The sequence below is a fragment of the Ruegeria sp. AE4 genome, from assembly GCF_056542185.1.
In genome coordinates this window covers 57,372-112,630 of the sequence record NZ_JBQFZK010000013.1, presented here as the reverse complement: position 1 = coordinate 112,630, position 55,259 = coordinate 57,372, and the positions used below count along the sequence as shown (strand labels likewise).

At 56.1% G+C, this 55,259-nt stretch carries 45 protein-coding genes; 21 read left to right on the top strand and 24 right to left on the bottom strand.

The window, feature by feature from the left end:
* Positions 1-143: 143 nt before the first annotated feature.
* The 5 genes from hpaD (at position 144) to ACR0EK_RS15410 (ending at position 5,280) form a co-directional block, all read left to right on the top strand.
* On the top strand, positions 144-995 hold the full coding sequence (gene hpaD / locus ACR0EK_RS15430) for a 3,4-dihydroxyphenylacetate 2,3-dioxygenase (protein WP_480967921.1): 852 nt from the start codon (positions 144-146) through the stop codon (positions 993-995).
* Positions 996-1,088: 93 nt separating this feature from the next.
* Complete coding sequence (locus ACR0EK_RS15425; protein WP_480484356.1) at positions 1,089-2,561, top strand: NAD-dependent succinate-semialdehyde dehydrogenase; 1,473 nt, start codon at positions 1,089-1,091, stop codon at positions 2,559-2,561.
* On the top strand, positions 2,561-3,415 hold the full coding sequence (locus ACR0EK_RS15420) for a fumarylacetoacetate hydrolase family protein (RefSeq protein ID WP_480774243.1): 855 nt from the start codon (positions 2,561-2,563) through the stop codon (positions 3,413-3,415). The genes ACR0EK_RS15425 and ACR0EK_RS15420 overlap by 1 nt, the downstream gene beginning before the upstream one ends.
* Positions 3,412-4,212: a 2-oxo-hept-4-ene-1,7-dioate hydratase gene (gene hpaH, locus ACR0EK_RS15415; RefSeq protein ID WP_480900595.1), complete on the top strand. Its 801-nt coding sequence runs from the start codon at positions 3,412-3,414 to the stop codon at positions 4,210-4,212. Before ACR0EK_RS15420 ends, hpaH begins: the two co-directional genes overlap by 4 nt.
* Positions 4,213-4,224: 12 nt before the next feature.
* Positions 4,225-5,280, top strand: a complete 1,056-nt coding sequence (locus ACR0EK_RS15410; RefSeq protein WP_480484353.1) for an aldolase/citrate lyase family protein — start codon at positions 4,225-4,227, stop codon at positions 5,278-5,280.
* A gap of 144 nt (positions 5,281-5,424) precedes the next feature.
* Here ACR0EK_RS15410 and ACR0EK_RS15405 read toward each other — a convergent pair whose 3' ends face one another.
* From ACR0EK_RS15405 to ACR0EK_RS15375, 7 genes are all read right to left on the bottom strand, one after another.
* A complete protein-coding gene (locus ACR0EK_RS15405) occupies positions 5,425-6,654 on the bottom strand; it encodes an AGE family epimerase/isomerase (protein WP_480774241.1) in 1,230 nt (409 codons plus the stop codon).
* 67 nt (positions 6,655-6,721) lie between these two features.
* Positions 6,722-7,789, bottom strand: coding sequence for an ABC transporter ATP-binding protein (locus tag ACR0EK_RS15400; protein WP_480484351.1), 1,068 nt, complete (start codon positions 7,787-7,789; stop codon positions 6,722-6,724).
* 11 nt (positions 7,790-7,800) lie between these two features.
* Positions 7,801-8,643 carry a carbohydrate ABC transporter permease gene (locus ACR0EK_RS15395; RefSeq protein ID WP_209506774.1) on the bottom strand — a complete coding sequence of 281 codons (843 nt, stop codon included), beginning with the start codon at positions 8,641-8,643 and terminating at the stop codon, positions 7,801-7,803.
* 10 nt (positions 8,644-8,653) lie between these two features.
* The gene (locus ACR0EK_RS15390; RefSeq protein WP_480898649.1) at positions 8,654-9,604 is read right to left on the bottom strand and encodes a carbohydrate ABC transporter permease; all 951 of its coding nucleotides are present in this window, start codon (positions 9,602-9,604) and stop codon (positions 8,654-8,656) included.
* Complete coding sequence (locus ACR0EK_RS15385; RefSeq protein ID WP_209599091.1) at positions 9,586-10,845, bottom strand: ABC transporter substrate-binding protein; 1,260 nt, start codon at positions 10,843-10,845, stop codon at positions 9,586-9,588. The genes ACR0EK_RS15390 and ACR0EK_RS15385 overlap by 19 nt, the downstream gene beginning before the upstream one ends.
* Before the next feature lie 35 nt (positions 10,846-10,880).
* Positions 10,881-12,032, bottom strand: a complete 1,152-nt coding sequence (locus ACR0EK_RS15380) for an aminotransferase class I/II-fold pyridoxal phosphate-dependent enzyme (protein ID WP_480900590.1) — start codon at positions 12,030-12,032, stop codon at positions 10,881-10,883.
* Positions 12,025-12,801, bottom strand: coding sequence for a FadR/GntR family transcriptional regulator (locus ACR0EK_RS15375; RefSeq protein WP_480900589.1), 777 nt, complete (start codon positions 12,799-12,801; stop codon positions 12,025-12,027). The genes ACR0EK_RS15380 and ACR0EK_RS15375 overlap by 8 nt, the downstream gene beginning before the upstream one ends.
* A 389-nt stretch (positions 12,802-13,190) precedes the next feature.
* Between ACR0EK_RS15375 and ACR0EK_RS15370 the strand changes: the two genes are divergently transcribed.
* Positions 13,191-14,930, top strand: a complete 1,740-nt coding sequence (locus ACR0EK_RS15370) for a type I secretion system permease/ATPase (protein ID WP_480484348.1) — start codon at positions 13,191-13,193, stop codon at positions 14,928-14,930.
* A gap of 41 nt (positions 14,931-14,971) precedes the next feature.
* Positions 14,972-16,246, top strand: a complete 1,275-nt coding sequence (locus tag ACR0EK_RS15365) for an HlyD family type I secretion periplasmic adaptor subunit (RefSeq protein ID WP_480967920.1) — start codon at positions 14,972-14,974, stop codon at positions 16,244-16,246.
* 8 nt (positions 16,247-16,254) lie between these two features.
* Here ACR0EK_RS15365 and ACR0EK_RS15360 read toward each other — a convergent pair whose 3' ends face one another.
* From ACR0EK_RS15360 to ACR0EK_RS15350, 3 genes are read right to left on the bottom strand one after another with little or no spacing between them, the layout of a single operon-like run.
* Complete coding sequence (locus ACR0EK_RS15360) at positions 16,255-17,262, bottom strand: ABC transporter substrate-binding protein (RefSeq protein ID WP_480900585.1); 1,008 nt, start codon at positions 17,260-17,262, stop codon at positions 16,255-16,257.
* On the bottom strand, positions 17,241-18,608 hold the full coding sequence (locus ACR0EK_RS15355; RefSeq protein WP_480588529.1) for a sensor histidine kinase: 1,368 nt from the start codon (positions 18,606-18,608) through the stop codon (positions 17,241-17,243). The genes ACR0EK_RS15360 and ACR0EK_RS15355 overlap by 22 nt, the downstream gene beginning before the upstream one ends.
* Positions 18,598-19,266, bottom strand: a complete 669-nt coding sequence (locus ACR0EK_RS15350; RefSeq protein ID WP_267366073.1) for a response regulator transcription factor — start codon at positions 19,264-19,266, stop codon at positions 18,598-18,600. The genes ACR0EK_RS15355 and ACR0EK_RS15350 overlap by 11 nt, the downstream gene beginning before the upstream one ends.
* Positions 19,267-19,374: 108 nt before the next feature.
* Between ACR0EK_RS15350 and ACR0EK_RS15345 the strand changes: the two genes are divergently transcribed.
* From ACR0EK_RS15345 to ACR0EK_RS15325, 5 genes are all read left to right on the top strand, one after another.
* A complete protein-coding gene (locus ACR0EK_RS15345) occupies positions 19,375-20,355 on the top strand; it encodes a tripartite tricarboxylate transporter substrate binding protein (protein ID WP_267366074.1) in 981 nt (326 codons plus the stop codon).
* Positions 20,356-20,420: 65 nt separating this feature from the next.
* Positions 20,421-20,903 carry a tripartite tricarboxylate transporter TctB family protein gene (locus tag ACR0EK_RS15340; protein ID WP_209597201.1) on the top strand — a complete coding sequence of 161 codons (483 nt, stop codon included), beginning with the start codon at positions 20,421-20,423 and terminating at the stop codon, positions 20,901-20,903.
* 1 nt (position 20,904) lies between these two features.
* Entirely contained in the window at positions 20,905-22,416 is a 1,512-nt protein-coding gene (locus ACR0EK_RS15335) for a tripartite tricarboxylate transporter permease (protein WP_480900583.1), read from the top strand.
* Positions 22,409-23,593 carry a CaiB/BaiF CoA transferase family protein gene (locus tag ACR0EK_RS15330; RefSeq protein ID WP_480900581.1) on the top strand — a complete coding sequence of 395 codons (1,185 nt, stop codon included), beginning with the start codon at positions 22,409-22,411 and terminating at the stop codon, positions 23,591-23,593. Before ACR0EK_RS15335 ends, ACR0EK_RS15330 begins: the two co-directional genes overlap by 8 nt.
* Positions 23,590-24,357 (top strand): citryl-CoA lyase, encoded by a 768-nt coding sequence (locus ACR0EK_RS15325; protein ID WP_480900579.1) that lies wholly within the window; start codon positions 23,590-23,592, stop codon positions 24,355-24,357. Before ACR0EK_RS15330 ends, ACR0EK_RS15325 begins: the two co-directional genes overlap by 4 nt.
* On the opposite strand, the gene ACR0EK_RS15320 is transcribed toward ACR0EK_RS15325, so the two are convergent.
* The 6 genes from ACR0EK_RS15320 to ACR0EK_RS15295 form a co-directional block, all read right to left on the bottom strand.
* Entirely contained in the window at positions 24,354-25,550 is a 1,197-nt protein-coding gene (locus tag ACR0EK_RS15320) for an acetate/propionate family kinase (protein ID WP_480484341.1), read from the bottom strand. The two genes, ACR0EK_RS15325 and ACR0EK_RS15320, sit on opposite strands and share 4 nt — an antisense overlap.
* Positions 25,551-25,830: 280 nt before the next feature.
* On the bottom strand, positions 25,831-28,011 hold the full coding sequence (locus ACR0EK_RS15315; RefSeq protein ID WP_480488684.1) for a Tex family protein: 2,181 nt from the start codon (positions 28,009-28,011) through the stop codon (positions 25,831-25,833).
* Positions 28,012-28,146: 135 nt separating this feature from the next.
* Complete coding sequence (locus tag ACR0EK_RS15310) at positions 28,147-28,887, bottom strand: aspartate/glutamate racemase family protein (protein ID WP_480967919.1); 741 nt, start codon at positions 28,885-28,887, stop codon at positions 28,147-28,149.
* 38 nt (positions 28,888-28,925) lie between these two features.
* Entirely contained in the window at positions 28,926-30,164 is a 1,239-nt protein-coding gene (locus ACR0EK_RS15305; RefSeq protein WP_480774229.1) for an NAD(P)/FAD-dependent oxidoreductase, read from the bottom strand.
* A 1-nt stretch (position 30,165) separates the two neighbouring features.
* Positions 30,166-32,379, bottom strand: a complete 2,214-nt coding sequence (locus ACR0EK_RS15300) for a TRAP transporter permease (protein WP_480774228.1) — start codon at positions 32,377-32,379, stop codon at positions 30,166-30,168.
* 80 nt (positions 32,380-32,459) lie between these two features.
* On the bottom strand, positions 32,460-33,467 hold the full coding sequence (locus ACR0EK_RS15295; RefSeq protein ID WP_480774227.1) for a TAXI family TRAP transporter solute-binding subunit: 1,008 nt from the start codon (positions 33,465-33,467) through the stop codon (positions 32,460-32,462).
* A gap of 129 nt (positions 33,468-33,596) precedes the next feature.
* Here ACR0EK_RS15295 and ACR0EK_RS15290 point away from each other — a divergent pair, with 129 nt between their 5' ends.
* Positions 33,597-34,541 (top strand): LysR family transcriptional regulator, encoded by a 945-nt coding sequence (locus ACR0EK_RS15290; protein WP_480774226.1) that lies wholly within the window; start codon positions 33,597-33,599, stop codon positions 34,539-34,541.
* 24 nt (positions 34,542-34,565) lie between these two features.
* Here the strand turns inward: ACR0EK_RS15290 and ACR0EK_RS15285 are convergent, their stop codons facing one another.
* The 3 genes from ACR0EK_RS15285 to ACR0EK_RS15275 are packed head-to-tail and all read right to left on the bottom strand — an operon-like array spanning position 34,566 to position 38,678.
* Positions 34,566-36,779: a hybrid sensor histidine kinase/response regulator gene (locus ACR0EK_RS15285; RefSeq protein WP_480774225.1), complete on the bottom strand. Its 2,214-nt coding sequence runs from the start codon at positions 36,777-36,779 to the stop codon at positions 34,566-34,568.
* A gap of 3 nt (positions 36,780-36,782) precedes the next feature.
* Positions 36,783-37,952: an FIST N-terminal domain-containing protein gene (locus ACR0EK_RS15280; protein WP_480774224.1), complete on the bottom strand. Its 1,170-nt coding sequence runs from the start codon at positions 37,950-37,952 to the stop codon at positions 36,783-36,785.
* 45 nt (positions 37,953-37,997) lie between these two features.
* On the bottom strand, positions 37,998-38,678 hold the full coding sequence (locus ACR0EK_RS15275) for a response regulator (RefSeq protein WP_480484332.1): 681 nt from the start codon (positions 38,676-38,678) through the stop codon (positions 37,998-38,000).
* Positions 38,679-38,858: 180 nt separating this feature from the next.
* On the opposite strand from ACR0EK_RS15275, the gene ACR0EK_RS15270 reads away from it, so the two are divergent.
* The 4 genes from ACR0EK_RS15270 to ACR0EK_RS15255 all read left to right on the top strand — a co-directional run bounded on the left by ACR0EK_RS15270 (position 38,859) and on the right by ACR0EK_RS15255 (position 43,246).
* Positions 38,859-39,407, top strand: coding sequence for an SRPBCC family protein (locus tag ACR0EK_RS15270; protein WP_480914745.1), 549 nt, complete (start codon positions 38,859-38,861; stop codon positions 39,405-39,407).
* Between the two features lie 28 nt (positions 39,408-39,435).
* A complete protein-coding gene (locus tag ACR0EK_RS15265; RefSeq protein WP_209507073.1) occupies positions 39,436-39,918 on the top strand; it encodes a (2Fe-2S)-binding protein in 483 nt (160 codons plus the stop codon).
* A gap of 80 nt (positions 39,919-39,998) precedes the next feature.
* Positions 39,999-42,359: a xanthine dehydrogenase family protein molybdopterin-binding subunit gene (locus ACR0EK_RS15260; protein WP_480774221.1), complete on the top strand. Its 2,361-nt coding sequence runs from the start codon at positions 39,999-40,001 to the stop codon at positions 42,357-42,359.
* 95 nt (positions 42,360-42,454) lie between these two features.
* Complete coding sequence (locus ACR0EK_RS15255) at positions 42,455-43,246, top strand: FAD binding domain-containing protein (protein ID WP_480484329.1); 792 nt, start codon at positions 42,455-42,457, stop codon at positions 43,244-43,246.
* A 197-nt stretch (positions 43,247-43,443) separates the two neighbouring features.
* On the opposite strand, the gene ACR0EK_RS15250 is transcribed toward ACR0EK_RS15255, so the two are convergent.
* A complete protein-coding gene (locus tag ACR0EK_RS15250) occupies positions 43,444-45,270 on the bottom strand; it encodes a BCCT family transporter (protein ID WP_480484328.1) in 1,827 nt (608 codons plus the stop codon).
* Between the two features lie 417 nt (positions 45,271-45,687).
* Positions 45,688-46,632: a PDR/VanB family oxidoreductase gene (locus ACR0EK_RS15245; protein ID WP_480967918.1), complete on the bottom strand. Its 945-nt coding sequence runs from the start codon at positions 46,630-46,632 to the stop codon at positions 45,688-45,690.
* A 140-nt stretch (positions 46,633-46,772) separates the two neighbouring features.
* Here ACR0EK_RS15245 and ACR0EK_RS15240 point away from each other — a divergent pair, with 140 nt between their 5' ends.
* From ACR0EK_RS15240 to ACR0EK_RS15225, 4 genes are all read left to right on the top strand, one after another.
* The gene (locus ACR0EK_RS15240) at positions 46,773-47,678 is read left to right on the top strand and encodes a LysR substrate-binding domain-containing protein (protein WP_480488703.1); all 906 of its coding nucleotides are present in this window, start codon (positions 46,773-46,775) and stop codon (positions 47,676-47,678) included.
* Between the two features lie 103 nt (positions 47,679-47,781).
* Positions 47,782-48,939: an aromatic ring-hydroxylating oxygenase subunit alpha gene (locus ACR0EK_RS15235; protein ID WP_480967917.1), complete on the top strand. Its 1,158-nt coding sequence runs from the start codon at positions 47,782-47,784 to the stop codon at positions 48,937-48,939.
* A 135-nt stretch (positions 48,940-49,074) separates the two neighbouring features.
* Positions 49,075-49,314, top strand: coding sequence for a hypothetical protein (locus ACR0EK_RS15230; protein WP_480967916.1), 240 nt, complete (start codon positions 49,075-49,077; stop codon positions 49,312-49,314).
* A gap of 152 nt (positions 49,315-49,466) precedes the next feature.
* Positions 49,467-51,887: a GcvT family protein gene (locus tag ACR0EK_RS15225; RefSeq protein ID WP_480967915.1), complete on the top strand. Its 2,421-nt coding sequence runs from the start codon at positions 49,467-49,469 to the stop codon at positions 51,885-51,887.
* Here the strand turns inward: ACR0EK_RS15225 and ACR0EK_RS15220 are convergent.
* From ACR0EK_RS15220 to ACR0EK_RS15210, 3 genes are all read right to left on the bottom strand, one after another.
* A complete protein-coding gene (locus ACR0EK_RS15220; RefSeq protein ID WP_480967914.1) occupies positions 51,884-53,128 on the bottom strand; it encodes a molybdopterin molybdotransferase MoeA in 1,245 nt (414 codons plus the stop codon). The two genes, ACR0EK_RS15225 and ACR0EK_RS15220, sit on opposite strands and share 4 nt — an antisense overlap.
* Before the next feature lie 184 nt (positions 53,129-53,312).
* Complete coding sequence (locus ACR0EK_RS15215; protein WP_480900567.1) at positions 53,313-54,323, bottom strand: D-cysteine desulfhydrase family protein; 1,011 nt, start codon at positions 54,321-54,323, stop codon at positions 53,313-53,315.
* 139 nt (positions 54,324-54,462) lie between these two features.
* Positions 54,463-55,155, bottom strand: coding sequence for a Crp/Fnr family transcriptional regulator (locus tag ACR0EK_RS15210; protein WP_480900565.1), 693 nt, complete (start codon positions 55,153-55,155; stop codon positions 54,463-54,465).
* Positions 55,156-55,259 lie beyond the last annotated feature (104 nt).

Genomic DNA, 55,259 nt, shown 5'->3' with positions numbered 1-55,259 from the left:
GGCGGCAACTGGAGCTTCGAGTTCTACATGGAACAAAAACACGTCGGCTTCGCAACCGGAAATCACAACATCATGCAGCTGGGGAAGTGAAAACGACTGCACTCGAAATACGCGCTAAGAAACTCTAACTCCAGGAGGAGACCATGGGAGAAATCGTACTTGCCGCCAAAATGACTCACGTGCCTACCCTGCTCATGTCCGAGCAGGAAGGACCGATCAAAGGCAAGCGTCAACCGGCTATTGATGGCCACCGGGAGATTGCTCGTAGCGCCAAGGAACTGGGCGCAACAACTGTTGTCATCTGTGATACGCATTGGGTGTTGAACGCGGCCTTTCACATAAACGCCAACGACCATTTTGAGGGTCTATTTACATCGAATGAATTCCCCCAGTTCATTCAGGACCTGCCCTATAAATATGAGGGCAATCCCGAATTGGGTGATGCGATTGCGCGGATTGCGACCGAAAAGGGTGCTTATACGTTGGCCCATCACCTGGACAGCCTTGAGGTGGAATACGGCACGCTGGTGCCGATGCGGTTCATGAGCCGTGAACACGAAATGAAAGTGGTGTCGATCGGTGCGTGGTGCACTGTGCACGCTCATGACGAAAGCCGTATCGTCGGCGAGGCAATCCGCGAAGCAGTCGAGGCCAGCGACGAAAAGGTGCTGCTGGTTGCGTCGGGTTCGCTGTCGCACAAGATCTGGGCCAACAAGGACTATGCCGCCAATAACGGCACTTTCACAATCAGCTCAGAATTCAATCGCCAGATGGATCTGCACGTGCTGGAAATGTGGAAAAACGGCGATCACGCTACGTTCCTCAAGATGCTGGGTGACTATGCCAACTTCTGCTGCGGTGAAGGTTCGATGCATGATACCGCGATGCTATACGGCGCACTCGGCTGGGACGCTTACGACAAGAAATGCGAGGTTGTGACCGAGTATTTCCCGTCCTCGGGCACCGGTCAGACTAACGTCATATTCCCGGTCTGAGGGTCGCGGTTCCCATACCGATTGCTTGCCCCTGGTGCCTTTTGGCGGGGCAAGCCGTTGATCTATCTAATTCGAACTGATGCAGGTCCCCAAATGTTTCCTTTGAAAGACCCCGGTTTGCTGCGAGAGGCTGCCCTTGTAGGTACACGCTGGATTGAAGCTGACCCGGCCAACGGCCTTGCCGTCACCAACCCTGCCACCGGTGAAGTTATTGGTCATGTTCCCAATCTGGGCGCCGCCGAAACCGCCGAAGCTATTGCTGCCGCCGAGACCGCGCGCCACGGGTGGGCTAAACGCACCGCCAAAACGCGTAGTCAAATTCTGCGTCGCTGGTACGAACTGATGATGGAGAACCAGGACGATCTGGGTGCCATCCTGACAGCTGAGCAGGGCAAGCCACTGGCCGAAGCCAAAGGTGAGATCGCCTATGGTGCCAGCTTCATTGAGTGGTTCGCAGAAGAGGCCCGCCGCGCCTATGGTGATGTCACCCCAGGCCACGCGCCAGACAAACGCATCCTGACGATCAAACAACCCATCGGGGTTGTAGCCGCGATTACGCCGTGGAATTTCCCAAACGCTATGATCACGCGCAAGGCTGGCCCTGCTCTGGCGGCGGGCTGCTCCATGGTTCTGAAACCGGCCAGCCAGACTCCATTCTCAGCTATCGCGTTGGCGGTTCTGGCCGAAAGAGCGGGCCTGCCTGCGGGGCTGTTCTCGGTCGTCACCGGCTCAGCCCGTGGCATTGGCGGCGAGATGACCGGGAACCCGACAGTACAGAAACTGACCTTTACCGGTTCGACCGAGATCGGAACGCTTCTATATGCGCAATGCGCACCAACGATCAAAAAACTGGGGTTGGAGCTGGGTGGCAATGCGCCCTTCATTGTTTTCGATGATGCTGATCTGGACGCTGCTGTGGAAGGAGCGGTGATCGCCAAGTTTCGAAATAATGGTCAGACCTGCGTTTGTGCCAACCGCATTTACGTGCAGGCCGGTGTCTACGATTCCTTTGCCGCCAAGCTGCGCGACAAAGTAGCGACTTTGCCCACTGGTAATGGCTTTGACGAAGGTATCATATTTGGTCCGCTGATCGATCAGGCGGCAGTCGACAAGGTTGCTGAGCACATCGCTGATGCGACCTCGAAAGGTGCCGAAGTCACTCTGGGCGGCAAGTCGCACGATCTGGGTGGCACATTCTTTGAGCCAACCATTTTGACCGGTGTTACTTCGGAGATGGCGGTCGCGACCGAAGAGACGTTTGGCCCGGTCGCACCCCTTTTTAAGTTCAACACCGAAAGCGAAGTCGTCGCTGCGGCAAATAACACCGAGTTCGGCCTTGCCTCATATTTCTATTCCCGCGACCTGGCTCGCGTTTGGCGAGTTTCCGAGAAGCTGGAATATGGCATGGTCGGAATCAACACCGGCCTGATCTCGACTGCGGAAGCTCCGTTTGGCGGGGTTAAGATGTCTGGTCTGGGCCGTGAAGGCTCGCGCCATGGGCTGGATGACTTCATGGAACTCAAATACCTGTGCATGGGCGGCATCGACACCGCCGAGGAGGCTTAATGCGCTTTGCTACTTTTACCACCGAAGGGGATACCTTTTTTGGCGCGATTACCGATGATGGTGCGATTGCCCTGAACGGTGATTTCCCCGAGTTTTCCAGCCTGTATGAGGTCATCGCTGCGGGTGAGTTTAGCCGGTTGGCTGCGGCGGCCGAGGGTAAGCCTGTGACCCATTCCGATTTCACCTATGAAATGGTGATGCCGGATGCACGTCGCATTCTGTGCGTCGGCGTGAACTTTCCGGACAGAAATGCGGAATACAAGGATGGCAGCGCGCAACCGGAATATATGTCGCTGTTCCCCCGCTTTGCCAGCGGTTTTACCGGCCACAACCGCCCGCTGATCCGTCCGCCGGAAAACCACACGCTGGACTACGAGGGCGAAGTGGCCATTGTAATCGGCAAGGCGGGTCGCCGGATATCGCAGGACGAAGCCTATGAGCACATCGCCGCGTTGACGCTGTGCAACGAAGGCACGATCCGCGATTGGGTGCGCCATGCCAAGTTCAACGTAACTCAGGGCAAGAACTGGGATAATTCAGGGTCGATCGGCCCTTGGCTGGTGCCCTTCACCGACCCGGCGCAATTGGATGACGCCCGCATTCAAACCCGCGTCAATGGTGAGTTGCGTCAGGACGACACCCTCGACCGCATGATGTTCCCGATCCGGCGCGAGATCGAGTATATCTCGACCTTCATGACCCTGAAACCGGGTGACATTATCGTAACCGGCACCCCCACCGGTGCGGGCGCGCGCTTTGACCCGCCAAAATATCTTGCACCGGGTGACGTGGTCGAGGTTTCTGTCGAAGGTATCGGCACCCTGCGCAACACAGTCGAGGATGAGAAGGCATGACACCCGAAGAGCATGCCCGCGCAGCAGCCGACCTGCTTCAGGCCGAACGCACCGGCGACCAGATCGGTCTGCTGAGCCTGCGCCACCCCCAGATGGGTATGGACGACGCTTATGAGGTGCAGAACGCCATCTATCGCCAGAAGCTGGCTGAGGGTCGCAAGGTCATCGGGTGGAAAATCGGTCTGACATCGAAAGCGATGCAATATGCGCTGAACATCAATATTCCCGACAGCGGCATCCTGTTTGATGATATGGCGTTTGAAAACGGTGGTACGGTCCCTGCGGGCCGTTTCATTCAGCCCCGGATCGAAGCTGAAATCGCCTTTGTCATGAAATCCGCCGTCGGTGGCGAGAATGTCGGCCGCGACGATATCGTATCCGCCACGGACTACGTCTCACCGGCGATTGAAATTCTGGACACACGTATTCAGCGTCGGGACCCCGAGACCGGCAAGGCCAGAACCGTCTTTGATACGATCAGCGACAATGCCGCCAATGCAGGGATTGTGCTGGGTACAGAGCGCCACGCGATTGACGAATTCGACCTGCGCTGGGTTGGTGCCTTGACCTTCCGCAACGGTGAGATTGAGGAAACCGGCCTTGGGGCCGGCGTATTGAATGATCCTGTTGAAAGTGTTGTCTGGCTGGCCCGGCGCATGGCGCAATACGGACAAAGTATTGAACCCGGACAAGTGATCCTGTCGGGCAGCTTCATTCGCCCCGTCGAATGCCCGCCAAGCACAGAAATTCACGCCGATTTCGGACCCTTCGGCTCGGTCGATATCAAATTTGATTGAAGGAGCACCTTAATGCCCGCGCCAACAAACCCCTTCAAGGCCGCACTGAAAGCCGGAAAACCCCAGATCGGATGTTGGATTGGGATGGCCAATGCATATGCCGCCGAAATCGCCGCCACATCCAGATTTGACTGGCTGCTTGTTGACGGGGAACATGCCCCGAACGATCTGCGGTCTATCCTTGAGCAAGTGAGGGTCATCGAAGGCACAGGTAGCCAGCCGGTAGCGCGCCTGCCAATTGGCGAGACCTGGATGATCAAGCAATATCTCGATGCTGGCGTCCAAAGCATATTGGTGCCAATGGTTGAAAGCGGCGATCAAGCGCGGGAATTGGTGCGCGCGGTGCAATATCCACCACATGGAGTTCGAGGCGTTGGGTCTGCTCTGGCGCGTGCTTCGCGTTTCGCGGCGATCCCGGATTACCTGACAACGGCAGGCGACCAGATTTGCCTGTTGGTTCAGGTGGAAAACCGCCTTGGCCTGGATGCACTGGATGACATTCTGACGACAGATGTCGACGGCGTATTTATCGGTCCGTCAGATTTGGCCGCGGATATGGGGCACATCGGCAATGCTGGCCACCCCGACGTGGTCGAAGCGGTTTTGGACGCGTTGTCAAGGATCGTGGCAGCGGGCAAGGCAGCGGGCATCCTAACGTTGGACCCCGTGATGCAGCGCAAGTGTCTGGATCTTGGGGTTACGTTCCTGGCCACGAATATCGACGTAACACTTTTTGCCAAGTCTATGCGCGGGGCGGCCGAAACTGCGTTGGAAATGTTGCCAGACCAGTGCGCGTCTGGAAATGCGCGAACAGAAATGGCCAGCAAGTATCTTCAGCAGTTATGCAAGCACTGGTCCCACAAAGGGCAAGTCGAATTTGGCGCAACTGAAGGAAACGTTTCGTTTGAAAACCGGCGCGCGGTTGCGATGAAAGCGACGGACGAAGGGCTGGAAATAGTTGCTTCAGTCGGCCCACGTGAGGATTTGAACTTTTGGATGGGTGTTATAGAGGACCACCTGAAACGCTTTGCGTTTCGCGAGGAGTTCGAGGTTGTTTGGAATGCATAGCGCTGGAATGCAAGGGCAACCGAGCGCGCCCGGGACTTTCGGACACCGCCGCAGGCTACGATTTGTAGTCTGCGGGTATTCGACAAGATCCTGCACCGGATTCTGACTCGGGTAAAACAAGCCGCAACTGCGGATTTTCCAAACCTAAAGCGGCATCAACCTCGATAGACGTTGTGACAGTGGAAACAGACAGGCTTGCAACGAGTGATAGATGTCCGGCTTGCCGTCAAAGATGGATGTCACAACAGCCCCTGCCCCATCTACTGCTGGATACCAGCCGCCATGCTGATGATCGACAAATGTTTCATTCGCATAGGTCCAGAGCTTTCTGTACCACTCCTCGTCTTCTGGCCTTCTGTCAAGCACGATCAGAGCGGCAACCGCCCCGATGGCTTCGGTGATGGGCCACCAGAACCGCGAAGCGTTGGCAACGCGGCCATCAAAATCAAGTGTGTAGGCCAACCCGCCATCAGGCAGCCACGCATCTTTCAAAGCCTGCGCAATCAGGTGGCGCGCCGTGTTCGGAGTATTAGGGCTCGTTCGGCCTGACAAATCCCAATGCTGAAGCTGAAGCCGACCCAATTCGAACGAATGCCCCGGCGTTGTTCCGGAAGGCCTGAACATCGGATCGCCCGCATAATCTCGGTTAATTTGCCAATCAGACGAATAGTGTTCGGGAAGCCGCCAGTTTTCACCGGGTGCAATTTTGCCAATGAAAAAGTCCAGAATGCGACCGGCGCGGGACAGGTAGGTTTCGTCCCCTGTTGCCTCAAAGGCAGCCAGCATCGCCTCAACGCCGTGCATATTGGCATTCATTCCACGATATGCGGAAAACGGCGTCCAATCCCTGTTCCATTCATCGCGAAACAGGCCCGCTTCTTCGTCCCAGAAGTGTTTTTCCAGAACATTTCGGACATCTGTCATTAGTTTGTCTGCATCCGGGTGACCCGCCATTTTCGCACTTGCCGAGGCAAGAAGGACAAAGACGTGCCCATAAGCAAGCTTGCGGTCATCCTTGATCTGATCCCCTTCCAGCGCCCAAAGATATCCGCCGTGGTCGCGATCTCGGTGATGGCTTTCAAGAAATGCCATACCGTGATCAATGATCCGTTCAGCACCTTGAAAACCAGACAGATGTCCTAATGCATAAGAATGAATCAACCGGGTTGTCGTGTGCAGCTCCTGCAGCTTGCCGGGCAGCGGGCGACCATCGTGACCAAGTGTATAGAACCCGGGCTCATCCCGGCAACTCGCGCTGAAGAACGTAAGTTGCCGCTTGGCCTGGTTCATCAACCAATCGCGGTGTCTTGGCGTTTCAATCCAAAACCCGGTCTCGGACTGTGACCCCGGAAGCAATAACTGATTGTCGTTCATCTAAATATCCCGCGGATGGAGTCCTGTCGTGCGCGACTTGGCCCGATCTTCCAAATTGCCCATCATCTCAGCAAGCACGTAGCAACGCTGTACCATCCGAGGCAAACAGATGTGCATTCTGTGCTTGAATGCGCAAACCGAGGCGATCCCCGGATTTCACGGGGATATTGCCATGCTTGCGCACCATCATGGGGCCGATCCCCTCAGCATTGACGTAGATGTTCGTGTCCGACCCCAGATGTTCAACAACATCCGCAACGGCGGACAGATCACCGGCACCGTTTTCCACAACATCGATGTGTTCCGGCCTTACACCCAGTTCTTTGGCCTCAGCGGCAAGGGGTTGATCGAGAATTTTAATTTCAACTCCATTCCCGACATTCACACCAGTTTCAGTTCCCAATACAGGCACAACATTCATGGTGGGTGAGCCGATAAACTGCGCAACAAACTTGTTGGCCGGTCTTTCATAAAGCTCAAGCGGGCTGCCGACTTGCTGGATGTCGCCTGCGTTCAGAACAACGATCCGATCTGCCAGCGTCAACGCTTCGACCTGATCATGGGTCACGTAGATCATGGTCGCGCTGAGCTTTTGATGCAGCCGCGCAATCTCCAGCCGCATCTCGACACGCAAAGCGGCGTCAAGGTTTGACAATGGCTCGTCAAACAGAAATGCGCGCGGGTCTCGGATGATGGCCCGCCCCATAGCAACCCGCTGACGTTGACCACCTGAAAGGGCCTTGGGCAAGCGATCCGTCAATTTGGTCAATCCCAGCGTCTCTGCCGCCTGGGCGACCTTTGATATGCGTTCAGCCACCGGAGCTTTGCGGATTTCCATCGAGAAACCCATGTTCCGAGCGACATCCATATGCGGATAGAGAGCGTAGGATTGGAACACCATCGCGATGTCCCGGTCCCTTGGCCTCACATCGTTCATACGCTCGCCATCGATCAGAAAGTCGCCGCTTGATATCGGTTCAAGACCAGCAACCATGCGCAGCAAAGTGGACTTGCCGCAGCCTGACGGGCCGACCAGAACGATGAACTCACCATCCTGAATTTCAAGGTTGATGTTGCGCAGGACCTCAACGGATCCATAGCGTTTTGCAACGTCACGAAGTTCGATACGTGCCATGATCTGGCCTCCTATCCTTTGACCGCGCCGGACGTGAGGCCCTGCACGAGATAGCGTTGAATGAAGATGAAGAAGAGGCAACTTGGGATCAGCGCCAGCACGCCGGCCGCCATCATTTGTCCCCAATCGACCGAGAATTTGGAAACAAATGTCAACAAGCCAACCGGGAATGTCATCGCGTCGTTCTTTGAAATCAGCATCAACGCAAACAACAGCTCGGACCATGCGGCAGTAAAGACAAATCCAAGCGTCGCCCCGAGACCGGGCAATGTCAGTGGGAACACCACTTTGCGCAGCGCCTGAAACCGCGTACAGCCATCCATCATCGCAGCGTCTTCCAGATCTTTGGGAATGCCATCAAAGAAAGACTGCATCAGGAAAGTAGCAAAGGGGATGTTGAACGCAGTGTAGACAACGATCAGACTTGTCAGCGAATTCAGCAGTCCGAGGTCGGCAACAATCTTATAGATCGGTGCAATGATCATCAGAAGCGGGAACATCTGGGTGATAAGCATCAAGGCAATGATGATGCGTTTGCCCGCGAAAACGAAGCGCGAAAAGGCATAGCCCGCCCCAGCCGCAAACAGAGTAGTAAAGAACGCAGCCCCCAGCGACACCACAAGAGAGTTCCGGAAATAGGCCACAAAATCGGTCTGAAAGATAACCGTTTTGAAGTTTGAAAAGGTCACCTCGCTTGGAAACAGGCGGGTGCCCTCTGAAAAGATCAGTGCGTCCGGCGTCAACCCGATCTTGAGCAACCAATAAAGCGGGAACAACGCAAAGATCAGATAGAACGCAAGTGCCGCGTATTTACCCACAACCAGCAGGGGGTTGGGTTTCCTGACAGCTGACATGGTCAACTCCTCAAATCTTGACCAGCTTCTTGCGAAGCCAGAGCAGGATAACGGCGTAAATCAGAAGGATCAGCAACAGCGCCACAGCAATGGTTGACGCGTAGCCGAAGTCCAATTTGCGAAAAGCGGTGGTGAATATGTAGGTCGACAGGATTTGCGTCGAATTGGCAGGCCCGCCGCCGGTCATCACATAGATCAGGTCGGCGAAATTGGCGATCCAGATCGTCCTCAGCATCACGGTGATCGCGATCATCGGAGCAAGAAACGGCAACGTGATCTTGGTGAAGGTCTGCCAGGGGGTCGCGCCATCGACTTCTGCGGCCTCATAAAGCTCATCGGGTATTGATTGCAAAGCCGCCAGCAGCGTGATCGCAAAGAACGGCACGCCAAACCAGATATTTGCTGTGATCGGACCCCAAATGGCAAGCTTGGGGTCGCCAAGGATATTGTAGGGCTCTGACAGAATGCCAAGCGCGGCCAGCCAATGCGGCAGCGGGCCGATGACAGGGTTGAAAAGCCACGCCCAAGTCAGCGCGGAAAGGAAGGTCGGGACAGCCCAGGGTAGGAAAACAAGCGCCTGAAAAAGTTTCTTTCCAAAGAACTGCGTGTTCAAAAGCATGGCAAGGCCAAGGCCAAGCAGAAACTGGAACGTTATCGACCAAAAGGTCCAGAACAGCGTGTTCTCCATCGCGATCCAGAACTTGCGGTCTCGCCACAGGTCAACGTAGTTTTCAAACCCGATCCAACCAGACGCAAAAGGCTTTAACAGCTCAATGGATTGGAACGAATATGAGATTCCGATGATTAGCGGAACCATGATCACCGCACCGATCAAAAGAATTGCGGGCGACAAATAGAAAAAAGGCTCGACCATGTATTGCAGGTAGAGCGAGCGTCGTGCCCGGGTTTCCCCGGGCCTGACAGTTTTCTGAATGCGCGAAATCACTGTTTTGCCTTCCACTTGGCATGCTCGTCGGTGAGGAACTCTGCCCACTCATCCGCGACGTCCTGCGCACTGCGCTGTCCCAACAGGGCTTCCTGACTGGTTTCCAGCAGAAGTGTGCTGCCAAAATAGCCCCACTGCTCCAGGTTGGTTGGCATTGTTGTCGGCACATATTGCTCACCGTTCAGTTCTTCGAACCAGCCTTTGAATTGCTCGGTCTGGAAATGAGGATCCTGATCGGCGCCTTTGTGGATCGGAATGACGCCAACACGCTTTGCCCACGTGGCGTTGGCTTTGGGCGTCGACAGGGCCGCAACCAGATCAAAGGCTTCGTCTTCATGTTCAGTTGCATTGAAGATCGACCAGCCTGCGAACCCAATGGTCGGGAAAGCTTTGCCCGAAGGTCCAACAGGCATCGGAATGACCGCGAAATCTTCGGCAGGCATCCGCTCGGCAATAGCGATCAGTGCATCCGGGTCCTGATCGAGGAACGCACAGGTGCCGGAATAAAAACCAGCCACAATCTCGTTAAAGCCCCAACTGACGGCGTCCTTGGGCGCATATCCGTTCTGATACATGTCGATCATGAACTGGATGCCTTCGACCGAGCCGGGCTCGTTGATGCGGCTGACACCGTCTTTTGTGAAAAACTCGTTGGTGCCGTTCATGGCTGCGGCGAACATGATCCAGCCATTTGTTCCACCGGGACCACCGCGCAGACAGTATCCGTACTTGCCGTCAAGCTCGGACACCGCGGCAGAGGCAGCCTTGAACTCTTCCATCGTAGTCGGAGGGGTGTCGATACCGGCTTCGGCCAGCAGTTTTTTGTTGTAGAACATCGCCCGCAGGTAGAAGCCGTACGGGATCATATAGAGATCACCCGCCTGGCTGCCCATGGCAACGGTCTTGTCTGTCAGCGTTGCCCCGTGTTCCCATCCAGCGACATGGTCCTTGAGACTGACCAGCTGATCGGACCCGGCATAAAGAGCCTGCCAGGTATCAGGCATTTCAACCACATCCGGGATGTCGCCACCTGCCACCATTGTCGCCAGCTTTTCGAACGCGTTGCCCCACGGCAGCGATACAATCTCGACAGTGACGTCGGGATTATTGGCTTCAAATTCATCAACCAGCCCCTGAAGCACCTCTGTACGCTCGGGGCTCGTAATAACCTCGACCAGTTTCAGTGTGGTCTCGGCATAAGATGCCGAACCCATGAACACGGCCGCAGCCGTCATTCCTGATAGTAGTTTTTTCATGTTTTCCTCCTGTTGATTTTATTGAGCGAACAGTTCTAAGCCGTGCTTTCGGCGAGAGCCGAAGCAAAATCGGCCCACAAGTCTTCTGCCGACTCGAGCCCCAAACTCAGGCGCACCAGATTGGGTGAGACCCCAAATTTCTGCATTGAGTTCTGTTCGCCAGCCTGAGCAAGCCCAACGCGTGCAGGCAGGATCAGACTTTCGAAGCCGCCCCAGCTCACGCCGAGGCGGAATAGGTTCAAAGCATCAGAAAGTTTTGCGATGTCGACACTGTCATCAAACTCAACCGACATAAGTCCGGACCGCCCCGTCAACCCGGGAACGTCGTTGGCCCCGGGTGAGTTGACTCGCCTCACCTGCGGAACAGTGGCCAGGCGATCGACGAAGATGTTGGCAGTCGCCTGATGCTGCATCATGCGCGCATGCAAAGTACGCAGGCCGCGCGTCAACAGGAACGCTTCAAAAGGTGCCAGTTTAGCACCAAGCAAAGGAAGTGTCAGATCACGGATGCGGGCGATATGGTTTCGGGAGGCAACCACCACGCCCGCAACCGTGTCCGAGTGCCCCGAGATGTATTTCGAGGCTGAGTGGATGATGATATCGATGCCCAGTGTGAGGGGGCGTTGGAACACCGGGCTTGCCCATGAATTATCGATCATCGTCAGCACATTGTGGCGTCTGGCATGCTCTGCGACGCGGCGCAGATCCATCGCCTCAAAAACGACGGAACCGGGACTCTCCAGATAGGCCAGCGTTACATCGGCAAGCAGTTCGGGGTCGTTTTCGAAACGCTCCGGCGCGTGATAGTCGATATGCACCCCGAACGGGCGCAGGATGCGCTCCATAAACCGGAATGTGTCCGGATAGACATGTTTGACGCAGGCAATCCGGTCACCGGGTTTGACAAATGCCAGCAGCGTCGAAGAAATTGCGGCCATCCCGGATGCAAATGCAACGGCTGTCTGACCTTGTTCGGCTTCAGCCATGAGCGTTTCAAACGCGGCGACGGTCGGGTTTTCCACGCGCGTGTAGATGGCTGTTTCTGATTTTCCCGCCATCCGGTCTTCAAAACTCTGATAATTGTCGAAAGTGAATAGTGAGGTTTGAACAATAGGTGGCGTGACCGAACCTGCCGCGTCCGGGAAGGTTGCTGCAAGACGCGTCGAAAGGTCTTCGTAGTCAGACATTCTGGCTTTCCATGATTTCTAGGACTTCTGCTTCGACCATGTCCATGATCTCGCCGACAATCCTTGCGGCTTCTTCTGCTCTGCCAGCGACGACTGCTTCGGCAAGTTGCGTGTGCATTGGAATTGTGGCCTGACCCAAGTGCGGTTGGCCGAATGGTGCTTCGTATACTTCGTTAAAGGCTTCTTGAATCTGCCGGATTAGCTGCCCGAACAATGGGTTTCCGCACGCTTCGTGCAGTGAAGCGTGAAACCGGTAGTCTGCCTGACGCCAGTCCTCACCGGCAGAATGAACAGCTATGAGTTCTGCAACGCGGGCCGAAATCAAAAGCCGCTGCGCGTCTGAGCAATTCAGTGCTGCCAACCTTGCTGCCTCAATTTCCAGTGGCCGACGCACGGCGTGCGTCCGCAAAAGGCTTTCGGCTTCGAGCTTCAGCGTGAATGGAAGGTGGATCGTGTTGGCAGATACCTCGGCCGCCAATCGCGTCCCGGCTTTCTTGTTCCGCACAACGATGCCCATGTTCTGCCAGCTTGTCAGAGCCTCCCGAACCTTCGCCCTTCCGATCCCAAGCTGATTTGCAATTTCGATCTCTGGCGGCAGGCGATCGCCTACCTTCAATCCTTCCAGTTCGATCATTCCAGAGAGAGCCTCCAGAACGTCCCGGCCGCTGCTGCCAGCCGGTAGCACCTTCAAGGTGTTGCCGACACTCTCAGCTTTTTCTTTTGGGGGCGTTCTTTTGACCACGCGCGGCTTCTCCGATTCGTATTTCATTCACTTTTACATTTAATGTAGGACAAAATAAACAATAATGTCCGACATTAAAAAACGCTTGTCATCCTTACAGTTGAAGTCGAAAAATCCGGTCTCGGTCATTTCGCGGCGGGATCAATGCAACCATAATCGCCTGCGGCTTGTTGGCGGGCTGCGGTCTTCGCGCGTCCGTCTATTTGCTGTATTCCGCCCGATTTGCCGTAATCCTGAAACGCCCGCCCAGCGGCGCCTGTAATTGCCGTTAGATTTTTGTCAGCTACGGCTGAATAGTGCTTCTTTACGCTAGGGACCCGCGGTTTCTTGCCCAAAAAAAGATGTGCAAACTTGGCAAGGCTGATCTAACTTTTTAAATGCGGGGGCGCATCTCCGGATAATATGGATTTAAAACATTGAAACCTGAACACCGCGTATCTGCGGCCCCCCGGCATGAACTGCGCAATGTGCGCAATCAGGGGATCGCGTTCCTTGCTTTGGCGTTCTTGTTCAGCATTTTTGTGAACCTGCTTATGCTGACTGGCCCATTGTTCATGTTGCAGGTGTATGACCGGGTATTGGGCTCGCGTGCAGTGGAAACACTGACAGCGCTGTTTTTGTTGGTGGCGTTGCTTTATGCGCTGATGGCGATGCTGGATTTTGCCCGCGGACGCATCGTGGCCCGGTTCGGCGCACGGTTCCAGTCACAGTTGGATGAGCGCGTCTTCGAAGCAACGCTGCGGCGTTCACTTTTGCCGCAAATACGATCTGCCCCGGCAACGGCCTTGCGTGATTTGGAATCCATTCGAAACCTGTGCTCATCCCCCGTTCTGCTGGCGGTGATGGATATTCCATGGACGCCTGTTTTTCTGGGTGCGATTTTCCTGTTTCATCCCTTGCTGGGCTGGCTGGCCGTGGCAAGCGGTGTTCTGCTTGTCGTGATTGCACTGCTCAATCAGGCTCTGACCAGCAGAAAAGTCGCTGAAGCACAAACTGCAGCAGCGCGGGCAAACGCCTTTGCGGAACATGCGAGACAAGCGGCAGAGGTTGTGCGCTCACAGGGTATGCAGGCGGACGTGACAAAGCGGTGGTTGGACCAGCGTTCGAATGCCTTGCGCCAAACCATTTCGGCCAGCGACTGGACAGGCAGTTTTACGTCTTTGACCAAGTCGTTACGACTGTTTCTTCAATCTGCAATGCTTGCCTTGGGCGCGTGGCTGGTTTTGCAAAACGAAATGACACCGGGCGCGATGATCGCGGGTTCAATCCTTTTGGGTCGAGCCCTCGCCCCGGTCGAACAAGCGGTCGGCCAATGGGGCATGATCGAACGTGCGCGAACGGCCTGGACTTCCCTAAGCCGGTTTTTGGATCAGACCCCGCCCGAAGAGCAGCGGATTCGCTTGCCCATCCCGAAGGCACAGTTGGAAGCCAAATCGCTGACTGTCATTCCCCCCGGGGCAACAACGCCAACGTTGCGGAACGTGAATCTGAAGTTGCAACCGGGCAAGGCGCTGGGTGTCATCGGCAAAAGCGGATCGGGAAAGACGACACTGGCCAAGGCGTTGCTGGGGCTTTGGAATCCGGCAGCCGGTGAAATTCGGCTGGGTGGTGCCACTCTGGATCAATATGACTCCAACGATCTGGGCAGCCATATCGGATATTTGCCGCAGCAGGTTACCCTGTTTAACGGGACTGTGGCCGAGAACATCGCCCGGATGTCAGAAAACCCGGATTCCGAAGCAGTGGTGGCCGCAGCCAAGAAAGCCAATGCGCACGACCTGATCCTGTCTTTGGAAAAGGGTTATGGTACCTTCCTTGAAGGCAATGACAGCCAGTTGTCAGGCGGGCAGAAACAGCGCATCGCGCTGGCCCGCGCCCTCTATGGCGACCCTGTTCTGCTTATTCTCGACGAACCAAACTCGGCACTGGACGCGGATGGCACCGAAGCCTTGAACGCAGCCGTGAGGGGGCTCAAGGCGGCCGGCAAAGCCGCGATCATCATGACACACCGCCCGCAGGCCATTTCGGAATGTGACGATCTGGCCGTTGTCGAAAAAGGACAAGTGGTCAGGTTCGGCAGCCGTGACGAGGTTCTCAGCGCAATGGTGCAGAATGCCGGCGCGATTAAGCGCAAGCTTAGCCCCGTAGGTGAATAATGGCAAAAAAGACGACCAAGAAGCAGGCGCAGGCCTGGAGTATGAAAATTCCTGCCTTGGTGGGATTCGCCGCACTTGCCATTTTGGTTGGCGGATTGGGTCTTTGGGCAGTGAAGACGCGCCTCGCAGGTGCGATCGTATCCTCAGGAGTGATCGAGGTACAAAGCAACCGTCAGGTGGTCGAACACCCTGATGGCGGCGTTGTTGGCGAGATATTTGTACGCGATGGTGATGTGGTCGCCTCGGGCGAGATGCTGTTGCGGCTGGATGATACTTTCCTATCGTCCGAACAGACGATTGTGGAAGCGCAGCTTTTTGAGCTTCTGACACGGCGTGTCCGGCTTCAGGCCGAACGCGACGGGCTTTCGTCGCAAGAGTTGGCGGCGCGGTTGCACGAGATTCAGACGGAATACAGCATTGATCTGGACCTGATCGAAGGTCAGCAAAACCTGTTCGACGCCCGGGTGGAAACCCTATCCAAACAGCAAGAACAGCTGAACAAGCAGCTGGTTCAGATCGAGAGCGAGATTGAAGGCACGCAGGCCCAACTCGTTTCGCTGCGCCGTCAGGTTGAATTGATCGAGGATGAGCTGGAAGACCAGCAAAGCCTGTTGAAACGAGGATTGACGCAAACCAGTCGTGTACTGGCCCTGCAACGGGAAGAAGCCAGCCTGACAGGTGAAATAGGCCGACTGGAAGCCGCAGTCGCCCGCCTCAAAGGGCAGATCGCTTCAACCGAGATCCAGATTGTTGAACTGACTGCTACCCGCCGCGAAGAGGCGATTACCACGTTGCGGGACGTACAGGCACAAGTTGCTGAACTATCGGAACGCCGACTGTCCCTGTCCGAGCGGCTGACACGATTGGACATCCGCGCACCGGTCAGCGGAACAGTATATGGAAGTCAGGTCTTTGCCCTTCAGTCTGTCGTTCAGCCGGGTGAACCCATGATGTATGTTGTTCCACAGGATACGCCATTGCTTGTCGCCGCGCGCGTTGACGCGATCCATGTGGATCAGCTGCATGTAGGTCAACCTGTCGCCCTGCGGTTTCCGGCCTTCAATCAGCGTGAAACGCCTGAATTGGACGGGCAGGTCAAAAACGTGTCAGCCGATACATTCACGGATGAAAAGTCCGGCTTTACATTCTACCGCGCCGAAGTGGTTATGAATGATGGCGAGCTGGACCGTCTCAACGGTCAGGAGCTTTTGCCGGGTATGCCTGTTGAGACACTGATCAAAACCGATGAACGCACCCCGTTGTCCTATCTGGTCAAGCCGATGGCCGATTACTTCAATCGTGCATTTAGGGAATGACGGCAGGGCTATCTCTGGATAACTGCGCTTTCCCATTCGGCCAGAAAACGGCGGCGTTTTAATCTGTCCAAAAACGTCAACAGCGCTGGATCAAGCCCGATCGTTTCACGTTCTTCGTCCGTGTCAAAAGGTGCCAAAGGCGGGAGGGTGTGGCCCCCACCTGACTGCGTGGATTGCTTTGATACAAGGTGACGAACAAAAGACGCGGCAAATTCGGGTACGGGTGTACCTTCAAGAACCATCACCGTGCGCATCATGGTCGTCTGAAAATCCGACGGCAGGATAACCTCAAGCGTATCCTTGTGCCCGGCGCGCGCATCCGCATAGCTGCCAAGTACATTATAGGCTACGGCGATCTCACCTTTGACAAGATCATCAATCATGTCGCCGGAACAGCAGTACAGACGCACATCCAACCCGCCCATGACTTCCATCAGACGCCAGAACGTTTCTGACGCACGGGCATCCTGCGTCGCAAACAGATACCCTAGACCGGACTGACGGATGTCATAAGTTCCCACCCGGCCCCGAAAACTGTCCGGTCGCATTCGAAGGGCTTCAATCAATTGCTGTCGGGTCTCTGGGACAGGCGCATCGGAAAAGGCGGCACGGTTAATCACGATGGTCGCGGGCTCGAACGTGAAGGCGAAAAGACTGCGATGCCACTGCGCCCAGGACGGCAGGGATATGTCATCTATCACGCGTCCATAACCGTCATTGGCCAGTTTCAGTTGCAGGTCCATGGCGCTGGAAATGACAATATCGAAATCTTCCGGTGCGGTGCGCACGATCCGATCGATGTCGGCAGTACCCGTCACCAAATACTCGACAGAAACGTCAGGGTTTTCCTTGATAAAGCTGGAAATCATAGGCTCAAACAAAAACGTATCGGTGCTTGAGATGACCCGAATATGAGCCTCGTCTGCTTCGGCGTTGAATACTTGCCGATCCTCCCAGACTTGCGCCAGTGTGACGGCAGGAATCCAAAGGATGACTAAAGCGATAATGTAACGCATGCGCCACCTCCCTGCCTGTTGGACAAGTCAAGCGCTCCACCATGCGCTGTTGCAACGTCCTGCGCGATGGTCAGGCCCAAACCGGACCCAATGGTACCACTTGCGTTCTTACCCCGTTCAAACCGACGCGTGAGAGTGTCAATTTCGTTTAAGGGAAACCCCGGGCCACGGTCTTTTACCCGGATTTGAGCCCGTGGCTCCGACGTGACTTCGATGCGAACAGAACTGTCGGCCGGAGCATATTTAAGTGCGTTGTCAATCATGTTGCGCACGGCGTTTTGAATGAGGATGGGGTCACCTGAATACATGACCTGTGGGTCGCCACAAAGCGACAACGACAAGTCCTTCATCTCGGCAATTGGTGTCAGGCGTTGCACAAGGTCACTGACCAAAGCGTTCAGGTCAATGTCTTCCCGCTCAAGATGGTCAGCCCGGAACGTGATCATCGCATGATCCAACAGCTGTCCTGCTGCACGAGAGCTTTCGTCAATGGCACGCACCATCGAGCGCAGCGCCTCGCGGTTTTCTTCTTTTTCAACCCTTTGTAAAGTGGCGTCAGCATAGGACCTGACCGTAGCAAGAGGGGTGCGAACACGGTGGGCCGCCTCGGCAATAAAGTCTTCTGACTGGCTGAGTGACTGATCAAGCCGACCCATCAATGAGTTCAGCGAAGCAACCAAGGGGGCCATTTCGCGGGGTACCGGCTTTTTGAACGGGCTCAGATCCTGCGGCCCACGGCGGGTGACAGAGGTTGTCAATCTATTCAACTGCCCGATGGTCGAGGACGTCGCCCAGAAGGAAAGAGCGGCAGCAAGGGCAAAGAACCCTACGCCCAGAATCGCTGCATTGCGCGAAATCTGGTCCAGAGTTTCGGCCAACGCGTCTTGTGTCTGCCCCAGCGCGACCACCAGTTCGGTTTGCTTATCCAATCCCACCAAAGTCCGGCTGGCGCTGACCTGACGAATGGTTTCACCGCGAATCTGACTGGAACTGAAAAGCGACTTTCCGTCACGCGGTCCAATGGTCGGTGGAAAATCCTCGTATCCGGAAAGAAACGTGCCGTCCTGAAAAATAGAATAGAAGATCCGGTCGTCCGCAGGGGTGCTTAGCATCGCGAAGGCGGCATATGGGATATCGACCTCCAGCTCCCCTTCCCGCAAAGCGGCCGCATCGAGGATTGAGGCCACTGATGCACCAAGTATGTTGTCTTGCCCCTGTTGCGCGACCTGCGCAGCATAGTTTCGGACTGCGACAAACAGCAGGAACGCAAGTATGGCCGCGCCGCCGATCAGTGTCAGAACCAGCCTGTTCCGCAGCGATCCTGACACATTGGGATCAGGAGGCATGGTCAAGTCTGTATCCCAACCCACGAAGCGTGGTGATCTTCAGGTCCGAGGGTTCCAGATGCTTGCGCAAACGGCCCACATAAACTTCGATCGCGTTATCAGAGACATCATCATCATAAGAAAACAGCCGGTCCGTTAGTTTTTGCTTCGAAAAAACCTGACCAGGTGCGCTGATGAACAATTCCAACAGGCGCAGTTCACGATTGCGCAGCGACACGGTCTCGTCACCCACGGTCAGATGGCCAGCCAGGGGATCGAATACGATGCCGCCGACTTCTATCGTTGTCTTCGTATTCCCGGATTTGCGACGCAGAACTGCGCGGCAGCGCGCTTCCAGCTCGGCATGATCAAACGGTTTGGTGACATAATCGTCAGCACCAAGATCAAGCGAGCCGATTCGATCCGAAACCTGACTGCGGGCCGTCAAAACGATCACCGGCGTGTCCAAATGGCTCGCGCGATGCCGCTTGAGGAAATCGCGACCGTCCCCATCCGGCAGCATGATATCCAGCAGGATCAGATCGTATTCCTGAGTTTCAACGAAGGCAGTTGCATCACCTAATGTAGACGCGTTATCAACCACATGCCCGTCTAACCTCATGCGGGAACTGATTGCGTTTGCGAGGTCTAGATTGTCTTCGACAAGCAGAAATTTCATCGGGCTTTTATACTATTCTCGCGCGTGACAGGTTGATGTCAGGTTGGTGTGTTTTTGTTCTTCCCAATCTGAGCCGCCATGCGGCCCGTTGTCAAATGGGAGGACATCATGACAACATTCGCACTGGGCCGTCGCGCCCTTATCGCAGCTGTAGCTGCAGTAGGTCTTGCAGGACCTGTTCTGGCTGAAGACCAGGTAGTGGACAGCATCCACTTTCTGATCCCCGGCGGCGCCGGTGGTGGTTGGGACGGTACCGCCCGCGGCACCGGCGAAGCGCTGACGAACGCCGGTCTTGTGGGCACCGCGTCTTATGAAAACATGTCAGGCGGTGGTGGCGGCAAAGCCATCGGCTATCTGATTGAAAACGCCGACAGCAACCACGGGACATTGATGGTAAACTCCACGCCAATCGTGATCCGTTCGTTGACTGGCGTGTTCCCTCACAACTTCCGCGACCTGACGCTGGTGTCGGGTACGATCGGTGATTACGCAGCCATTGTTGTCGGCAAAGACAGCCCCATCAACTCTATGAGTGATCTGCTGGCTGCCTTCGACGCCGACCCGGGCAACACGGCCATCGGCGGTGGCTCGGTCCCCGGTGGCATGGACCACCTGGTTGCAGCCATGGTGATGGAAGCGGCTGGGAAGGATGCGCTTGGCGTGAAATACATTCCGTATGATGCGGGTGGCAAAGCCATGGCTGCCCTTCTGTCCGGTGAGATCGCAGCGCTGTCCACTGGTTTTTCGGAAGCCGTCGATCTGGCCAACGCAGGTGAAGTCAAGATCATTGGCGTCACATCGGCAGATCGTGTTGACGCCGCTCCAGACGCGATGACCATGAAAGAACAGGGCATCGACACCACCTTTGTGAACTGGCGTGGCTTCTTTGCGGCCCCAGGTCTGCCTGAAGACAAGCTTGCAGCTTACCAAGCCGCGATTGCAAAGATGTACGACACCCCTGAATGGGAAGAGGTTCGTGCACGCAACGGTTGGGTGAACATCCACAACTCGGGCGATGATTTCCGGTCATTTCTTGAGCAGCAAGAACAACAGATTGGTGATCTGATGAAGAAGCTGGGCTTCCTCTGAATCCAACTTGGGCAGAGCGGTAACCCGCTCTGCCAACCCTGACGACGAAAAAAGGAGGGGGTCCCATGGCGCTGGATCGCTGGATCGCGCTCATTCTTCTGGGTGTTTGTTTAACGTATGGCTACGCCGCTTGGTTCACGATGGACAGTAGCCTGCCCCCTTTCATGCAAAGAAATCCCATATGGCCAAGCACTTTCCCCAAAGTGCTGTCTATTCTGGGGATAGCCACTACCACGATCATTCTGCTGGGCTTTGAAAAGGCTGAACCCAGCGAACCTGAAATCGACTATCGGCGGTTGGGCGATTACCATCTTGGTCAGGCGATCATGTTACTGGTTCTGATGGTCGTCTACGCGTTGTGCCTGCGCCCCGTAGGGTTCCTGATCTCAACTTCGGCCTTCCTCATCTTTGGGTCTTTTATCTTGGGTGAACGAAAATGGCATATCATGCTGCCCGTAGCCCTGATCGCCACCGGTACGGTCTGGTATCTGGTTCAGGAGGTCCTTGGCATCTACATGCGCCCTTTGCCCGGCATTTTCGGAGGCTGACATGCTTGAAGGACTTCTGATTGGCCTGCAAACGGCATTCTCACTGCAAAATCTGCTGATGGTCGTCGCGGGCTGTCTGATTGGCACATTCATCGGAATGCTTCCGGGTCTGGGCCCGATGTCGATCATCGCCATCATGATCCCGGTGGCAATTTCCATGGGTGACCCGTCCGCTGCGCTAATCCTGCTGGCCGGCGTGTATTATGGCGCAATTTTTGGTGGTTCGACCTCTTCTATTCTGCTGAATGCGCCGGGGGTCGCGGGTACCGTCGCCTCCAGCTTTGACGGCTACCCGATGGCCCGTCAGGGCAAAGCGGGCAAAGCCCTGACCATTGCAGCAATCGCAAGTTTTGCAGGCGGTACGTTAGGCGCATTGCTTTTGATGATCTTCGCCCCTGCCCTGTCCTCTGTTGCGTTGCTTTTCCATTCAGCCGAGTATTTCGCGCTGATGGTTGTCGGCTTGTCGGCCATTGCAGCCTTTGCGGGAACAGGTCAGGTTGCCAAGGCTATCATAATGACAATCCTTGGATTGATTATGGCCACCGTCGGTGAAGGCGTACTGTTCAATATGCCTCGTTTCACCATGGGCATCATGGATTTGCAGTCAGGCTTTGGCTTTATCACACTTGCAATGGCCATGTTCGCGTTACCCGAGGCGCTGTTTCTTGTCCTCAAACCCAAGGACCTTAAGGGGGAAGAAGGCGAAATCAAGGACCTGCGCATAAGCAGGGAGGAAGCCAAAGCCATTGCACCAGTGATTGGCCGCCAGTCTATACAGGGGTTTTTCATCGGCGTTCTGCCGGGTGCGGGCGCAACGATTGCCAGCTTTCTGGGCTACGCGGTCGAGCGTAACATCGCCCCAAAAGCCGAGCAGGACGAATTCGGCAAAGGGTCGATCAAAGGGCTGGCCGCGCCTGAAACGGCGAACAACGCCGCCTGTACAGGCTCGTTCGTGCCGCTGCTGACCCTGGGCATTCCCGGATCGGGAACGACGGCAATCCTGCTTGGGGCATTGATTGCTCTGAATGTGACACCGGGCCCACGCCTTATGCTGGACGACCCGCAGATCTTTTGGGCGGTCATCATGTCCATGTTCATTGGCAACCTGGTGCTTCTGATCCTTAATCTGCCGCTGATTCCCTACATTGCCAAAGTTCTCTCGGTGCCGCGCAACTATCTGATCCCCTTTATTTTGTTCTTTACTCTGATGGGGGCCTATATCGGACAGAACAATGCAACCGAACTGCTGATACTGGTGGGTTTTGGGGTATGCGCAACGGCGTTGAAATTCGCTGATTACCCATTGGCACCACTGCTGATCGGTTTCATCCTCGGCGGCATGATGGAAGATAACTTCTCGCGGTCCATGCAGCTGTATGATGGCATCGCCTTTATATGGGAGCGCCCGATGACGCTGGGTCTGCTGGTTATCGCGGCGCTTCTGGTGCTCCTACCCAGCTACCGCGCGCGCCGTGCACAGGCCAGGTCGGAAGGGGTTGCCGAAGGTGACTGATCCGCTGGCGGGAATACGGGTTCTCGATCTGACCAATGTCCTCGCGGGTCCGTATTGCTGTTACCAACTGGCATTGATGGGTGCCGACGTGATCAAGGTCGAACGCCCTGATGGTGGCGACCTTGCTCGTGTTCTGGGTGCTGATCCTGCCAGAAACAAGGCGGGGATGGGGATCAGTTTTCTGGCGCAGAATGCCGGGAAAAAGTCTGTCACGCTGGACATGAAATCGGAAAAGGGCAAGGCGCTGCTGAAACGCCTTGTCCAGTCAGCTGATGTTCTGGTGGAAAACTTCCGGCCCGGAGTAATGGATCGTCTTGGTCTTGGTTATGAAGTTCTGCGCAACGTTAATCCCAACCTGATCTATTGCGCCATCAGCGGGTTCGGGCAGGATGGCCCCCGGCGCGATGATCCGGCTTACGACCAGATTGTGCAGGGTATCAGCGGTGTGATGTCAATCACCGGCGCCCCCGACACGGCACCGTATCGTGTCGGCTATCCGTTGGCGGACACGGTCGGGGGGATGACGGCTGCCTTTGCAGTCTCGGCGGCATTGAACGCCAACCCACGCGGCACCTATCTGGATGTTGCGATGTCCGAAGCCGTTATTTCGACAATGGGCTGGGTTGTATCAAATTTTCTGGTGGGTGGGGTAACGCCCGGAGCGCATGGGAATGAGAACACAACCTCGGCCCCCTCAGGTACGTTTGCCACGCTGGACAGCCCGATCAACATCGCGGCCAATCGGGACGAGCAATGGCAGGCACTTGCCCGCTATCTGGGGCGGGATGACCTGCTGAACAACCCCGACTACGCAACGCGTGAAGACCGCAAAAGAAACCGCCACGCCTTACGCTCAGAACTGGAACGAACCCTAAGAACGAAGGCTGCGTCCGAATGGGTGAGTGCACTAAATGCATTGGGAGTACCAGCCGGACAAGTTTTGACCGTGCCCGAAGCCCTTGCAGACCCGCAACTTTCCGATCGCGGTCTGATTGGCTCTTTACAGGTTCACGGCGAACAGATGCAGCTTGCAGGCAGTCCCGTCGTAATGGATGGCATCCGGCGAATGCCGCAAATCGCACCACCAAAGCTTGGGGCCGACAACAAAGCGGTGTGGTCCGAAATCGGATTGACCGACGCGGAAATCGACGCGCTAAGCAGAGAGGGGATCATATGAGCGATGTGGCAGATTGGTGGGCAACATCCATCATCGATATGGAACCTGGCCGGATAGACCTGCGCGGAGAGCCGATTCAAAACCTGATCGGACGTCTTGGTTTCGCGGAAATGATCTGGTTTATGGTACGTGGAGACCGCCCATCAAAAGCGCAGGCCAAATTGTTCGAAGCCGCGCTGGTCGCGGCAGTCGACCACGGTCCTCAGGCCCCATCGATTGCGACCGCGCGCATGGCGGTTACATGTGGCCTGCCCCTCAACAACGCGATGGCAAGCGCGGTGAACATGTTGGGCGACATTCATGGAGGGGCCGGCGAGCAGGCCGTGGAACTCTACCATTTTGTGGGCCACTACCCTGGCGCTTTGGAGCAGGCAATCGATGCGTGGATCGAAAGCCACGGAAAGATACTTCCGGGTTTTGGGCACAGGTTTCACGCGCCTACAGACCCCCGTGCTCCGTGCCTGATGGACTTGGTCGCCGAAGCGGTGAAAACCGGTGCTTGCGATGGGCAATTCATGCGCATTGCGCAGCAGATCGAGGCAGAAATTGCGCGGCGTAAGGGTAAACCCGTCCCGATGAACATCGATGGCGCAACCGCAGTTATTTATGCCGAGCTTGGGTTTGCGCCACCATTGGCGCGCGGCCTTTTCTGCCTGTCCCGATCAGTGGGTATTCTGGCACATGCCTGGGAGCAGATGCAGCAAGGTGGTCGCAACAAAGGGCCGACCCCACCCTCATATCGCTGGACGTACCAGCCGGGTTAAGCGCTTTTCCGATGGGATCGATTTGCCAACAGATCGGCGGCCGCACGGGCAATAACCAGCTCTTCATTTGTCGGGATAACCATGGCGACCACTCGGGACAGGTCTGTCGAGATGATCCGATCATTGTCCGCGTTGGCATCGGGATCCAGTTCAATCCCCAGCCAGCCCATTCCGGAACATACCCTGTCGCGTACAAGGCGCGAGTTTTCTCCGATACCACCTGTGAAGATCAAGGCATCAATACCGCCCAATATTGCGGCCATTGCCCCAAGTTCGCGGCGGATGCGGAACGTGAAATAGCTAATGGCCTGTCGGCTTTCGCGGGTATCTGCTTTTTCAAGAGTGCGCATGTCGCTTGAAAGTCCCGAAAGACCCAGCAACCCTGATTTGCGAAACAGAAGGTCGGAAATCTCTGAGGCGCTCAACCCTTCCTGATCCATCAGATACAACAAAACACCGGGATCAAGCTGACCGCAACGGGATCCCATCGGCAGACCGTCCAACGACGAAAACCCCATGGTCGAACCGACGGATCGCCCCCCGATCATGGCACACATCGACGCACCGTTGCCCAGATGCGCAACCACAACCCGCCCCGCGTGCAAAAGCGGCGCGGTTTTGGCCAAATGGTCTGAGATGTATTCATAACTAAGCCCGTGAAAACCATAGCGTCGGACGCCTTTGTCGTAATACTCGCGCGGCAGGGCGAATACGTCGTTCTCCCAAGGGTGGTTGCGATGAAAGGCTGTGTCGAAACAGGCAATCTGGGCAGCATTTGGAAAACGTTCCATAGCTGCCTTGACGCCAGCCAGGTTGTGCGGCTGGTGCAGAGGTGCATACGGAGAGAGCTTGTCCAACTCCTCCAAAGCAGCGGCGGTCAACGGCAAAGGCGTATCGATCTCAGGTCCGCCGTGAACAATACGGTGCCCAACCGCGGTGACCTCGCAACTGGGGAAGGCCCGTGACAACAGGTTCAGTACCCAGTCCAGGGCGGCGGCGTGATCGTGAATATCTCCTGCCGTGCCATTCGCCAGAACTCCACCGCCAGATGACCGCGCCTTGACGATTGGCTCAGGCTCACCGATCCGTTCGACCACACCGGTGCACACCATGACTGGATCGTCTTCTGTCAGTTCGAACAGGCCGAACTTCATCGAAGACGATCCGGCATTCAGGGTCACGACATGTGTCATGCATATCCTCTGGTTTGCGAAAAGGTGAAGTTCCTAAGGTTTACTGATCCGCTCTGGTACAAGGTTGAGTTTAAGACATTACCCAAGACTACGAGCCAGCCAACCGCTACAAACCCTGGTCTTTGCAAATCTCCATGGAAGAAAAGATCGTTCAGCCCATTTTTTTCCGGGGTGCCAACATCACCTTCATTCCTGCCAACCTAGTCGTAATCATGGATTGGAACACGTGCAAGGCACTAAGCTGACGCTGTCAAACACGGGTTCCGAAGCAAAGTTCACTTCATCCTCCGCGACGGTTTCCTCCACCCCCTTGTTTTCGCATGGTCAACCCAATGCGTTTTCTCGCGACATCAACATCGACGACACGTACTTTAACCACCTGCCCGGTTTTAACCACGTCATGCGGATCTTTGACAAACCGGTCCGCCAGCTGGCTGACATGAACCAGCCCATCCTGATGCACGCCGATATCCACAAAAGCGCCGAAAGCGGCGACGTTGGTGACTGTGCCTTCCAAAACCATTCCGGGTTTCAGATCGGTGATTTCTTCGATGCCATCGGTGAAAGATGCGGAGACAAAACTGGGTCTGGGGTCGCGTCCGGGCTTTTCAAGTTCGGCAAAGATGTCCCGAACCGTCGGCAGGCCGAAATCCTGAGTTACAAATTGTTCCGCCCGCAACCCCTTTAACGCGCCATCATGGCCCATGATGTGACGGATATCGCGACCGCAGGCGGCAACGACCCGGCGCGCAATGTCATAGGCTTCGGGGTGCACTGAAGACGCGTCTAAAGGCTCTGAACCGTCCCTGATGCGCAGGAAACCGGCGCATTGTTCGAACGCACGTGGTCCAAGGCGGGCGACGGACAGCAAATCCTTCCGCGATAGGAAGGGCCCATTCAGGTCACGGTGGGTGACAATCGCTTCGGCCTGCGCCGGACCCAGACCAGACACGCGTGACAGCAAAGGGGCAGATGCGGTGTTCAGATCAACCCCGACAGCATTCACCACATCCTCGATCGCGGAATCCAGCGACTGTGACAGGCGATGCTGATCCACATCATGCTGATACTGGCCAACACCAATGGATTTCGGTTCGATTTTAACCAGCTCGGCCAAGGGGTCCTGCAATCGGCGCGCAATCGAGACCGCGCCACGTAGCGAGACATCCAGATCAGGAAATTCGCGCGCAGCCAGTTCAGATGCGGAATAAACCGAAGCGCCAGCTTCTGACACCACCACTTTTGTTGGTGCTTTCACCGTCTTGGGTAGAAGTGCAAGAGTGTCTGCAACCAACCTTTCGGTTTCACGGCTGGCCGTCCCGTTCCCGATTGCGATCAGTTCGATCCGATGAGCTGATATCAGATTGAGGATACTGGCCTGTGCACCTCGCAGATCATTCTTCGGCTGAAACGGGTACAAGGTGTCGGTGGCGACAACCTTGCCGGTCGCATCAACAACAGCAGCCTTTACGCCCGTACGAATGCCCGGATCCAGACCCAAGGTCGCCTTGGCACCTGCCGGTGCGGCAAACAGCAGATCCTTGAGGTTTCGCGAGAAGACCTGAATGGCTTCGTCTTGCGCCCGGCTGCGCAGGTCAGCCATCAGTTCGACCATCATGGACAGCGAAAGTTTCACCCGCCAAGTCCAGCCCGCGACTTTGCGCAACCACACGTCTGCTAGCCCAGTGCCACGTGTCTGTAGATGGGCGGCGACAATCGTCTCGGCCCGCGCGGCACCAAACTCCGGTTCAGGCGCGATATCCAGCGTGACGATGCCCTCTTTGGATGCCCGCAGCATCGCCAATGCCCGATGTGACGGCACGTCCGCCCACAATTCGGAATGGTCAAAGTAGTCACTGAACTTGGCGCCGTCCTTTTCCTTGCCTTCTATGACCTTTGCGCTGAGCAGAGCCTCGTGCTGCATGAAACTGCGCAATTCGCCCAGCAGAGCGGCGTTTTCTGTCAACCGCTCGGTCAAAATATCCCGCGCACCGTTCAAAGCATCCCGGGTCGTTGTTACCGCCTCGGTGAGGTACGCCGCGGCTAATATTTCAGGGTCGCAGTTGCGGTCCGCCAGAATAGCGTCAACCAAAGGTTCAAGCCCATTTTCGCGTGCAATCATCGCCTTGGTGCGCCGTTTTGGCTTATACGGCAGATAAATGTCTTCCAACTGCGCTTTGGTTTCCGCGCGCGCAATGGATTTACTCAGATCGTCGGTCAGTTTGCCCTGATCCTTGATCGAGTTCAGAATGGTTTCACGCCGCGCTTCAAGCTCGCGCAGATAAGTCAGCCGCTCAGACAGCAGGCGCAATTGGGTGTCGTCCAATCCTCCGGTTGCTTCTTTCCGGTATCGGGCGACAAAAGGCACGGTTGCTCCTTCGTCCAGTAGCTTGATCGCGGCACCGACCTGCTCGGAACGTGCCTTAATCTCGGTGGCGATAGTGCGGGCGATACGGTCCAATGGTGCCTCCTGAAGCGACGGTGGAAGAACTTCTTAACCAGCCGTTTCGGCAAGGGGAAGACCCTTGGTTCACTCCGCAGTCAGGCCGTTTCAGTTTGGCTGTTCATCAAGTCAGCACGCCAGGCAGTGTCCACATCAAACCCACGGCATAAGTCCGCGATACGGGCTAAGCGTGCTTACCGAATGGGCCATATGTGCCAAGGTCACCAGATCATAAACCGGCAGGCTCAATTCCTTCTGAATTGAGGCCGCGTAAGGCGGTAGATCGGTGCATTCCAGTACCAGCGAACGGATTTCCGGTGTATCGCGTTTCAGTTTGCGTACAGCATTCAGAACTTCAGCCTCAATCAGATCGGTATCCATTCGGGTGCGCGTATTGCGCAGGATGACTTCGGCGAACTCGGTCGTGTTCTCAAGACCCTGCACAGCTACGGGGATATCTCCTGCCCCAACCCCATCGAAATGGCGTTGCGTCAGCGCCGAGGAATCGGCGGTTATCACTCCTACCGGTGCACTGGCACCGGTCATGTAATAAGCCAGCGGCACCTGAATCAGGCTTGAGGCAAAAACGGGCACGGACACGGCTTCGGCCAGCTCTTTCTGGAACAATGCAAGAAACCCGCAACTGCCAGTGATGGCCCGCACACCTTCGGATTCAAGCCTCTGCGCGCCTTTGATGAAGGGCTCCAGCAACTCTGGTGTCGGGTTGTTCAGCAGCTTTGGTACTGTGACGCCTTCAATCATCTCATACAGCACCGGGAACGGAAGACTCGATGGGTTTTTGATATGGCCCGGAGGTTTGGGGAAATAGCTTTCCAGGCACAAAACTCCGATGGATGCCCCGCAGATATTCTGTCCACCTGGGTAGATCGGCATGACGTTGTGATCCTTCTCGAGAAGTCGCTTCGCGTGTTTTAAAACCGCGACAAGGCAAATGGGTCCAGACTGATGTTCAGACGCTGTCCAGCTACCAGATCGGCCACAAGCTCTCCGGTTTTAGGCGCCATCATCAGGCCATAGTGGGAATGACCGAAAGCGCTGAACAATCCCTGATGTCCGTCAATCGGCCCGATGGCAGGCAAGCTGTCTGGAAACGATGGGCGGCGCCCCATCCAGAATTGCGTGTCGGCGGTATTAAGATCCGGTATCATTGCCTTGGCTTGTCGCGTCAGTAACGCCTGTTTTCGTGGATCGGGCGGGGCATCTACACGCGCAAACTCGGCGGTGCCTGCCACACGCAGCCCGCCCTGCATCGAACTGGCAACCACTTTGGCATCCACATCCATGACCGAATTCTGAAGGCTCGCCAAAGGTGCGGGGAACTGAACATGGTACCCGCGTTCAGCAGCCAGCGGCACAGACAGACCCAAAGGTTTCAAAAGCTCGGCAGACCACACACCTGCAGCCAATATGACTGTATCAGCCTGAAGCGTATCGGTCTGGGTTGTCAGGTGCCACCGCCCCTCGTCGGTACGGTTCAGTTTTCGAACTTCGGCCCGAATAAACTCAGCGCCTTGTTGGCGCGCTTTTTCTGCCAGAACCGCGCCAACCTGACCGGGTGATGTAATCCGTGCCTGACCTTTGATAAGGATCGCTGCTTCGAAATCCTCGGATAGAGCGGGTTCAATTCGGCGCAACTCTGGGCCGTCGATCCTCTCGAGTTGCCCACCTTTCTCCTGTCGGATCAGATATCCCAGCGCCTTCAGGTCAGCTTGATTCGGGTGGCGGAAAGCATGGATGTAGTTGGAATCGACAATCAGGTCTTCATAACCAGTGTTCTGCAAGTGACGTCGATACAACTCTATCGACGGTCTGCAAAGAAGCTCCATCGCATCCGAGATTCGGCGGACCGATCGTTCATCAGATGCCCTCAAAAACCTCATGCCCCAAGGGACCATCCTCGGCCAGAACGAGGCCCTGACGGACAGGGCGCTTTTGGGGTCCAGCAGCATCCGGGGGATTGCCTTCCAGATACCGGGAACCGCTTGGGGGATCACTGACCATGGCGAGACGACACCGGCATTACCGAATGAGGTCTCCTGCCCGGGCTCTCCCCGGTCAATCAACCGCACGGTTTTGCCACGTTCCTGCAATGACAGCGCGCAGCAGATGCCGACGATCCCGGCGCCAATTATGGTAACACGTTCAGACATGTCAGGCCGTTGCTTGAGTTCGGGTACGGGCGATCAACTGCGCAACGATCACGGGTGACGCCACTGCCAGCGCGATCAGGTCAGCCGTTAACGTGGGTGCCACGAAGATGATCCCGGCAAAGGCCATCAGAATACGAGAAAATACGTTGAGCGGTTGCAGCCAATAGCCGACGACCGCCGCGGACAGAGCGATGACCCCCGCTATGCAGCTTGCCGCAGTATATGTGAATTCCCAAAAATCAAACCCTGTGGAGGACACGAACAACAAAACCGGCGCATAGACGAATGCCATCGGCGCTATCACCTTGCCCAACCCGAGCGTAAACGCGGACAGCCCGGTGCGGAACGGATTTGAGTTGGCGATCGCAGCTGCCGCATAAGCCGAGGTACAGACCGGAGGTGTAATTTCGGATACCACACCGTAGTAAAGCACGAACAGGTGGCTTGCGATGGGCGGAACACCCAACTGGGCCAGCGCGGGCTGCGCGACAGAAACCAGCATGATGTAAAGCGCGGTGGTCGGAATACCCGCCCCCATCAAAATGCAGACGACAGCGATGAAGATCAGGGAGATGAACAGTTGCAGGTCTTCAATTGCAAACAGCTGGAAGCTGCCGAACGAGATCATATTATAAAGATCCGTCGCCAGATTGCCTGCCCCTTGCGTGACCATAAATCCGATACGAAAGCCGATACCGGTGGTGTTGATCACACCCACAACAATACCGACAGCGGCGGCAGCGGCACCCACCGCCAGCGAGTATTTTACGCCCAGTTCGACAGCAGCCAGCATCTCGGGTACTTCGATACGTTTTTGTGGGTTCAGTGTGGCTGTCACAGACAGCGCGCAGAGTATCGCGGTCATTGTCAGGTCGAACCCGCCATCCGAGAATTTCCACAACACAAAGGCCAGAAACGCCGCCGCGTAAATCAGCGTTGGTGGCTGCTTGATACGCGACATACCCGCGATCACCGCCAGCGATATGCCGCAGAAGGCCGACATGAATGGCGTGTAACCGGTAAACAGCACCACCAGCAGGCCAATCAGGGGCACGATATTGGCCCAACCTTCAGCCCAGACAGCTTTAAGCTGCGGTAATTGCTCTTTCGTCAGACCCTTCAGGTTCAGCTTGCGCGCCATCAGATGCACAACTGCAAAGACACCGACGTAGTGAAGAAGCGCCGGGAAGATCGCGGCAATGACAATAGTGGTGTAAGGCACCTCCAGGAACTCGGCCATGATAAAGGCCGCGGCTCCCATGATGGGCGGGGTGATCTGGCCGCCCGCCGAGGAAGCGGCCTCGACCCCGCCCGCGAAATGGCCCGGATAACCCAGGCGTTTCATGTTCGGGATGGTTAGCGCTCCGGTTGAAACCGTGTTGGCGACCGAAGACCCCGAGATCGTTCCAAAGAATGCCGATGAAACGACCGACACCTTGGCCGGGCCACCTGTATAGCGACCCGCCAGAATGGTGGCATTGTCGATAAACAACTGTCCCAACCCGGTGCGCTGCGCGATCACACCAAACAAAACGAAATGGAAGACTATGGTCGAAACGACCCAAAGCGTGACGCCATAGATGCCTTCCTGCGGAAAGTACATCGACGACACGAAGGTTTTGAAATTTACACCGGGATGCTGCAACAAACCGGGAAAATAAGGACCAAGCAGAGCGTAAGAGATGAATACGCAGATAATCAGCGGCAGCACCCAACCCAGCGTGCGACGGGCGATGTCAAGTACCAGCAGAATGATAACCACGCCAAGAAAGACATCGTAATTGTTGGGATTACCCATACGAAAAGTCTGTTCCTCGATCCCGAGAAAGGGAATACCGCGCCAGGCAAATCCAACGTAAAGCGCCGCAACGATGCCAAATGCCATGAATACCAGGTCATAAAGCGGGACGTTCCCGATACGAAACCTGCTGATTTTGAGCGCATATAGGTTTTTGGCCCCGACAATCGGAATGGTCGCGTAAACCAGTATGAATAACAGGGCCAGATAAATGCCCATGTGCCAGTGGTCCGCCGGCAAGCCGAAACCTGCGGTGAAGAATTCATAGGACGCGAATAACAGGGCAACAACCCGCAGAACCTTGGCCGTGTTCGGTGTAACCTGACGTACTGCGGCGCCTTCGTCGAACTGTTCTTCGATGGCTGCCAGTTCTTCGGCTGTCAGGTCGTGGTCATCGCGTGTTTCGGTCTCGGACATGATGGCCCTCTGATTGCGCGTGTAAGGAGAGTGCGGTGCCCCGCACAGGGGCACCGACGACAGGCTTCAATGAGGTTCGATTACTGCAGAAGGCCTGCTTCTTTATAGAACTTCTCTGCACCAGGATGCAGCGGGACACCCAGTGCTTCGACCCCGTCCAAAGCTGTGTCAGCTGTGATCTGCTTGCCTTTGGCGTGGCCGTTGTCCAGCAGTTTTCGGGTGTTGTCGTTCCACAGTGCTTTGGTCAGCTGATAGACCAGTTCTTCGGACAGATCCGACGACACAACCAGCATAGCGCTGACCGCTGGGGTCTTGGTTTCGGAGTCAATCCCTTCATACACACCGCCCGGTATGGCGGAAGGGATATAGGCCGGAATGATCTCGTTAATCTTGGCAAGGTCTTCGTCACTGAACGAGTGCAGGTTCATGCCTTTTGTCGATGACAACTGCACCATAGCGGCGACCGGCCAGCCAGCTGCGTAGAAATACGCGTCCAGCTGCCCATCGGCCAGACGCTCGGCGCTCTGACTGTTGTTCAGCTCTGCTTCGTCCATGTTATCGCGGTTTACGCCCCATGCATCCAACATCTGCAGCACGGCCACCTGTGTGCCTGAACCCGCCTGTGCGATACCCACGCGCTTGCCTTTGAGATCGCTCAGGTCACCAATGGTCTGACCTGCGGGCAGAACCAGATGCAGATCCTCTGGGAACAGGTTTGCTACAATGCGCAGCTTGGGATGCGGCTTGCCTTCGAACTTGCCTTCGCCCAGATACATCGAACGGGTGACATCAGCGGCGGCCAGACCGGCCTCAAGCTCGCCATTCTCCACTGCCGCGTTGTTAAAGACTGACGCAGTTGTTGATTGTGCAATCGCGATCAGGCCGGGTACGCCGCACTGACCACCCTCTTCGCAGGGGCGCGAGCCCGGAGGGGCCGAGATCCCATTTGCGATAGTTCCGCCAATCGGAAAATAAGTGCCGCCTGCACCACCGGTGCCAATACGGAAAAAAGTTGGGTCCTGTGCAAGTGCAGGCGCGGCCATAGCGCCTGCCAAAGCCAGACCTGTCAGGCATTTCATCAGTCTCATCGTAAGCTCCCAGTTTTGGATCATTGGATTCGGTTTGTCCGAACTCTGATCCAATCAGCCTATGGAGATTTACCATAAATACAAATTTGTTATATTTAACTAAACTGAAGTTTGGCTTATGGATGTGGAATGAACCTTACTCAATTGACTGTTTTTCGTGAGGTGATGGAAAGCGGCTCTATCTCTCAAACCGCAAAAAAGCTGAACCGGACACAGCCGGCCATCAGCCTTGCGCTCAAGAACCTAGAAAAAAGTTTGGGGCTGATCCTGTTCGAACGAAGAGGGCGCCGTTTGATTCCAGTACCGGAAGCGCACTACCTATTGTCAGAAACCACTGGTATTCTGGACAGATTATCTACGATTTCCAATACGATGCACGGGCTTCTGAAAGGGAGTTCCGGTAGCTTGAATATTGCAGCGATGCCAGGCCCTTCCACTTTTGCCTTTCCGAATTTCATCAGCCGTTCAGTTGGTGGAAACCCCGATATACAAATTACACTTTCAACCCGCAGCTCTCCGCAGATTATGGAACTGGCGGGTACTCAGAACATCGATTTCGGGTTTGCGGATTTTGAGCATCCGACAGGTAAGCAACCACAGTTCTCAGCCGAGATCATAAGCGGCGACTGTTTTTGCGCGCTGGACAGAGACAACCCTCTGGCGAAAGAAAGCGCCGTTACGATATCCGATCTTGACGGAGTTCCAATGGGCGGGCTGCATGACACGCATCCGTTTCAGGAAAAAGTGCGACAAGCGTTTCAGATGGTCTCGGCGAATTATACGCCAACCGTGACCTGCCAATATTTTCTGCCGCTTATCCCTTTTGTCGGATCGGGCCAATGCTGCACGATTGTCGATCCGTTGACAGTCGTTACCGAGCGGGAGTTGAACATTTCAAACGACCGTGTCGTGTTTTTGCCCTTCAGTGAACCGTTGAGGTATGAATATGCGATCCTGTCACCGAACCACCGGCCTCCGTCCCAGCTAGCGTTGCAGATCAAAGCCGGCTGGAAGGCTGAGGTTTTGTCGATGCTGCATCGAACAGGTGCCAACCCACAGACAGAAATCGCCTGAAAACATACACGTTTCCAGTGCTGCTCAGTTGCGTTGTTCAATTGATGACTCCAGCGTTGACCGCAAAAGTTGCGCATCAAGCGGTTTGTAGAGCAAAGGCAGATTGGCGCGCTTGCAGCGCCTGGCCAGTTCAGATGATCGGTTGGCCGAAATAACGCAGCCGGGCAGAGGTCCAAACTCGTTCGTCAGGGCATGTATCGCGTCGACACCGGTTCTATCGTGATTCAACTGAAAATCGGCAACTATTGCATCGGGCAGAATGTCAATTTCACGAAGAAGATTGATTGCTTCGTCTTCGCTTTCGCTCTCCAAAACCTCGACCCCCCAGGATTCGATGGTCATGGTCAGTGCGCTACGAAGGTTTTCATCATTCTCAATCAACAATACGACCGTGTTACCAAGTACCTTGGAGCCCGGATCGTGGGCCGCAGGGGCGCTGCTGGATGTGGTCTGCTCTTCCTGCGCCAACGGCACTTCGACCGAGAATCCAGTGCCTTTGCCTACTTCGGAAAACAGCTGGATTGGATGTTGCAACAGCCCACAGGCGCGCTCCACGATTGCAAGGCCCAATCCCATACCCTCTGCGGCGCTGGCATCAGAATGCAGGCGCTGAAATTCCTGAAAGACGATGTCTCTTTGGTCTGACGCGATACCGATACCTGTATCCCAGACTTGCAAGGCAATTGCGCCTTTGCGACGCCGCACACCGACCAGAACCTTTCCGGTCTCGGTATATCTGATCGCGTTCGACAGCAGGTTCTGCAAAATCCGACGCAAATAGCTGGCGTCGCTGGTCACACGCGCGTTCGTGTCAACAAATGAGAGCTCAAGCCCTTTTGCCTGCGCCACCGGGCGAAATGCGTCTTCCATCTGCGAAAACAGCGTGCTCACAGATATGGTCGACAAATGCGCGGTGGCCCGTCCTGAATCCAGCTTCGAGATATCCAGCAGCGCTTCCAGAATGTGTTCAACGCTGTTCAGCGCACTTTCAGCCTTGCCTGCAACTGTCTTTGCGTCGTCTTTATCCAGGCCGCTGCCCAGCGATGCAACATAAAGCTTTGCCGCGGAAAGAGGTTGCAACAGGTCGTGACTGGCAGCTGCCACGAATCGCGACTTGGATGCATTTGCACGCTCGGCCTCGTTCAACGCGTCAGCCAGTTCCATTGTGCGAGATGTTACGCGTTGTTCCAACAGCTCTTTGGCTTCGTATAAGGCCTGAGCGGACTTTCGTTCTGCGGTTACATCGGTGAAGGATATCACAAAGCCCCGGTCCGGCATCTCCTGCGCAAACACCGAAAGAATTTTTGACCTTCCGCGGTGCATCTGAAATTGCAGAGGACGGCGATAAGTTTGCCGCGTCACCCAATCCAGCAGATCGGCTTCCGTTACCCCCTTCTGGAACTTGATGTTCGTGCCAAGGCGATTGGACAGCGATTCAAACCGGGTCCCCATCTGAAACTGTGCGATCGGAATGGCCAGCAACTCGCTGGCGCGGTTGTTCCACCCGATCAGACGGTGTTTGTTGTCAAAAATGCAAACGCCCTGTTCGATATGTTCCAGCGTCGCGCGGATCAGCCTGGCCTTGTCATCCAGTATCCGGTCACGCTCCTGCCGTTCGATCCGCATGATATCGGTCACATCGGTTTGCAGGATAACAGTGCCGCCATCCGGCGTGCGGTGTTCGGATACTTGCGACCACCGATTGCCAACAAGCCGGACGTTGAACACCACATGATCGTCCGTATGCCGGTCCAAACGGCTTTTGGCCCAGTCTGTCGGTGTCATCGTTTCAGGCAGGGACAGAAACCCGGATCGGCTGACCAGTTCAACATATTCGGCAAAGCTCAGCCCCGGGCTCAGCCGCTCCTGAATGTCAGGCATATGCAGACCAAAGCGGCTGTTGCACAGCACCAGTTTTTCGTCGCGATTGAAAAGGGCGAACCCCTCCTGCACCGTTTCGATTGCATTGGCCAGGTCAGCGCGTGCGGCTTCTGTGTCCTTGTTCGCCTGTGCCAGTCTGGCATTGGAATCGTTCAGCAATTCAAGGGCACGTTCCAGATCATTCGTCCGGGCGCGGACCTCTTGTTCAAGCACGGCCGCGCGCTGAAATTGCGCATAAGCTGCGCCTGACGCATCGGTGGATTCTTCTACCCGGCGCATTAGCGCTTCGGCAATCTTGCGAAGTTTCTCGTTCTGGCGGTCAACCGAGTCCGTGGGATCTGTAAGATGCTCGATCATACGTTACTCTTTCTCGGGTGGATAAATCGCAACACCCGTCAGAGTTTGGTTCACATGGATTGAGTTGTACTGCTCTCCGTAAGTTGAGAATCCGACAACGTGGTTGCGGGCCAGAATGTCCGAGATTTCGCGGGTCTTTTGCTTTTCCTGCGCTTCCAGTCGGCGGAGAATGCAATCACAGCCCAGAATGGTGTCGGGTTGCCGTTTCTCGGTCAGAAGGCCGATTTCTTCCTCAAGGTGCTCGACCATGTCCCTTGGTTCGGCCAGCGTCAGCACAAGCCCTTCATCAATGGCCGAGAAAAAGACGAGGTCCCCGTTGCCCGCCACCTGCTGAATGGCGCGGACGTGATGCTGCCCGCCAATCTGTACAACAACGGGGTGCGCCGCAAAGGTGAATGTCGTCAGTTGTTCCGGATCCTTGCCAAGGATACGGGCGTATTCGCGGGCGGCGGGCTCAGCGTTGATCTCCTGAACGATGCGCTTTGCCGGATCCGCCTTGGTTACGACCATACGCCGGGTCGTTGGTACCAGATGATCGGTTTTGAACACCTTGATCGGGCACCGCGTACGAACCTGAGTCAGTATGGCAGCATTGCTCAGCGCCTTGCCCTGATGCAGCACATAGGTACGCCGGAACCGGGTTCCATCACCGGCCGATCCGCCAAACAATGGCACCGGCCCCAAACCGACGGCCAACTCGGAGGTCAACGCATCCTCTTTGGTCGACAATCCGTCGATCATCAGGAATGTAAATTCATGGCTCCAGTCGGGCGCCGTGACCATCATGGCATTTCGGTTGTGGATCATCTCGTTGATGATGCTTTCCGCCTCAAAATCGTTCAGATCGGAAACCAGGACCGTACGCGTGTCGAAATGGGATTGCGGAAGGCCGATTGCGACGATCTGGTCTTCGCAATAACCGCTGTCCGCAAGTTCTCCGGCGGTGGTGCAGCCAACCACCGGCGTAGGCGCAAACACCTGCTCGGCTTTGGCAATGACCGCAGCCGCGTCCGCGTTCGGACTAACAAACAATATCACCAGCGCAAGTGGTTCAGCTCCGAATTGACGTTCGAGCACCCCAAGCGCCTGCCCGGTGTCGTAACGCACGAAAGCCGTTTTGACGATGCCTGTTGCACCGGTCCGGGCTGTCGCCCACCCGACTGCTTGGTCCATCGAGCCTCCTCCCTAAAGCGCGACGATGTGGTGAGAGTATGACGCTTAGCCTTGGTCTTGCAAGACGCTGGCAAACGACGCTTTCTTTGCAATCAGAACGGCTTGCGTCCGGCTTTGCACACCCAGTTTCCGCATGATTGCCGTGACATGCGCTTTGACCGTGGGTTCCGCAATGGACAGGTCATAGGCAATCTGTTTGTTCAGCTTGCCCTCACAGATCAGTTGCAGAATGCGGGCCTGCTGATTTGTCAGCGTCGCAAGCCGATTGACCGCGTCGGCGTGTTCATCCTCTTCGACATTGATCAGAACGCACCCTTCGGGCACGAAAACTTTGCCGGAATGCACTGTCTCGAATGCCAGGCGAAACACATCGCGTTGGCTATGCTTGGGCACATAACCCGATGCGCCCGCCTGAATCACCTGACTGACAACGCGATTATCCGTCATCGAGGACACCACAATAACCGGGGCATTCGCAGCAGCCTTCAGACGGACAAGGCCGTCCAGCCCTTCCACATCCGGCAGGTTGAGGTCCAGCATGACCGCGTCCGGTTTCAGCCCCCCTGACAGAAGTTCCATCGCGCCTTCCAATCGGTCTGCGGTATGGATTTCGCCGATCTGCGCCACGCTTTGCAAGGTCATCGACAGCGCGTCGCAAAACAGGGGGTGGTCATCGACGATTAGCACTTTCTCGAAGCCAGACCTTACAACGGAGTCAGCAAGCATTTGGTATTGCCTTTTTCAATCAGGTTGTCCCCAGCTTACCCAATCCTAACAACGAAAGTAATCTGCGCCTACTGGCCCAAAGTCGTACATAAGATCGGCTCGGCGACACCTACACCCAAGGTCTAATAGGCAGGGCGAAAAACACCACGTAGCGTAAGAAAAAACACCTGGAGAAGAGAAATGGAGCTTAGTGACAGCCGCGTCATTGCCGCGCCGCGATCCAAGGTCTGGGACGCGCTTTTGTCGGCTGAGGTTCTGAAAGAATGCGTTCCGGGATGTCAGGAAATGACGGGCTCGGTCGATGACGGATTCGAAGCGACGGTGGTGCAGAAAGTCGGCCCCGTAAAAGCGACCTTCAAAGGGGCCGTTACCCTTTCTGATATCGTAACGCTTGAAAGCGTGAAGCTCTCGGGTGAAGGTAAGGGTGGGGCTGCTGGTTTTGCCAAGGGTGCGGCCGATGTCAGTTTGTCTGATGTGCCCGAAGGTACTCTGCTGACCTATACCGTCGACGCACGTGTCGGTGGCAAGCTGGCCCAGCTGGGCAGCCGGGTCATCGATGGCGTCGCCAGAAAAATGGCCGACCGGTTCTTTGAAAATTTTCAGAACGCGGTCGAACCCGAAAAAACACCCGATCCGGAAACCTCGGATCAGGTTCAAGCTGAACCTTCTGCCGAGGGTGAAGGCGGCGAAGCAAAAAAAGGTTGGTTCAAGCGCATATTGGGCGGTTGAACCGTTGGAATTCAGGGAGGAGAAAGTCATGAAAATTTCCATGACCGTGAACGGCAAGGCCGTTAGCGGCGAGGTTGAGGGCCGGACGTTACTGTCCGGCTTTCTGCGCGAGCAACTGTCATTGACGGGCACGCATGTCGGCTGTGATACGGCCCAGTGCGGCGCCTGCGTTGTACATGTGAACGGTCAGGCCGTGAAGTCGTGCAATATGCTGGCGGTCGAAGCCGACGGTGCTGACGTTGGCACCATCGAAGGTCAGGCAAATGCGGACGGTTCGCTGAACGTGATCCAGCAAGCCTTTCAGGATCATCACGGCCTTCAATGCGGGTTCTGTACACCGGGTATGGTGATGAGCGCCGCAGCGCTGCTGAAAGACAACCCACGCCCATCTGAGGCCGAAATCCGAAAGTACCTGGAAGGCAACCTGTGCCGCTGCACCGGGTACCACAATATCGTCAAGGCGATCATGGCCGCCTCAGGCCAGGACGTCGGCAGTATCGCTGCGGAATGATGCCGCTGCGGGCGTAAACATTGCGCCCGTGGGACAAGTGAAGGGTGCAGCAGCATCCGTTTATGGGAGGAGAACAAGCAATGCCCAAAGACAGTGGCATCGGAGCCAGTTCCAAGCGGCGCGAGGACGTCCGCTTTCTGACCGGAGCAGGCAACTATACCGACGACATCAACGTACGTGGTCAGGCTTACGTATATTTCCTGCGGTCCGACATCGCGCATGGTCGGATCAATTCTGTAGATACATCAACCGCCGAAGGTATGCCCGGTGTGGTCAGAGTATTCACCGGCAAAGACTTTGAAGGCGTGGGCGGAATGCCCTGTGGGTGGGAAGTGACCGACAAGCACGGCGCGCCGATGCAGGAACCACCACACCCAATTCTGGCACAGGGCAAGGTGCGCCACGTGGGTGATCCGATCGCTGCCGTGGTGGCTGACAGCCTGGAACAGGCCCGTGACGCGGCCGAGGCTATTGATCTGGATATCGAGGAACTGCCCGCCGTGATCGACATGAAATCCGCCGCGCAGGAGGGCGCGACGCTGGTTCATGACGATCTGAAAAACAACATCTGCTATGACTGGCAGCTGGGTGAGGCCGACGACGCCAAGGTGAATAACGTCTTTGCCAATGCGGCGCATGTCACCACTTTGGATCTGGTGAACAACCGGCTGGTCGCCAACCCGATGGAGCCGCGCGTGGCTGTGGCCGAGTACAGCCGGGGCACGGATGAATATACGCTCTACACCACGTCGCAGAACCCGCATGTCATCCGCTTGTTGATGTGCGCGTTCGTTCTGGGTCTGCCGGAACATAAAGTCCGCGTCGTAGCCCCGGATGTGGGGGGTGGTTTTGGCACCAAGATTTTCCATTACGCAGAAGAAGCGTTCTGCACCTTTGCCGCCAAGGCCTGCAACCGCCCCGTCAAGTGGACGGCCAGCCGGTCCGAGGCGTTCATGTCGGATGCGCAGGGTCGTGACCATGTCAGCACGATTGAGCTGGCTCTGGATGCGGATAACAACTTCATCGGCCTGCGGACCAACACCTATGCCAATCTGGGCGCTTACCTGTCGACTTTCTCCAGCTCGGTTCCGACATGGCTGCACGGGACGCTGATGGCTGGCAACTATAAGACCCCGGTCATTCAGGTGAATGTGAAAGCGATGTTCACAAATACGGTGCCCGTGGATGCCTATCGCGGTGCTGGTCGACCCGAAGCAACCTTCCAGCTGGAGCGCGTTATAGACAAGGCCGCGCGCGAGCTGGGTGTCGATCCGATCGCCCTGCGTCGCCAGAACTTTGTCACGCAGTTCCCCTATGACACGCCGGTGGCGCTGACTTACGACACCGGGGATTATAACGGGACCATGGACAAGCTGGAGGCCGCTGCTGATCTTGCGGGCTTTGCCGCACGACGCGCGCAGAGTGAGGCCAAAGGCAAGCTGCGCGGTCTCGGCGTCAACTGCTATATCGAGGCCTGCGGCATCGCACCCTCGAATATCGTTGGCATGTTGGGGGCCCGGGCGGGTCTTTATGATGCGGCAACTGTCCGGGTGAACGCCACCGGTTCGATCAGTGTGATGGTTGGCGCACACAGCCACGGGCAAGGCCATGAAACAGCCTTCCCGCAGGTCGTGGCCGACATGATCGGTATCGATGAGTCGATGGTCGAGATTGTGCACGGGGATACCTCGAAGATCCCGTTTGGCATGGGCACCTATGGCTCACGCTCGCTGGCGGTTTGCGGCTCGGCTATGGTCAAGGCCACCGAAAAGGTGATCGACAAGGCCAAAAAGATCGCAGCCCATTTGCTGGAAGCGTCCGAGGCGGATATCGAACTTAAGGACGGTCAGTTCAGCGTTGCGGGGACCGACAAGTCTGTAGCTTGGGGAGATGTGACCCTCACGGCTTATGTCCCGCACAACTATCCGCTGGAAGTTGAACCTGGACTGGAGGAAACCGCGTTCTATGACCCGGCCAACTTTACTTTCCCGGCAGGGGCTTATGCCTGTGAGGTCGAGGTTGATCCAGACACAGGTCAGGTCAGTATCGAGAAGTTCACGGCTGCGGATGACTTTGGCAATATCGTCAATCCAATGATCGTTGACGGACAAGTGCATGGCGGTATCGGCCAGGGCATCGGTCAGGCCTTGCTGGAGAACTGTGCCTATGATGAGAACGGCCAATTGCTGAGCGCGTCCTTCATGGATTACGCGATGCCACGCGCTGATGACGTCCCGTTCTACGGCGTGGATCATTCCAGCCAGACGCCCTGTACGCACAATCCGCTGGGCGTGAAGGGTTGCGGCGAGGCCGGAGCGATCGGCTCACCGCCTGCGGTGGTCAACGCGGTGCTGGATGCGTTGAACTCGGGTGGAAGGGCTGTTGATCATATCGACATGCCGATGAGCCCGTCACGCGTTTGGACGGCGATGCATGGTTGAGAGGTTGGGGTGCGAGGGGCCAGCCCCTCGCGCTCCCCGGGATATTTATAGCCAGATGAAGGGCGGATCAGCGCCTTTCGGAAAGGAAGAACGAAATGTACAATTTCGAGTTTGAGAAGCCCTCGACCATTGCTGACGCGGTTGCAGCATTGGCAGCAGAGGATGCGCAGGCGTTGGGAGGCGGACAAACGCTGATCCCGACATTGAAGCAACGGTTGGCGGCACCGTCCAAACTGGTGTCGGTGAGCGGCATTGCCGAGATGCAAGGCGTCTGCGTTGATGATGACGGCTCAGTCTCTGTTGGGGGTGCAACACCTCACGCTGTCGTTGCTCGCGACGCTGCAGGATCTTATCCCGCGCTGGCGGCATTGGCTGGACAAATTGGCGACCCGGCAGTGCGCAATCGTGGAACCATCGGTGGTTCGGTTGCGAACAATGACCCGGCTGCCTGTTATCCGGCGGGTGTGCTGGGATCGGGCGCAACCGTGGTGACCAACGCGCGTCAAATTGCGGCAGATGACTTTTTTCAAGGCATGTTCACCACAGCCCTGGATGAAGGAGAGATCATCACCTCGATCCGCTTTCCGGTTCCGCAGGCGGCAAGCTATCAAAAATTCCTGCAACCAGCATCGCGGTTTGCACTTGTTGGGGTATATTTGGCCCGTTTCACGGACGGCGTGCGCGTGGCGGTGACCGGGGCAAGTGAGGATGGCGTCTTCCGTTGGAGCGAAGCCGAGCAGGCGCTGAACAAGGAGTTTCGCCCGGACGCCTTGATGGACCTTCGGATTAACCCCGCCAACATGATCGCTGATTTACATGGCAGCAAGGAATACCGGGCGCATCTTGTGTCGGTCATGACCAAACGCGCCGTTGAAGCCTGCATGTAGGCATTTCACGACAAGATGCTCAAAAGTCCCGGTTTTTACCGGGGCTTTTTCGTTGAGATATGGTTTGGGTGTCTCACCAAGGTCGGGCTGGCCAGCACTTTTCCGTTGTTTGAGGGTCGTGGCCAGTGTCTGCGCAAAATGAAATCAGGCCGCCCATTTCCGGGCGGCCTGATCAAGTCATAAACTAAGCTTTCGCTTTATTCGGCGGCTTGTGCACCTGTAGCGGCGTGTTTGTCACGCTGGCTGTCGCGGAACAAAGCTTTGGCCAGAGCAATACACATCAGACCCATCACAGCAGTAAAGGGCAATGCACCGATGATCATCGCGTTTCGCAGCGCATCCATCGGGTTGTTTTCACCGGCTGCGAGGATCAGCGCGCCGATCACAGCCGTCAGGATGACACCCCAGATGATGCGGTGCTTGATGCCCGTCTCCTGGCTGCCACCCGACATGATGGTGTTCATCACCAGAATGCCCGAGTCTGCCGACGTGACGAGGAATGTCATGATCAGGATCACGCACATCACGTTCAGCATTGACAGCAGACCACCGTCAATCATGTAAGATAGTGTCACGAACAGCTTGTTGGTGTTCGATGCACCGATGATTGCACCTTCTGCGGCGCCTGCCAGTTCCAGATCAATCGCAGTTCCTCCCAGAACGGTCATCCATGCAAAGCACACCAAAGCCGGGGCGAACACACAGCCTACGATGAACTCGCGGACAGAGCGTCCTTTCGATATGCGCGCGAGGAACAGGCCCACGAAGGGCGAGAACGCGATCCACCAGGCCCAGTAGAACGTGGTCCAACCCGACTGCCAGCCGAACTGACGCCCCTGCTCACCCGCCGCATAAACGGCTGCCAGGGTTGCTTCATCCAACTCTGCTGCTGCCCCTTCCAGGCCACTCTTGAAACCGTCAAAGCTGCCCCACGCATTGGTAGCTCCGCCCATCAGATCATTGGCATGGGCTTGTGCTTCGGCAGGCAAAGCCGCAGCGAAGGCTTCAACTGACAGTGGACCATAGGCGTTAAAGCTGAGCGACAGGATATGCAGGATATAGTCGACCATTGCAGTGCCATAAGTGGTCATAGCAAAGACGAACGAGCCGAAAACAACAAACGTGCCCAACAGGATGATCGACAATACGAGGTTCAGGTTCGACAGGTATTTAACACCACGACCAACGCCTGATACGGCCGAAATAATCGACAGGCACATGATGACGACCAGACCGGTGATCAGACCCACTTTGCTGGGGGTTGGAACTTCACCACCCAGATCCATGACCCACTCCATACCGGTGATGGCATAAAGCCCGTCGATGAACTGGCTGACACCATAGCCGATGGTGACGGAAACACCGAGGATCGTTGCAACAACGCCAAGTACGTCAACCACATGGCCGAAGAAACCATTGACGAAGCGGCCAAACAGAGGCGTCAGCGCCGAACGGATGGTGAGAGGCATGTCGCGGGTATAAGCGTAATATGCCAGCGACAAACCGGTCACCACATAGATGGCCCAAGCGTGAAACCCGTAGTGCAAGAAGGTATAGCGGTAAGCCGACTGCAGTGCTTCGGGTGTATTTCCAACGACCGCCTCGGATACGATTTCGGGGTTCGAACCCCACAGCCCCAACGGTTCTGCGGTTGCAAAAACCATCAGACCAACACCCAGGCCGGCGCCGAACATCATGGAGAACCATGAGAAGTTCGAAAACTCGGGCTTTTCACCGGGTGTTCCCATCACACGGCGACCCGTGGACGGAATAGCGGCGACAACGGCCAGAAAAACGAGGAACAACCCGACAATGACAATGTAGAAGCTGTTGAAAAGCTCGAGCAGCCGCCCGTTCAGGCTGCCAAGCGTGCCGTTTGCATTTGCAGGGAATACTAGTGCCCACAAAACCAGCGCAACCATGATGGCCTTGCTGATCAGGGCAATTGGGACGCTGTAGTTTTCATAAAAACCGGCATCCGCCGTCTTTATCTCAACGTCCGTGAATGGATCGGGTATCGACATATTGCGTTTTCCTCCGTGTGTTCGCCGTTTCTTGTTCTTTTGATTTCTGCTTGGGGTGCACCGCGCGGGACGGCGTAAACAAACATGCCCAATGCACCAAACGATCAGCGAGTTGACTGCAACTCAGCTGAGACTTACGGGGAAGACCACACACCATGTGGGATCGCCCACCGCTCTTTTCCTCCCAGATTGTGTTCGCTTGCAAAAGCTGTTGGTTCGTTGTGGCAAGTCTGTCTGCCGTTGAACCTGGTAGCAGCTTCGCAAGAAGTGGTTGCGCCCTTCAATTCGGGAAAACCTATGACAGAGGTTAGGGCAGCTCACCCAAGAATCCGACCCTTATGCTACTCGAAACGACGCACTCGGTTACTCGAAACATGTGTTAGCGAGAACAAGTAAAGGGCGTGATTGTGGTTCCTTCTACAGTTTCAATACCAATTTATCCGACTTGGCCCGCGAAACGCATGTGCACAGGAACTCATGCGTTTCCTGCTCTTGCGGAGTAAGTATACCGTCGCGATGATCAACTTCGCCGGAAACGACATCAACGATACAGGTTCCGCAAAGCCCTTCGGAGCAGCCGAAATCAACCTGCACACCATTGGCCTGCAAAACCTCCAGAATAGATTGGTCCTTTCCAACGGGATAGACCGCGCCGGTCGACTGGATCTCGATCTGGAAATCGGCGTTCGGGGCATGTTCAATGTCCGACGCGGCGGCGAACCGTTCAAAGTGTATCGCGCCGCCACGCAGCAAGGCACCCGCTTCCAGTACCGCATTCAGCATCGGTTCCGGGCCGCAGGTATAAACGTCTGCGCCCATCGGCATCGATTGCATGACCGATCTCAGATCGAATAGCCCGTCTGTGTTATCACAATGCAAATGATACCATTCATCCAGTCCAAGCGCCCGGAATTGCGCATCCATCGCCGCGTATTCTTTCGAACGAACAAGATAGTAGACACGAAAATCCTGCCCTCGGTTCAGCAACTCACGTGCCATTGCAACCAATGGTGTGGCCCCGATACCGCCAGCGATCAAAGTGACGTGCCGATCATGGCTTTCGAGTTTGAAATGGTTGCGGGGACCGCCAATTTCCACGGTCGCGCCCTCTTGCAGGTCATGCATCGCCAGTGACCCGCCTCGCCCTTCGTCTTCGCGTTTGACGGCCACGTTGATCAGGCGTCCATCCTGGCTCCAGCTCCACAGCGAGTATTGCCGTATCAGACCGTCTTCAAGATGGATGTCCACATGCGCCCCGGGCTCGAGGCTGGTGAAGCGCCCGCTTTCGATCTCGAAGCAGAAATCAGAGGTGTCGGGACTGAGTGGTGTTTTTCGCACAAGGCGGGCAACTTGAGTATCCATCACTTGTCCTGTTCGGTCTCACGTGGCGTACATTCTGCGTCTTTCAGCAAACAACAGGAAAAAAGATAGATTTCAATTGCAAAATTTCTAACATTCGGGTGAATTGAGCTCACCCAGAGTTCAAAAGCCAACAAACCTCCATGTCTCGACGCCACTACAACCTTCCTCCACTTACGACACTATCGGCCTTTGAAGCCGCCGCTCGGCATCTCAGTTTCAAGGAAGCCGCAAGCGAGCTTTCCGTGACGCCTGGTGCCGTCAGTCATCAGATTAAGGCGCTGGAAAGCGAGCTGGGCGCGGCCCTTTTTGTCCGAAAGCACCGCGGAGTGGAACTGACCGAGGATGGGCAAGACCTGTTTGAGGCACTCGGCACTTCGTTCCGGCAGATTTCAAAGGCACTTGAAAAGATTCGCAGCAATGATTCCGAGAACCACGTAACCGTTGGATCAACCACTGCAGTCGCCGCACTTTGGCTGTCGCCATCTGTCATCCGGTTCTGGCAGGATTTTCCGCACGTGAAAGTGAACCAGATGGCGCAGGACAAGGCCTTCACGGACCGGCCGGATATCGACCTGTTCATCCGCTATGGCCGGGACGCCAACGCGCAACTCACGCACACGAAACTGTATCGCGATATCCTGACACCCGTTTGCAGCCCCCAGATGGCCGCGGACCTTAAAGGGGCCAGCCTTGAAGACCTCGTGCAGCGGCGGCTGATCCATCTCGAAACTCAGGACAGCACCTGGACGACCTGGTCATCCTGGTTCCACGACCTCGGGTTTTCTGGAGTTGTTCCCGTGGAATCGCGGGTGAACAGCTATGCGCTTGCCCTTCAGGTGGCGCGTAAAGGGGCGGGCCTTGCGCTGGGATGGAAACGTCTGGTCCAGCCCATGCTGGCTTCGGGGAAACTCGTCGCGCTGGAGGAATTCAGCCTGCCCGCCCCGGACAACTTCTATCTTGTCGGTCGCCCGGACGATCAGCTTTCGGAAGGGGCGCTGGCTCTCAAGAATTGGTTGCTCAACGAACTGTCTGAAGGTTCGGTTTAGCCTGCCTCAATTTGCCATTAGGTTTTTTAGTATTGAACGTGGGCGGCCTCAGCCGCCAATGGATGCAGCGATAAACTCATTCAAAATCACTCAGGAGTGGCCGATGAACAAGCACGCACCGCTTTCGTCTGTTCTGACACCGGTAAACACCGCAAAGGGTCTGCCGAACGAGCATTATATTGATCCCGCAGTTTTTGCCGAAGAACGGGATGCGGTCTTGTTTGCGAACTGGTCCGGCATCGGCTTTGGCAAAGACATTCCCGAGGCGGGAGATGCATATCCGATCGATTTCCTCGGTGTGCCGCTGTTGATGGTTCGTGATCGCGACGGTCAGATCGGCGTGTTCCAGAACACCTGTCGTCATCGCGGCATGATTTTGGTCGACAAGCCGCAAAAAATCCGCGGCGCGATCCGCTGCCCCTATCACAGCTGGTGCTACGGCCTGAATGGTGAATTGCGGACTGCCCCTCATGTCGGTGGCCCTGGGCAGAACACCCATGAGGATCTGGACTTCGCCGAGTTGGGCCTTATCCGCATCCGCTCGTATGTCTGGCGGGATGTTGTCTTTGTCAATGTCAGCGGTGACGCGCCGGAATTCGAAGATGTCCATGGCGAGTTGATGGAACGCTGGAAAGAATTCGATCAACCGATGTATCACGGTGGCGCTGGCGCATCGGTTTATCTTGAGTTGAACTCGAACTGGAAACTGGCTGTTGAGAACTACTGCGAAAGCTATCACCTGCCTTGGGTTCATCCCGGCCTGAACAGCTATTCGCGTCTGGAAGACCACTACAACATCAACGAATTGGGCAAATATTCGGGTCAGGGCACCTATGTTTACCGCCAGTTCGAGGGTCACGATGGCGAAAAGCTGGATGATTTCGAGAATCTGAGTGAGCAGTGGAATGACGGCGCGGAATATATCGTCGTTTACCCGAATACCCTGCTGGGTGTTCAGCGTGACCACGGCTTTGCCTTCCTCATCGATCCGATCACGCATGAGCGTTCGAACGAACGGATTGAGCTCTACTACGCCAAAAAACCCGAAGAAGCACCCGAACACGAAGCGCTGCGTGCCAAGAATGCGCAACTGTGGAAAACGGTGTTCGAGGAAGACGTCTTTGTGGTTGAAGGCATGCAGAAAGGCCGTCATGGCGTGAAATTCGATGGTGGCCGTTTTTCGCCCGCGATGGACGGCCCGACCCATTGTTTTCATCATTGGGTGGCCACGCAAATCGAAAAAGCCCGCGCTGAAGCGTAAGCAATCCTGAAAAGTCGATCTGGTCAGGCCCTTCTGGCCAGATCGCGGGTCGTCTGTAACAACAACAGACGGGACGGCGTTACAGTCTTTTGCCTCCTAGCAAATAGCCGGTGTGAATTCGCTGAAAGGGTCACAGTGGATCTGAACGAACTCGATAAACACCTCTTGCGGGCCCATGCGGAAAAAGATGTACCCGCATTGATCCGGCTGTATCACCAAGCGGCGATTATGGCTGAACAGCGCCAGGATCATGAAGCCTCGTGTTTCTATCTGACCCACGCATTTGTGTTTGCGTTGGAATATGGCGCGCCGGAAGCAGATGAGTTGAACCTAAAGCTGTTTGAGCGCGGTCGCGCACACCGATTGACGTTCTGACGAGCTCATTTGCTTAAGCGTATCGCGACGCTAGGCAATTTTCAAAGTTTGAGTTTAGCTGACTTCATTCGATCTCGAATTTTGTCGACATTGTCGATGGGCCAGTCTTCATGAAAGAACAGGCGCGAACGAAAACGCGCGAGATAGCCAAAATGCGAAACGAAGCTCAGGCCGTGGTCATCGGCGGAGGAGTGATCGGGTGCTCGATCCTGTATCATTTGACCAAACTGGGATGGTCGGATGTTGTTCTGTTAGAGCGGGACGAGCTGACCTCGGGGTCAACATGGCACGCAGCCGCCAACATTCACGGATTGCACGACAGTACCAATATCAGCCGCATCCAGCATTACACGATGAGCCTGTATAAAGCGCTGGAAGCTGAAACCGGTCAAAGCTGCGGCGTATTCCAGCCCGGCTCGCTATACCTGGCCCAGACAGAAGAGCGCGAACATCAGCTGAAGCTACAGGCCGCAAAGGCCAGACTGTATGGCATGAACTTCTATGAGATCAGCATCGAAGAAGCCCAAAAGCTGAACCCGCTGGTCAATTACGACGGCATCCGTTGCGTGATGTTCGAACCCGATGGCGGCAATGTGGACCCGTCGGGCGTGACCAACGCCTATGCGGTCGGCGCACGTCAACGCGGGGCGCAGATTCACCGTTTCACGCCGGTCACTGCAACCGAGCAGCAGAAGGATGGCAGCTGGATCGTCAGAACGCCAAAAGGTGACATCAGGACACGCTGGGTGGTGAACGCAGCGGGCCTGTGGGGGCGCGAGGTTGCGGCACTGGCCGGAATCGAACTGCCGCTGCAACCTACAGAGCACCAGTATTTCGTAACCGAATCCATGGCTGATGTAAAAAGCCACGGCACCCGTCTGCCATCTGTGTCAGACCGGGATGGCGAGTATTACCTGCGTCAGGAAGGCAACGGCTTGCTGGTCGGCGCCTATGAGAAAGACATGAGGTTCTGGGCCGAAGAAGGCACGCCGCTGGATTTTGCCCACGACCTGTTCCCTGATGATCTGGAACGGATCGAAGAGAACGTGATGAACGCCATCGAACGCCTGCCCGCGGTTGGTGAAGCCGGGATCAAGCGTGTCATCAACGGCCCAATGATCTGGTCTCCGGATTCGAACGTTCTGATGGGGCCGGTGCCCGAGGTCGACGGCTATTTCTGCTGCAATGGTATCATCCCCGGCTTCTCGCAATCGGGTGGCATGGGCCTTATGGCGGCGCAATGGATCATCGAGGGTGAAACGGAATACGACATGTTCGCCTGGGATCTGGCGCGTTTTGACAGCTGGGCCACCAAGGCATTCACCAAAGCGCGCGTGGCGGATCAGTACAGTCATCGGTTCGCGATCCATTTCCCCAATGAAGAACGCAGCGCCGGTCGTCCGGCACGGGTTCGCCCGATCTATGAGGCGCAGAAAGCCATGGGCGCGGTTTTTGGCCTGAACGCCGGTTGGGAACATCCGCTGTGGTTTGCCGCAACGCCCGGCACCAAAGACACCAATGGCTTTACCCGTCAGAACTGGTGGGGACCGGTGGGCGAGGAATGCAGGATGTTGCGCGACCGTGCCGGGATCATCGATATCTCGAATTTCGCCAAATATGTCTGCAAGGGTCCGGGTGCGGCAGACTGGCTGAACGCCGTCTTTGCCAACACCATGCCCAAAACCGTTGGTCGGTCCTGTCTGACCCCACTGATTTCAAAGCGCGGCGGTATTGCAGGCGACTTTACCGTTACCCGCGTGGCTGATGACGAGTTCTGGGTGATCAGCTCAGGCATGGCAGAGCGGTATCACAAACGCTTTTTCAAACAGGTTCCGCTGCCTGAAGGCACCGCTTTCGAAAGCAAAACCGAAGCGATGTGCGGCTTTAACGTGGCCGGCCCCAAGTCCCGCAACATCCTGCAACGTCTGACCAACACATCGCTGGCAACCGAAGATTTCCCGTTCATGCGGTCCGCCAAGATCGAGCTGGCGGGAGTCCAGGTCCTTGCCCTGCGCGTCTCCTTTACTGGCGATCTGGGGTGGGAGCTGCATTGCGACACCCAAGATCAGGCCCGGCTTTACAATGCCTTGCTTGAGGCAGGAAAAGAGTTCGGGGCTGGCCCTGTTGGCAGCCGGGCACTGATGTCTATGCGGGTCGAAAAGGGCTATGGGTCTTGGAGCCGCGAATACAGCCCGGAGTACTGGCCGCAGGAAGTTGGTCTTGATCGTCTCTGCAAATTCGAAAAGGACTTCCTCAACAAGGCGGCTGCGCAGAAAGTATTGCAGAACCCGGCTCGGGAACACCTGGTGATCCTGCACCTGAACGAAGCGGATGTGACAGCATCTAACGCCGACGCGACCGGTGGCGAGCCGATCTTCAAGAACGGTGAAGGGATCGGCCGGGTGACCTCGGGCACCTATGGCTACACCGTCGGAATGTCGTTGGCCTTGGGATATGTGAAAAATGCCCAGCCAGGTGATGAGGTCGAGGTTATGGTTCTGGGGCGCCCACACAGGGCCACAATCCTGCATGAACCGCCCTTTGATGCCGCAGGAAAAGCGCTTAGGGCTTAAAACCGCAATAGCTCAAGGCGTTGCCCTTCGGGATATTCCGTCACCTCTGCCGGGATGATCGCCAATCCATCCGCTTGTGCAAGCAAAGCAACGCGGCCACTGTAGGACGGCTCCATCAGACGCAATCGGGGCCGTCCGTCCGGTGTGTAACCGTCAATCTGAACCGGGCGATATTCCTGTCGGCCTGCGGTACGGTACAAAGGTTCCGACAGAACTGCCTGCACGGCTGCCTGCGGTGTGTGGTGCAGACCGGCGCGGCGCGCCATCAACTGCGATCCGATAATTTGCCAGGTCAAAAAAGCAGAAACCGGGTTACCCGGCAGACCGATGTAAAGCGCACGGCCACGCCGACCGAACATGATGGGCTTGCCCGGTTTCATTGCGACTTTCATCACATCCGTCACGCCACCGATCTCGGTGAACAGACGCGGCATATGATCTTCATCGCCGACAGAAACACCACCGGTTGTAATAATCAGGTCAGAGGTTTCAGTCGCGTCCAGCAAGACCTGTTTCAAAAGCTCGGGGTCATCTTCGACCTGCCCCCGGTCCGTGAGGTCAATCCAGGGTTTCTGCAACAGCGCAAGCAGCATGTAACGGTTCGAGTTATAGATCTGCCCCGGCCCAAGGGGCTCACCCGGTTGGCGCAACTCACTGCCGGTTGAAAAGATCGAAACCTTCAGCTTGCGGAGGACCACGACCTCGCCATACCCGGCGGAAGCAAGGGCTGCCACCTCACGCGGGCCAATCTCGCAGCCGAGCCGCAGGATCGGCGCTCCGGCATGAAGGTCTTCACCGGCACGCCGGATATGTTGCCCGGGCTTTGGACGGCGGCTGAAGCGGATTTGCCCCTCTACAACATCACAATCTTCCTGCATGACGATGGCGTCGTAATCAGAGGGAACGGGCGCTCCGGTAAAAATCCTCAGCGCGCTACCCGCAGGAGCAGCATGAGATCCGCTGTCCCCCGCCGCGATGCGACCCGCCACCGGCATCTGGAACAGGTCGTCATCGCCAAGATCTGCGGTTCGAACCGCATAACCATCCATTGCCGAATTGTCGAAAGCGGGCATATCGACCTTGCTGAAACAGTCGCGGGCCAATATTCGCCCTATTGCAGCGGCCAAAGGCAGCGTTTCCGTTTCTGTGATCGGATCAGCAGCGGACAGGCCACGGTGCAGGGCCTCATCCACGCTCAGATACATATGCACGTGTCGATCACAGCCGCATCCATCAGCCATATCCAGCCTCCAACTCTGCGAACATATCTTCCACCCATTCTAAGGTGGGCTAGGTTCGCTCAACCGACACGACATCCGCGGTACTGTCATTGACATAGGTCACGTGTCACCGTGTGGCGCGCTTCGAAACCACGGGTTGGCTGGCTAATCGCGACTTAGTATACAGTGGCTTCTCGGATGGCTCTCAGGCCGGGATCAGCTCTTCCTGATATGCAAACAGCGCCGGTTGCCCACCCGTATGCAACAGCACAACCTTCTGACCCTGTTGAATGGTGCCGTTTTCACGTAATTCCAACAAACCCGCAAATGTTTTGGCCGAGTAGACCGGATCCAGAAAAATACCCTCGGCGCGCGCCATCAGTGCAAGCGCCTTCCGTGTGGACGGGCCTATCCGCCCATATCCAGGAGGTAATGCGCCGTCCCATGTGAGGATGTCTTTCATGACCAGAGCCGGGTCAAACTCCATCATACCCGCCAACCGTTCCAATACCTTTTGCAACCGCGCATGTTGCTGGCGACGGTCGCGGCGAACGCAGATGCCGTAAACAGGTGCCGTGTTGCCAGCCAGCCGCAGCCCGGCCAAAAACCCGCCGTGGGTCGAACCGCTGCCGGATGGCACCACCGCCACGTCGAAATCGGCGATCTGATCCAGTAGTTCGGCAGCCCCGGCCACATAACCCAACGCCCCCAAGGGCGGATGATCGATGCCCAAGTGAATTACATATGGCTTTCGGCCTTCAGCGATCAGCTGATCTGCCCGCACGTGAAGGGCATTGTCGGCCCCGGCCTCGTCTTCTCCGGTATGGTAGTGCATGTGCTCGGCACCCAGAATCCGGGCCAGAAGAACATTCCCCGAGGAATAATAGTGCTCTCCCATATCGGGCACGCGCTCTTCCAATTGAAGCACGGCCTCCATCCCAAGCTTCGACGCAGCCATGGCAGCCGTGCGCACGAAATTGGACTGCACAGCTCCGGTGATCAGAATGGTGTCTGCCCCCTGTTTCTGTGCCTCACCCATATAGAACTCAAGCTGCCGGGTTTTGTTGCCGCCAAAGCTCAACCCTGTCAGATCATCCCGTTTGATCCACAGTTCCAGACCAAGCTGGTCGGACAGACGATCAAGCCGTTCGACCGGCGTGGCAGCTGTCATCAGTCTCGCGCGGGGATAACCGGCTAGTTTCTGTTCAATCGTCATGTCTGCGTTCCATCACCTCACCCATTCAGGATCGCGCCGAATAGGGCATATCCAGCAAGAATAGTAAGGATAGTGATTGCCGGAAAGATCGCAGACCGGAAATGGCCAGTTTACTGCCCAGAGAAACAGCCACACGGCTCTATTTCTCGCTCGGGTCGCTTTCCGCGTAATTCCGTAATACATCCATGTCTGCAATTTCCGCGTGGTTTCGGTTGATCTTCACCCCGACTGGTTTCAACCTCGAAAACGCTCGGCTCAGGCTTTCGGGTTTCATCCCCAGACGTCCGGCGATCAGCATCTTGTCATACGGCAGTTCAACTTCGCACTGGCCGGCATCGCTATCACACAGATTCAGCAGGAATTCCGCGACACGCTGCGCACCTGTCTGGGCCTTGAGCTGTTCGAGCTGCGCCACAAGGGAATGCAGGTGCGTGAATGTGGCCGCCAGAATCGACACGCAGATTTCCGGATCTTGCTTCATCAGCGACAGCAGCACCGGACTTGGAATGTGCATGATCTCGCAGGGAGATACCGCCTCGGCCGAAACGGGATAGGGCACATTGCGCAGCGCAACGGCTTCACCAAAGCTTTCACCGCGCGTGAAAACACTCACCACGGCTTCGGCACCGGTCGGGGAAATGCGAAACAGCTTGACCCAACCAGCCAGTACAACATGTACGGCCCTGGCTTCTTCCTCTTGCAGAAAGATTGTCTCGCCCCGGTCGTATTGCCGCCAGACGGCCTGACGCAGCAGAGTATCGACATGTTGCTCTGGCAGGCTTCGCAAGAGCAGTGACTGCCGCGCAATTATCTTTTGTGCCTCGTGTGACAAGAAGGCAGCCCCTTATTCGTCCGCTCCGGGAACACCCCCGGATGATCAACCCCGAGATATGCTATGCCAAAGCCAGCGCGGGGGTGCCACCCTTTTCTCAGTCT

Coding starts and splice junctions, on each gene's coding strand:
- hpaD (WP_480967921.1), top strand. CDS start 144: ATGGGAGAAATCGTACTTGCCGCCAAAATGACTCACGTGCCTACCCTG.
- ACR0EK_RS15425 (WP_480484356.1), top strand. CDS start 1,089: ATGTTTCCTTTGAAAGACCCCGGTTTGCTGCGAGAGGCTGCCCTTGTA.
- ACR0EK_RS15420 (WP_480774243.1), top strand. CDS start 2,561: ATGCGCTTTGCTACTTTTACCACCGAAGGGGATACCTTTTTTGGCGCG.
- hpaH (WP_480900595.1), top strand. CDS start 3,412: ATGACACCCGAAGAGCATGCCCGCGCAGCAGCCGACCTGCTTCAGGCC.
- ACR0EK_RS15410 (WP_480484353.1), top strand. CDS start 4,225: ATGCCCGCGCCAACAAACCCCTTCAAGGCCGCACTGAAAGCCGGAAAA.
- ACR0EK_RS15405 (WP_480774241.1), bottom strand. CDS start 6,654: ATGAACGACAATCAGTTATTGCTTCCGGGGTCACAGTCCGAGACCGGG.
- ACR0EK_RS15400 (WP_480484351.1), bottom strand. CDS start 7,789: ATGGCACGTATCGAACTTCGTGACGTTGCAAAACGCTATGGATCCGTT.
- ACR0EK_RS15395 (WP_209506774.1), bottom strand. CDS start 8,643: ATGTCAGCTGTCAGGAAACCCAACCCCCTGCTGGTTGTGGGTAAATAC.
- ACR0EK_RS15385 (WP_209599091.1), bottom strand. CDS start 10,845: ATGAAAAAACTACTATCAGGAATGACGGCTGCGGCCGTGTTCATGGGT.
- ACR0EK_RS15380 (WP_480900590.1), bottom strand. CDS start 12,032: ATGTCTGACTACGAAGACCTTTCGACGCGTCTTGCAGCAACCTTCCCG.
- ACR0EK_RS15375 (WP_480900589.1), bottom strand. CDS start 12,801: ATGAAATACGAATCGGAGAAGCCGCGCGTGGTCAAAAGAACGCCCCCA.
- ACR0EK_RS15365 (WP_480967920.1), top strand. CDS start 14,972: ATGAAAATTCCTGCCTTGGTGGGATTCGCCGCACTTGCCATTTTGGTT.
- ACR0EK_RS15360 (WP_480900585.1), bottom strand. CDS start 17,262: ATGCGTTACATTATCGCTTTAGTCATCCTTTGGATTCCTGCCGTCACA.
- ACR0EK_RS15355 (WP_480588529.1), bottom strand. CDS start 18,608: ATGCCTCCTGATCCCAATGTGTCAGGATCGCTGCGGAACAGGCTGGTT.
- ACR0EK_RS15350 (WP_267366073.1), bottom strand. CDS start 19,266: ATGAAATTTCTGCTTGTCGAAGACAATCTAGACCTCGCAAACGCAATC.
- ACR0EK_RS15345 (WP_267366074.1), top strand. CDS start 19,375: ATGACAACATTCGCACTGGGCCGTCGCGCCCTTATCGCAGCTGTAGCT.
- ACR0EK_RS15340 (WP_209597201.1), top strand. CDS start 20,421: ATGGCGCTGGATCGCTGGATCGCGCTCATTCTTCTGGGTGTTTGTTTA.
- ACR0EK_RS15335 (WP_480900583.1), top strand. CDS start 20,905: ATGCTTGAAGGACTTCTGATTGGCCTGCAAACGGCATTCTCACTGCAA.
- ACR0EK_RS15325 (WP_480900579.1), top strand. CDS start 23,590: ATGAGCGATGTGGCAGATTGGTGGGCAACATCCATCATCGATATGGAA.
- ACR0EK_RS15320 (WP_480484341.1), bottom strand. CDS start 25,550: ATGACACATGTCGTGACCCTGAATGCCGGATCGTCTTCGATGAAGTTC.
- ACR0EK_RS15310 (WP_480967919.1), bottom strand. CDS start 28,887: ATGCCGATCTACCCAGGTGGACAGAATATCTGCGGGGCATCCATCGGA.
- ACR0EK_RS15305 (WP_480774229.1), bottom strand. CDS start 30,164: ATGTCTGAACGTGTTACCATAATTGGCGCCGGGATCGTCGGCATCTGC.
- ACR0EK_RS15300 (WP_480774228.1), bottom strand. CDS start 32,379: ATGTCCGAGACCGAAACACGCGATGACCACGACCTGACAGCCGAAGAA.
- ACR0EK_RS15295 (WP_480774227.1), bottom strand. CDS start 33,467: ATGAGACTGATGAAATGCCTGACAGGTCTGGCTTTGGCAGGCGCTATG.
- ACR0EK_RS15290 (WP_480774226.1), top strand. CDS start 33,597: ATGAACCTTACTCAATTGACTGTTTTTCGTGAGGTGATGGAAAGCGGC.
- ACR0EK_RS15285 (WP_480774225.1), bottom strand. CDS start 36,779: ATGATCGAGCATCTTACAGATCCCACGGACTCGGTTGACCGCCAGAAC.
- ACR0EK_RS15280 (WP_480774224.1), bottom strand. CDS start 37,952: ATGGACCAAGCAGTCGGGTGGGCGACAGCCCGGACCGGTGCAACAGGC.
- ACR0EK_RS15275 (WP_480484332.1), bottom strand. CDS start 38,678: ATGCTTGCTGACTCCGTTGTAAGGTCTGGCTTCGAGAAAGTGCTAATC.
- ACR0EK_RS15270 (WP_480914745.1), top strand. CDS start 38,859: ATGGAGCTTAGTGACAGCCGCGTCATTGCCGCGCCGCGATCCAAGGTC.
- ACR0EK_RS15265 (WP_209507073.1), top strand. CDS start 39,436: ATGAAAATTTCCATGACCGTGAACGGCAAGGCCGTTAGCGGCGAGGTT.
- ACR0EK_RS15260 (WP_480774221.1), top strand. CDS start 39,999: ATGCCCAAAGACAGTGGCATCGGAGCCAGTTCCAAGCGGCGCGAGGAC.
- ACR0EK_RS15255 (WP_480484329.1), top strand. CDS start 42,455: ATGTACAATTTCGAGTTTGAGAAGCCCTCGACCATTGCTGACGCGGTT.
- ACR0EK_RS15250 (WP_480484328.1), bottom strand. CDS start 45,270: ATGTCGATACCCGATCCATTCACGGACGTTGAGATAAAGACGGCGGAT.
- ACR0EK_RS15245 (WP_480967918.1), bottom strand. CDS start 46,632: ATGGATACTCAAGTTGCCCGCCTTGTGCGAAAAACACCACTCAGTCCC.
- ACR0EK_RS15240 (WP_480488703.1), top strand. CDS start 46,773: ATGTCTCGACGCCACTACAACCTTCCTCCACTTACGACACTATCGGCC.
- ACR0EK_RS15235 (WP_480967917.1), top strand. CDS start 47,782: ATGAACAAGCACGCACCGCTTTCGTCTGTTCTGACACCGGTAAACACC.
- ACR0EK_RS15225 (WP_480967915.1), top strand. CDS start 49,467: ATGCGAAACGAAGCTCAGGCCGTGGTCATCGGCGGAGGAGTGATCGGG.
- ACR0EK_RS15220 (WP_480967914.1), bottom strand. CDS start 53,128: ATGGCTGATGGATGCGGCTGTGATCGACACGTGCATATGTATCTGAGC.
- ACR0EK_RS15215 (WP_480900567.1), bottom strand. CDS start 54,323: ATGACGATTGAACAGAAACTAGCCGGTTATCCCCGCGCGAGACTGATG.